At 68.2% G+C, this 51,783-nt stretch carries 37 protein-coding genes and 2 pseudogenes; 13 read left to right on the top strand and 26 right to left on the bottom strand.

The window, feature by feature from the left end:
• Window positions 1-487: 487 nt before the first annotated feature.
• The 4 genes and pseudogenes from QTH97_RS32305 to QTH97_RS32290 form a co-directional block, all read left to right on the top strand.
• A pseudogene (locus QTH97_RS32305) lies at window positions 488-804 on the top strand (transposase family protein); the annotation flags it as partial.
• Window positions 805-1,557: 753 nt separating this feature from the next.
• Window positions 1,558-2,523, top strand: a complete 966-nt coding sequence (locus tag QTH97_RS32300) for a sigma-54 interaction domain-containing protein (protein WP_286572678.1) — start codon at window positions 1,558-1,560, stop codon at window positions 2,521-2,523.
• 4 nt (window positions 2,524-2,527) lie between these two features.
• Complete coding sequence (locus QTH97_RS32295; RefSeq protein ID WP_286572677.1) at window positions 2,528-3,490, top strand: hypothetical protein; 963 nt, start codon at window positions 2,528-2,530, stop codon at window positions 3,488-3,490.
• A 220-nt stretch (window positions 3,491-3,710) separates the two neighbouring features.
• Entirely contained in the window at window positions 3,711-4,496 is a 786-nt protein-coding gene (locus tag QTH97_RS32290) for a hypothetical protein (protein ID WP_286572676.1), read from the top strand.
• An 11-nt stretch (window positions 4,497-4,507) separates the two neighbouring features.
• Here the strand turns inward: QTH97_RS32290 and QTH97_RS32285 are convergent, their stop codons facing one another.
• The 21 genes from QTH97_RS32285 to QTH97_RS32185 are packed head-to-tail and all read right to left on the bottom strand — an operon-like array spanning window position 4,508 to window position 38,099.
• On the bottom strand, window positions 4,508-7,978 hold the full coding sequence (locus QTH97_RS32285; RefSeq protein ID WP_286572675.1) for an eCIS core domain-containing protein: 3,471 nt from the start codon (window positions 7,976-7,978) through the stop codon (window positions 4,508-4,510).
• Window positions 7,978-10,227: an AAA family ATPase gene (locus QTH97_RS32280; protein ID WP_286572674.1), complete on the bottom strand. Its 2,250-nt coding sequence runs from the start codon at window positions 10,225-10,227 to the stop codon at window positions 7,978-7,980. The genes QTH97_RS32285 and QTH97_RS32280 overlap by 1 nt, the downstream gene beginning before the upstream one ends.
• A complete protein-coding gene (locus QTH97_RS32275) occupies window positions 10,224-12,065 on the bottom strand; it encodes an eCIS core domain-containing protein (RefSeq protein WP_286572673.1) in 1,842 nt (613 codons plus the stop codon). The genes QTH97_RS32280 and QTH97_RS32275 overlap by 4 nt, the downstream gene beginning before the upstream one ends.
• Window positions 12,062-13,648, bottom strand: coding sequence for a hypothetical protein (locus QTH97_RS32270; RefSeq protein ID WP_286572672.1), 1,587 nt, complete (start codon window positions 13,646-13,648; stop codon window positions 12,062-12,064). The genes QTH97_RS32275 and QTH97_RS32270 overlap by 4 nt, the downstream gene beginning before the upstream one ends.
• Before the next feature lie 11 nt (window positions 13,649-13,659).
• Window positions 13,660-16,110: a tail fiber domain-containing protein gene (locus QTH97_RS32265; RefSeq protein ID WP_286572671.1), complete on the bottom strand. Its 2,451-nt coding sequence runs from the start codon at window positions 16,108-16,110 to the stop codon at window positions 13,660-13,662.
• A 56-nt stretch (window positions 16,111-16,166) separates the two neighbouring features.
• Window positions 16,167-18,164 (bottom strand): hypothetical protein, encoded by a 1,998-nt coding sequence (locus QTH97_RS32260; RefSeq protein ID WP_286572670.1) that lies wholly within the window; start codon window positions 18,162-18,164, stop codon window positions 16,167-16,169.
• 53 nt (window positions 18,165-18,217) lie between these two features.
• The gene (locus tag QTH97_RS32255; RefSeq protein ID WP_286572669.1) at window positions 18,218-20,875 is read right to left on the bottom strand and encodes a hypothetical protein; all 2,658 of its coding nucleotides are present in this window, start codon (window positions 20,873-20,875) and stop codon (window positions 18,218-18,220) included.
• Window positions 20,876-20,900: 25 nt separating this feature from the next.
• On the bottom strand, window positions 20,901-23,357 hold the full coding sequence (locus QTH97_RS32250; protein ID WP_286572668.1) for a phage tail protein: 2,457 nt from the start codon (window positions 23,355-23,357) through the stop codon (window positions 20,901-20,903).
• Window positions 23,354-25,414 (bottom strand): putative baseplate assembly protein, encoded by a 2,061-nt coding sequence (locus QTH97_RS32245; RefSeq protein ID WP_286572667.1) that lies wholly within the window; start codon window positions 25,412-25,414, stop codon window positions 23,354-23,356. Before QTH97_RS32245 ends, QTH97_RS32250 begins: the two co-directional genes overlap by 4 nt.
• A 1-nt stretch (window position 25,415) precedes the next feature.
• Window positions 25,416-25,829 carry a GPW/gp25 family protein gene (locus QTH97_RS32240; protein ID WP_286572666.1) on the bottom strand — a complete coding sequence of 138 codons (414 nt, stop codon included), beginning with the start codon at window positions 25,827-25,829 and terminating at the stop codon, window positions 25,416-25,418.
• Window positions 25,830-25,842: 13 nt separating this feature from the next.
• Complete coding sequence (locus tag QTH97_RS32235; RefSeq protein WP_286572665.1) at window positions 25,843-26,631, bottom strand: hypothetical protein; 789 nt, start codon at window positions 26,629-26,631, stop codon at window positions 25,843-25,845.
• A gap of 10 nt (window positions 26,632-26,641) precedes the next feature.
• Window positions 26,642-27,424 (bottom strand): phage baseplate assembly protein V, encoded by a 783-nt coding sequence (locus QTH97_RS32230; RefSeq protein WP_286572664.1) that lies wholly within the window; start codon window positions 27,422-27,424, stop codon window positions 26,642-26,644.
• Window positions 27,421-28,728: a phage late control D family protein gene (locus tag QTH97_RS32225; protein WP_286572663.1), complete on the bottom strand. Its 1,308-nt coding sequence runs from the start codon at window positions 28,726-28,728 to the stop codon at window positions 27,421-27,423. Before QTH97_RS32225 ends, QTH97_RS32230 begins: the two co-directional genes overlap by 4 nt.
• Window positions 28,729-28,732: 4 nt before the next feature.
• Window positions 28,733-29,563 carry a CIS tube protein gene (locus tag QTH97_RS32220; protein WP_286572662.1) on the bottom strand — a complete coding sequence of 277 codons (831 nt, stop codon included), beginning with the start codon at window positions 29,561-29,563 and terminating at the stop codon, window positions 28,733-28,735.
• Window positions 29,560-29,727, bottom strand: coding sequence for a hypothetical protein (locus QTH97_RS32215; RefSeq protein ID WP_286572661.1), 168 nt, complete (start codon window positions 29,725-29,727; stop codon window positions 29,560-29,562). Before QTH97_RS32215 ends, QTH97_RS32220 begins: the two co-directional genes overlap by 4 nt.
• A 32-nt stretch (window positions 29,728-29,759) precedes the next feature.
• Window positions 29,760-30,362, bottom strand: coding sequence for a phage tail protein (locus QTH97_RS32210; RefSeq protein WP_286572660.1), 603 nt, complete (start codon window positions 30,360-30,362; stop codon window positions 29,760-29,762).
• A 7-nt stretch (window positions 30,363-30,369) separates the two neighbouring features.
• Window positions 30,370-32,409, bottom strand: a complete 2,040-nt coding sequence (locus tag QTH97_RS32205; protein ID WP_286572659.1) for a phage tail sheath family protein — start codon at window positions 32,407-32,409, stop codon at window positions 30,370-30,372.
• 21 nt (window positions 32,410-32,430) lie between these two features.
• Entirely contained in the window at window positions 32,431-32,871 is a 441-nt protein-coding gene (locus QTH97_RS32200; RefSeq protein WP_286572658.1) for a phage tail protein, read from the bottom strand.
• 15 nt (window positions 32,872-32,886) lie between these two features.
• Window positions 32,887-36,036, bottom strand: a complete 3,150-nt coding sequence (locus QTH97_RS32195) for a phage tail sheath family protein (protein WP_286572657.1) — start codon at window positions 36,034-36,036, stop codon at window positions 32,887-32,889.
• Window positions 36,037-36,057: 21 nt separating this feature from the next.
• Window positions 36,058-37,482 carry a hypothetical protein gene (locus QTH97_RS32190; RefSeq protein WP_286572656.1) on the bottom strand — a complete coding sequence of 475 codons (1,425 nt, stop codon included), beginning with the start codon at window positions 37,480-37,482 and terminating at the stop codon, window positions 36,058-36,060.
• Window positions 37,482-38,099, bottom strand: a complete 618-nt coding sequence (locus QTH97_RS32185) for a Pvc16 family protein (protein ID WP_286572655.1) — start codon at window positions 38,097-38,099, stop codon at window positions 37,482-37,484. The genes QTH97_RS32190 and QTH97_RS32185 overlap by 1 nt, the downstream gene beginning before the upstream one ends.
• A gap of 621 nt (window positions 38,100-38,720) precedes the next feature.
• Between QTH97_RS32185 and QTH97_RS32180 the strand changes: the two are divergent.
• Window positions 38,721-39,461 (top strand): annotated as a pseudogene (locus tag QTH97_RS32180) (IS4 family transposase); the annotation flags it as partial.
• 14 nt (window positions 39,462-39,475) lie between these two features.
• Window positions 39,476-39,721 carry a hypothetical protein gene (locus QTH97_RS32175; protein ID WP_286572654.1) on the top strand — a complete coding sequence of 82 codons (246 nt, stop codon included), beginning with the start codon at window positions 39,476-39,478 and terminating at the stop codon, window positions 39,719-39,721.
• Window positions 39,722-39,764: 43 nt separating this feature from the next.
• Here QTH97_RS32175 and QTH97_RS32170 read toward each other — a convergent pair whose 3' ends face one another.
• Complete coding sequence (locus QTH97_RS32170; RefSeq protein WP_444813503.1) at window positions 39,765-41,186, bottom strand: ISKra4 family transposase; 1,422 nt, start codon at window positions 41,184-41,186, stop codon at window positions 39,765-39,767.
• A 578-nt stretch (window positions 41,187-41,764) separates the two neighbouring features.
• Between QTH97_RS32170 and QTH97_RS32165 the strand changes: the two genes are divergently transcribed.
• The 3 genes from QTH97_RS32165 (at window position 41,765) to QTH97_RS32155 (ending at window position 44,259) form a co-directional block, all read left to right on the top strand.
• Complete coding sequence (locus tag QTH97_RS32165; protein ID WP_286572652.1) at window positions 41,765-42,409, top strand: hypothetical protein; 645 nt, start codon at window positions 41,765-41,767, stop codon at window positions 42,407-42,409.
• Window positions 42,406-43,941 (top strand): hypothetical protein, encoded by a 1,536-nt coding sequence (locus tag QTH97_RS32160; RefSeq protein ID WP_286572651.1) that lies wholly within the window; start codon window positions 42,406-42,408, stop codon window positions 43,939-43,941. The genes QTH97_RS32165 and QTH97_RS32160 overlap by 4 nt, the downstream gene beginning before the upstream one ends.
• A gap of 156 nt (window positions 43,942-44,097) precedes the next feature.
• Window positions 44,098-44,259, top strand: coding sequence for a hypothetical protein (locus tag QTH97_RS32155; protein WP_286572650.1), 162 nt, complete (start codon window positions 44,098-44,100; stop codon window positions 44,257-44,259).
• Between the two features lie 60 nt (window positions 44,260-44,319).
• Here the strand turns inward: QTH97_RS32155 and QTH97_RS32150 are convergent.
• The 3 genes from QTH97_RS32150 to QTH97_RS32140 all read right to left on the bottom strand — a co-directional run bounded on the left by QTH97_RS32150 (window position 44,320) and on the right by QTH97_RS32140 (window position 47,502).
• A protein-coding gene (locus tag QTH97_RS32150) for an IS3 family transposase (protein WP_286572649.1) occupies window positions 44,320-45,521 on the bottom strand; the annotation gives its coding sequence in 2 pieces (ribosomal slippage) (window positions 44,320-45,254 and window positions 45,254-45,521; 1,203 coding nt in all).
• 906 nt (window positions 45,522-46,427) lie between these two features.
• Window positions 46,428-46,673 (bottom strand): hypothetical protein, encoded by a 246-nt coding sequence (locus QTH97_RS32145; protein WP_286572648.1) that lies wholly within the window; start codon window positions 46,671-46,673, stop codon window positions 46,428-46,430.
• Between the two features lie 70 nt (window positions 46,674-46,743).
• Complete coding sequence (locus tag QTH97_RS32140) at window positions 46,744-47,502, bottom strand: hypothetical protein (RefSeq protein ID WP_286572647.1); 759 nt, start codon at window positions 47,500-47,502, stop codon at window positions 46,744-46,746.
• A 527-nt stretch (window positions 47,503-48,029) separates the two neighbouring features.
• Between QTH97_RS32140 and QTH97_RS32135 the strand changes: the two genes are divergently transcribed.
• The 4 genes from QTH97_RS32135 to QTH97_RS32120 all read left to right on the top strand — a co-directional run bounded on the left by QTH97_RS32135 (window position 48,030) and on the right by QTH97_RS32120 (window position 50,704).
• Window positions 48,030-48,455 (top strand): ribbon-helix-helix domain-containing protein, encoded by a 426-nt coding sequence (locus QTH97_RS32135; RefSeq protein ID WP_286572646.1) that lies wholly within the window; start codon window positions 48,030-48,032, stop codon window positions 48,453-48,455.
• A 17-nt stretch (window positions 48,456-48,472) separates the two neighbouring features.
• On the top strand, window positions 48,473-49,672 hold the full coding sequence (locus QTH97_RS32130) for an extracellular catalytic domain type 1 short-chain-length polyhydroxyalkanoate depolymerase (RefSeq protein ID WP_286572645.1): 1,200 nt from the start codon (window positions 48,473-48,475) through the stop codon (window positions 49,670-49,672).
• A 312-nt stretch (window positions 49,673-49,984) separates the two neighbouring features.
• Window positions 49,985-50,203, top strand: a complete 219-nt coding sequence (locus QTH97_RS32125; protein WP_286572644.1) for a hypothetical protein — start codon at window positions 49,985-49,987, stop codon at window positions 50,201-50,203.
• 75 nt (window positions 50,204-50,278) lie between these two features.
• Window positions 50,279-50,704 (top strand): NAD(P)H-hydrate dehydratase, encoded by a 426-nt coding sequence (locus QTH97_RS32120; RefSeq protein WP_353655688.1) that lies wholly within the window; start codon window positions 50,279-50,281, stop codon window positions 50,702-50,704.
• 444 nt (window positions 50,705-51,148) lie between these two features.
• Here QTH97_RS32120 and QTH97_RS32115 read toward each other — a convergent pair.
• A partial coding sequence (locus QTH97_RS32115) for a hypothetical protein (RefSeq protein ID WP_286572643.1) occupies window positions 51,149-51,783 on the bottom strand: 635 nt, incomplete at its 5' end.

Below are 51,783 nucleotides of genomic sequence, written 5' to 3'. Positions count from 1 at the left end.
ACTTCCACTTTGGCACTCGATGCCGTCGATTGCGAGGCCCCCACCGTCACCAGCGGCAATCCTCCACCTTCGCAGTCGTTTAGCGGGAGGGAGGCGTCCATACCATCTCCTCTGCCAAGAAGTTAAGGAAATCCCGTTGTAGCTAAACGGGTCTCTCTCGGGTAGTCCCACATAGCATCTAACAGAGGAGCGGGCGCGCGGTCGTCTGTTCACGTTCTCGTCAATCGACGGCTTTGTTCGGCGTCGATTGCGGGCGATGTTGCGAAAACAGAAGCACCGACCGGGTCCGCGACGATGTCTGAACGATCACAAACAATGGCCAAATTCCTTCTTCGCCAATCTTGGCTGTTCACGATGTCCGAAGCTCACATCAATTGGCGCGCCAATCCCGGTGCGGAAACAACTGACTGTAGAGCCCGTCGCGGGAGAACTGCACAGCGGGTTCGGAGGGAGGGGACGGCGAGAGCCGTTTCCTACCCCTATCCACCGCAGCTACTCGGCCGCGAAGGCCGAGGTCCCGGAGCTTGCGAATGTGCGGCACGTGTTCTTGAAGGCCTGCGCCCGCGTGAACAACCGCGCCGAAAACAGTCATCAGCCCACCCGTGAGCGCGAGCGGCGCATGCGAGGCTTTCGCAAGCCCGAGCGCACGCACGCTTTTCTCGCAAGCTTCGGTCCCATCCGCCAGCGCTTTGCGCTCAAGCGCCACCTGCTGCGGGCCTCGCTCAATCGTGGGCAGTTGCCGCGCGCTTCGAATCGTGGCGTCTTTTCACAGGCAGCGCCCAAAATCCGTCCGTTGCATTTTGAGCAGCAATCCGCCTTACTGGTTTTGCGCTTTGCCTCCGTCAACGTGACAACGCCGACAAGATCGATTCGAAGTAAACAAGCCCGGGCGGGCTTGGTTTGCAGATCGTCTCTGGTGGTGCTTGACCGACTGGCGGGCAGGAAAGCCACCATCTCCGCGATCCAGGGGATGACTCGCATGCAAACCACAACTAAACTCGCGCTCCCGCATCGGAATCTGGCCTCAAGCAGGCATTTAACATGCAGTTGCACCTCGCCGTTATCGCGAACGAGCGACATTCGGGCTGGATTGCCGAGTGGATAAGTCATGTCGGCCATCGAGACGACCTCGTGTTGCACCCGGTGGTCTTGGCAGCAAAGCATCCTGTGTCACAGACCCGGTCGCACAGATGCGCCAACGCCGAGAGCGAGTGCTCGAACGGGCCCGCCTCAAACGCGCCCGCGTCCGAGCCGCCAATACACGCAACGATAGTACTGGTCAACGGCGACGTCATTCCTTGGGCGAGGGGCATCATCGAGGCGCTCCATACGAAAGGCAGGCCCATCGCCTTCGTCACGCGCTCAGTAAAGCCGGCATTCTTGCGGGGGTTACTCGCACGCGGGGCGCATGACTTCATCCCCTGGGACTGCCGGCGCGAAGAACTGCTTCTCAGGCTGTGGAAGCTCTGCACAAGTTCAGCGCCGTCCCCGCAAGCGTCCACCGCCGCCGCCGGTCCGATGCCGGCGCGCCACCCCAAGCTCGCCAGCCTAATCGGCATGAGCCCGCCCTTCCTGGCGCAACTCGATCGCATATTTAAGTTCGCCGCATGTGAAGCCGGCGTGCTGGTCCTCGGCGAGACGGGCACCGGCAAGGAACTGGTCGCACAGGCCATGCACTACCTGAGCCCGCGAACCGACCACCCGTGGGTCGCGATCAACTGCGGGGCGCTTCCCGCCGAGCTTGTCGAAGCCGAGTTGTTCGGCCACGCGCGCGGTGCGTTCACCAACGCGCACGAAACCCGCATCGGCCTGGTCGCGCAAGCCGAGGGCGGCACCTTGTTCCTCGACGAGGTCGACAGCCTGCCGCCGCTGGCGCAGGTCAAGCTGCTGCGCTTCTTGCAGGACAAGGAGTACCGCGCGGTCGGTAGCAACCGCGTGCAGCGCGCCGACGTGCGCATTATCAGCGCGAGCAACGGCGACCTGCACGGCCTGTGCGAACGCGGCGCGTTCCGCACCGACCTGTATTACCGCCTGAACGTGCTGAGCCTGACGCTGCCGGCGCTGCGCGAGCGCGGCGACGATGTGATCGCGCTGGCGCTGCACTTCGTCGAGCGTTACGCGCGCCAGTTCCGCCGCCCGGTTGAAGGCCTCGCCGCCGACGCCCGCGCACGGCTGCGCGCACACGCCTGGCCCGGCAACGTGCGCGAGCTGGAGCACGCGATCGAACGCGGCGTGCTGCTCGCCGCTGGCGACACGCTGCGCGCCGCCGACCTGGACCTGCCTCAGCCCCCCGCCGCCCCACCCGACGCCGAATCGTTCCAGGCCGCCAAGGCTCGCGCGGTCGCGCTGTTCGAGCGGCGCTACATCGAGAACGCGCTGGCGCAGTGCAACGGCAACATCACGCACGCAGCGGATTCGGTGGCGAAGAATCGGCGGGCGTTCTGGCAGTTGATGCGCAAATACAGCATCGATTCGAATCGTTTCCACAGCGACGGCCACGGCAAGTCCGTGCGGCGCGACTGAAGCCATGCGCGCGTCGCATGCCGCGCCCGTGCGCTGTGCCGCTGGCGCCGCTACGACGGTGGCCTTGACGCCGACACCACCGGCGCGCAGCGCTGGCGTGCCGCGCGTGCTGCGCCGGGCAGCACCGCTGGCGCGCACGCGCGATGGCGTCACCACCTACACCCCCGGGCTCGACAGCAGCGGCTTGGGCGCGCGCGTTCGCGCTCACGAAGCGGTACACCGCTCGCAGTTCGCCGCCGCCGGTCGGCCCTTCGGCAGCCGCGTCGAGCTCGAAGCCGACGCGCATGCCGGCGCCGCGCGGTTGCTGCAGGGCCGCCCTTATGCGCCGCGCCGCGCTGCGCCGCCGGGCATGACACTGAACTACGAACCACCGGCATGGATGCCCGACACGGTGGCCGTGAACCAGCGCGAGCGCGAGGCCGCGGCGCGCCTGCAGCTACGGCCGGGCGAGCCGAAGCCGCGCGTCGACGTCAACCAAGTCCAGATCGAACAAGGGACGTTGCGCTCGCAGTCTTTCGACCTCGATTCCGAGGTCATCGGCGCGCGCGGGCGCATCTACAGCAGCACGCGCATCGGCATCATCCAGGACACCGGAAACCCAATGGTCAGCGTGATCACCGTGTCGCGCGACCCGCTGCGCGAAATCGGCCCGCCGGTGGACGTGCCGGCCTACCCGATGCGCATCGTCTACAGCCGCAGCATCCAGTTCCGCGACGACAAGGGCCGCATTTGCATTGTCGAGATGGCCGGCAACGTGCACTTCACGATGGAACGCTGGGCGCAGCAAACCGGCGGCAACCCGGTGGCCGGCATCGACGAAGTGCTCGACATGGTCGGCAACGTCGGCGTACTCAGCATGCGGCTAGACGGACAAAGCGCGATTGATGGCTTCGCCTACCACATGCGGCTGTCGGTGTCGGCGCAGAGCGCGAGCAGCTCGTGCAGGCCTCCGGGCTTCCGAACCTGATGGCCGAGCCGGGCACGGCGATGAGCAGTTCCGAACGCGCCGACTTCCTGCTACTCGACGTTCCCGCCGGCGCGCAGTTCGATTCGCTGCAGGCGTTCCTCTTCTCTGCCGACCAGCACGAAATCGAGCGCCGCATGGCCGAACTGCGCGCGCGGCTCGAAGCGCTACTACGCCGGCCCGAGATGGCCAAGGAAGATTCCTGGCTCGACAGCCTCGCCTCTTGGCGGCGGGCACGGTGGCGCTGGCCATCGGCGCTGCGCTGCTCGCCGGCAGCTTCGTCAACTCGCGGTTCAGCCGCCGCTCCGAAGCCAAGGCCACCGGCAAAGGCGGCTTGTTCGGCATCATCGGCGCTGCGCTGGGGGACGCCACCGGCGTGAGCGGCATCTACGAGGCCGCCACCGATGAATCGGTCCTTTCCGGCACGCCGTTGAACCGCAGCGAGGAAGAGCGCTGGGAAGGCGGCGTCGGCGGCGGCATCCAGATGGTGGCCACAGTCTTCGGCGTGCGCACGGCGTTCAAGGGCAAGACCACCGTGACGCAAGACCCGCCCCTGCCGGCCGGCGAAGGCTTCACCGACCCCTTCGGCAACATCACCGTGTCGAGCAAGGGCAGCGCGGCCGACCGGGCGCTTGTGCGCTACCACGAGGAGGTTCATTCATTCTTCTCGCCGAAGTTCAGACCGCTGCGCAACCTGCGCGCAAGTATCCGTATGAACGGGTACCAGCGTTCGGCGTTGCTGCAGTACGTCGAGGAGGCACTGGCCGAAACACGTGCGCAGATGAAGGTCAACGGCCTGAAGGGCATTCCCGAAGGCGTACGTTTTCCGATCGCCAACGGCTATGTCACCCTGAGCCAGATGGTCACCGAAGCGGCCATCGGCACCGTGATCTACGGGGGGATCGTCTACGGCGTGTACGTGCTCACCGAGGACGACAGCGACAGCTCGGCAGCCGGCTCCGGCGGCGTGCGTCTGACGCCCGCACCTGCCGGCGGTGGCTCACCGTGAGGGATCGTATTTCAGGGTAGCGGCAACCGGTCGGCGGCAATGATGTACGGAATGCCGGCTTGGTCGAGCGCCTGAATCAGCGCCGCAGATGGCGGCGCATCGGTGAACACCCACACGGCCTGCTGGTTGTAATAGAACATGATCATCGCGTCGCGGTCGATCTCGGTCTGCATGAAGCGGCTCCAGGGCACCTCGCGCGCCGGGCCGCCGCGGCCGATGTAGCGCAGGTAGTTCTTCACTTCCTGGTTGACGCCGCCGGCGATCGTCGGGCTGATGACGTCGGAGCGGCGCGCGAGGTCGGCGGGCAGTTGCAAAGTCACTTCACGCTCGCCGCCGCTGAGTTCGGCGATGTGCTGTTCGCCGGCCGTCCCGCGCAAGTTCGGGCCGCGTGCCGAGCGCACCTGCGACAAGCTGCGGCTCGTCGCCGACTGCCCCGGCAGCACGTCGAAGGGCGTGTACGGTTCGCGCAGCGGCCCCGACAGCGTCCACGGCCGCGACTGGCCGCCGCCGGCGAAGTAGCTCGCCGGCGGCAGCATCGCGTCGGGCGCATACAGCGGCACGCCGGACAACGGCGGCGTGGCGAAGACCGTGCCGCCGGGGGTGACGCTCCAGACCAGCGACTCGCCGAAGCCGCTGCCCGGCTGCGCGGCCAGTTGCGTGCCGAGGTCGGCGAAGTTCTCGTACGGCGGCGCTGCCAGCAGCAGCGGTGACCGCGGGCCACCGGTCAGCATCGGGAACGCGCCGCGTCCGGAGCCGAGCAGCAGCGGCGCGCGGCTCGCACCGGCGGTCAAGGCCAGCGGCGTGCGCCACGGCGCCAGTACGCCGGCACCGCCCCCACCGCCGGTCCACGGCGCCAGCAGCGGGCCACCGCCTCCCGTGTAGGGCACGAGCCCGCTCGTCCCTGCGAAGCCGCCGCCGGGCGCGAAAGGGACCAACGCGCTGGGACCGGCCGGCACCAGCGCCGAGCCGGTGCCGGCGGCATCGGCCGCGCCGCCTGCGCCCGCATAGGGCACACGCAGCGGCGACCAGAACAGCTGGCCGTTGCGGATCATGCCGAAGCCGAGCACCTCCCCGGTGTCGGTGATCAGCAGCAGTCGGCCTTGCCGCGCCAGCAGCCGCACACCCGGATAGGCCGCGTGGGTGATGACCGCGCCTTCTTCGAGCGCGCGCATCAGCCGCGCACTGGCGGCGGCTTCCTGCACCAGCCTGAAGGTGCCCAGCCCGGACAGCCCTGCCGACAGCAGGCCGAAGCCGATGTTCTTGTTGCCGCGCTCGACCAGACCGGGCGCTTCGGCCTGCTGCGTCAGCGAGACAAGGCCGCTGCCGATGGCCTGGCTCCACTGCCGACCCTGCCGCCGCTGGTCGAAACCGAGCGAGGCACGCGCCAGGCCGAGCGCAATCCCCGCCGGCACCGTCACCACGGCCAGCGGCGGCACCAGGAAACTCAGTGCGATCAAGGTCAGCTCGAGCACGGTCAGCACCAGTTCGCGCGTTTGCCAGCGGTGCACATCGTCCAGCGCCTGCATGCGCACCAGCGCATTGGTGCTGGGCAGCAACTCGTCGACGATCGGGCACAGCTCCTCGTAAGGCATGCTGCCGGCCCGGATGTCGGCGCTCAGCTTGCGATAGTCGCCCTGGCGGTCGTGGATGCGCGCGACGATGCCGTCGCGAACGCCTTCCATGCCTTCGGGCGTCATGCGGTAGAGCAAATCGAAATGGGTGGGGCCGAGCACGCGATAGCCGCGCGGTCCGAGCGGCGTCAGTACCGCGTCGAGGCGGCGCACGACATCGGCGACGATTGCCGAACCCGGGCCCCACGATGCCAGATCAGGGTTGCGTTCAGCGTCTTCGGCCGGCGGCAACATGCCGCACAGGTCGGTGCGCGCCGGCGGTGTCTCGACCCCCTTCGGCAGCGGGGTGTCGGGAACGAAGGGGTTCGGCGCCGCTGCTGCCGCGCCGCCCGCGCCCGTCGCGCCGGCCGCATCGGTCGCCACCGGTGGCGCGACAGCAGCGAGCAGCGTCGCGCTCGGCGCAGCGGCGTCGCCGCTGCCTGGGGCGTGCAGACCCGTGATGAAGCGCCCCAACGCTTCGCGATCGCCGCTGCTCAACGCACCGCCGCCGAACGCGCTGCCGCCCGGCAGCGGGCGGTCGTGCAGCGTGCTGAACAGGTCACCGCGCGGGAGCGGGTCGCCCCAGCGTTCGGCGGTGCGCTGCCAGGCGAAGTTGATGTCGTGGCAGGTCTGGCAGCCGCCGCTCTCGCCGCTTTGGAAGCGCCGGATCGCGCCGGCGTACTCGCTGTAGCGCGGGTCCGCCGGTACCCATTGCGGCGCCGCCAGCGACTCGCGGCTGCGGTCGCCGGCGATGACCTGCAGCCCTTCGGCGACCGATGGCGAGGTCCAGTGGCCCTGCGTCTGGCTGGCCAGGAATCCCATGAAACTGCCGGAGCGCTCGCGATACGGGGCGTCGACATCCAACCGCGAGGCCTCGAAGTCGCGCTCGGCGTCGTTGTGCGTCGAGGCGAAGGTTTCGAAACGTTCGCGCCCGGCCGGCGTCGGCGCCGCGACGGTGGCGAACTCGACTGCCATGCCGGTGAGCAGCTGCGCCTGCAGTTGAAAACCCTGCATCGAGCCGATGTAGTCGGCCCACCGGTCGAGCGCGCCGATGTTGCGCGTCAGACGATCAATGGCTTTGGCGTGCACGCGCGCGGCGAACGCGGACTTCGTTTCCGTCGCATGCACGTCGGCGCCGTTGCGCTGCACGGGCGTGCGCGCCGGCGCCGCCCGGCCGTCGTGCAGGCCGCGCAGCAGGAACCGGGCGCTGCGGCCCGCAGCGACACGCTCGGCGACCGCATCGGCCTGGCGCTCGTGTTCGTCGCCATCGACGCCGATGCCACCCTTCAGTCGCACGCCGGCGCGCTGCTGAACGATGTGCGCCAGCTCGTGCGCGAGCAGCTTGCGCCCGCCGCTGCTGTCGGGGGTGAATTCGCCGGCGGCGAAGACCACGTCGCTGCCGGCGGTGTAGGCACGCGCCGCCAGCGACTGCGCGCTGCGCGCTGCTCGGTCGCCGGTGTGCACGCGCACGTCGCCGAAATCGCGGCCGAAGCGCGGCTCGAAATAGGCGCGCTGCGCCGGTGCCAGCGGCGCGCCGCCGCCGCGCTGCACTGCGACGACCTCGTTGGCAGAGGCTTCGTCCAACACGCCGCTGCCGCTGTTGCCCGACCCGCGTGCCGGCTGTACATCGGGCAGACGCTCGTCTCCTTCGTGCTGCGCGGCACAGGCCGCGCATTGGCGCTGCAGCAACGCGGGCGCGGCGGTGCGCTGCACGCCGGCTGCGCGCGCAGCGCGCTGCAGCGCTTGGTTGCCCAGCGGCTGCGCACCGCATGCGCGCGCCGAGTCCGCGTCGGCGCTACAAGGGCGAGGCGTCAACGCCGAGCGGGTGGCTGGCGCCGGCTTCGCCGGCGCATGGGCACGCACCTTGTCCATCACCGGTTCAGCCCGTGTCGCCGGGTGTCGGCGGAAGGCTCGGAGCTCGCGCCGTCGGCACTCGACGTCAACAGCGCGTGGTACTCCCGAAACTCCGCCACGCTCGCCACCTTCCCCCGCTTCGCGTACTGCCGCGCCACCGCGCGCAGCAACTGCGCCATCGTGATCGGCTCGTCGGCCTGGGCGGCGGCGAAGCTGGCGTCGAGCACGATGTTGCGGATGTCGCCACCGGCGAAGCTGAACTGGCGCGCCAGGAAGCCGAAGTCGACGTCGGCGCCCAGCGGCGCGGCCGGCGGGAACATGCCGCGCCACAGGCGCTCGCGGCGCGGCACGTCGGGCAGCGGGAACTCGACGACGAAATGCATGCGGCGCGAGAACGCGCCGTCGATGTTGTTGGCGAGGTTGGTCGCGAGGATCACGACGCCGTCGTGGTCCTCCATCTTCTGCAGCAAGTAGGCGGTCTCGACGTTGGCATAACGGTCGTGCGCGTCCTTGACCTCGGAGCGCTTGCCGAACAGCGCATCGGCTTCGTCGATGAACAGGATCGCGTTGCCGCTGCGCGCCGCGTCGAACGCGCGGTCGAGGTTCTTCTCGGTCTCGCCGATGTACTTGGAGACGATGCCGGACAACTCGACGCGGTGCAGGTCCAGCGCCAGTGTCTTCGCGATTAGCGCGGCGGCCATGCTCTTGCCGGTGCCGCTGGCGCCGGCGAACATCGTCTTGAGCCCGCGCTGCGCGCCGAGGCGACGGCCGAAGCCCCACTGCTCGAGCACCCGGCCGCGCAGCTCGACGGCGCGCACGATGTCGTGCAGCCGCGCATGCACGGTCGGCGGCAGCACCAGGTCGTCCCACTCGAACACAGTCTGCACGCTGCGCGTCACGTCCGAGCTGGCGGCGGCGCAGACGGCGCGTGCCGCGTCGAGTACGCCACGGGTGTCAAGCTGCGGGCAGCCTTCGAGCGCGGCGCTGCGGCGCGCCACCGCGAGCGTCTGCGCGATGCGCGCCGGGCCGAGCGTGAAGCGTTCGGCCAGCACCGCCGCGTCGACGGCCGCGCCGGCGCCGCCCAGCGCCGCCTGCCAGGCCGCGCTGCGCTCGGCCAGCGGCGGGTCGCCCAGGCGCAGCTCCAGCACCTCGCGGCGCCCGGCGTCGGCGAGCAGCCGGCTGCCGGCGCGGCGCTCGGTGTCGATCAGCACGACGCCGTTCGCCTGCGCGCACAGCTCGGCCAGCGCATGGCCGGCCTCGAAGACTGCCGCCGGCTCGGCGCCGCCCGACAGCAGCGCCGACGCCGGTGCGAGGATCAGCCCGACGCCGAACAGCGTGTTCGCGAGCCGCGCCGCCTGCACGACCTCGTCCGCCGTCGGCGAACCGCGCAGCGCCTGCAGGTCGATCTGCAACGCCGGCCTCTCGGCGCGCGCGAACAGCTCGTGCGCGACCGCAAGCGCTTCGGCCGGATCGGCGCCGGCCAGGCTGACCAGCGGCCACGGCGCACCGTCGTGCAGCGCGCCGGCCAGCCACGCCAGGCGCTGGCCAAGTGCGCCGCCGAGCGGCAGGCGCGGCGTTGCCGCCGGCCACCACCAGCGCGCCGCAGCTGCCAGCCGCTCGTCGGCATACGGCAGCCCGGCGAGCCAGTCAGCCAAGGGCGGCGCGACGCGCAGGCCGCGTTGGGCGCGCGCCGGTGCGTCGCGCGCGGCGGGGTGCCATTCGATCAGCCCCCGCTCGAACAGCCGCCCGCCGGGCGACGCGGCGGCGCGCAGCGCGTGCTCCTGCACCGGGTCATCACCGAACAGCCGCGCGGCCAGTTCGGGTGTGGCCCAGCGCCGCGCCGCATCGTCGTTCAAGTAGGCCAGCAGCGGGCCGTAGCGCGGGTCGAGCTCGGGCGCGAGCGCGGCGAGCAGCACGTCGGCTTCGGCGCGGCTGAGGTGCTGGGCGGCGAGCAGTTGCTGCCAGGGTGACGCATCAGGCTCGGCCCGCTGCATTGCCGTGTGCAGCGCTGCAAGGCGGCGTTCGAGCTTGTCCAGGTCTGGGCCGGCGGCGCCTTGCGCGGTCGGAGCCGCGATCAGCGCATCGACCTGTTCGTCGCTGATGTACAGCCCGCGCAATTCATCCAGCGACAACTGGTAGCGCGCCCGCAACCGCAGGATGGCGCGTTCGATCAGCGCATCGAGGCGCTGCAGTTCCGGCGCGGGCAGGCCGCAGCCGCCACTCAGCAACGCGGGGTGCTGCAAGCTGGCGGCGACGGTCGCGTTCATGGTGCCGCCGGCGTCGCCCCCGGCGCGGCGCCGCCGAGGTTCGTCCGGATCCACGTCGCAACGGCCGCGCCGTCGGCGAACGTGCCGGCAGCGATCAACTGCCCGAGCTTCCAGCCGACGAGGCTAAGCCGCAGATCCTGGATGCTGTTGCCGCGCCCGGCCGGGTCGATCGCGATGCGGCCCAGCGGCGCTTCGGCTGCCGCCAGGTCCAGCGTGGTGCCATTGCCGAGCGCGGCCAGCGCTTCGTTCCAGGCGGCCACGTCAGCGTCGGCGGCGGCGCCGAACTGGGTGCGGAACGTCGTGATGATCGACGTGACCCGGCGCAGCGTTTCTGCCCGCATCGCTTCGCCGACGCGGCGGTCGTGCTCGTCCTCGGTCTCGCGCTCGGGCCCGGGCAGCAGGTCCTCGACGAAGCCGGCCGCCAGGATCTCCAGCCCCTGCAACAGGCCGCTGGCGGGATCGGGCGCCTTCTCGTGGCCGATGGTCAGCCGCACGGCCACGTCCGCATCGCTCATTGCCGCCGGCGCCAGCACCATCGCGCGGATCGTGTTTGCGGCGCGCACCTCGGGCGGCGCGCCGATGGCACCGCAGAAGAACGCCCAGTTCGCGATCTCGCGCGAGACCGTGGCGGGCGAATACTCCAGGCCGACCGCGGTTAGGAAGTGGCCGGGCTGGTTACGGCTCGACGGATGCGGATCGCGAAAACCGCTGCCGCCTGGCGCCTGGTCGCCGGCGAACCCGGTGTCGCTGAACTCCACGCCGGTCTGCAGCCCGGGGATCACGAGGTGCTGCGTGGCGCCCAGAACCGCGGTGAGGCGCGATTCGACCGAGCCGTCGTCGATCAGTTCGTCGTCTTCGAACACGCGGGCGAGCGCCTCGAGGTCGCTGCCGGCGGCCTCCTTGATCGTGCCGATGCGCGCGCGGTTCCAGGCGCCGCGGGCGCCGGGATCGTCGAGCACGGCGCCGAGCAGGTCGGCCTGGTGGGCCTCGCCGCGGGTGACCCAGCCAGACCAGTCGCCGATCGCGTCCTTCATACGGCGCAGCATCAACACCGCGGCCGGCGCGCGCGCCATGCGGATGAGGTCGCGGGCGGTCAATGCGCCCACGACTTCGCCGGCCACGTCGTCGGTGTCCGAGTCGTCGAGCACATCGATCACCGCCGTCACGAGCGTGTACTGGCCGCCGCGCGCCAGCCCAGTGAGGTACGCGCCCAACTCTTCTTCCTGCAGGTTCAGGCCGCCGAAGTTCATGTAGCGGTCCTTGATCTCCTGCGCCGTCTCGCGCCGGATCGCACCGCTGCCGGCACCCGGGCCCTGCATCACATGCGCCAGCTCGTGGGCCAGCAGGCGGCGGCCCGTCGGCCCGGCCGGGTCGTAGCTCCCGGCGCCGAAGACGATGTGCTCGCGCAGCGTGAAGGCGCGCGCGCCCAGTGCCTCCGCGGCTTGGTTCGCGCCCGAGCCGGCGTGGATGCGCACACCGCCCAGGTCCGCGCCGAAGCGCGGCTCCATGTCGCGTCGCACGGTACCCGGCAGCGGCGAACCCGGTTCCGCCAGCGGGCGCGACCCGGACGGCACGGGGCCAGCCAACGGCGCGCCCGCGTCGGCGGCGCCCGCCGGGCGCTGCAAGGCCCGGTCTGCGATGTGATTCGCCTCCGCTTCGTCACGATCCGTCAACCGCGGGGACGACGCGTTCGGTGCCGCGCCGCGCTGCGCCGAGCGCTGGGTGTCGAGGTTGCCGACGCCGCTGCCAGCGACGGCCGATGCCTTCGGCAGCACCACGGCGCCGCCACGCGCCGGTGCGCGGCGGCGGATCGTCGAGCCGGCACGGTCCTGCGTCATGCTCCGATGTCCTCCACGCACCGGATCGCCGGCACGCCCGGCAACTCGATGCGAATGCGCTTCGCGCCGGCCAGCACCAGCAGCACGTCGAGCGGCGCGCGGCCGAGGCAGGCCAGGCTGTCGGCGCCGTCCGTGCCGGATTGCAGCCGCACCGGCAGTGTCAGTGCCTGGGCCCGCAGGAAGGCCGGCGACGAACCGAGCAGGCCGGGCAGTGCGCGGGCGCAATCGTCGAGCAACCGGGTCGCGGCTTCGGCGAGCAGGTGCTTCAGCGCGGGCGACGCGCTGCCGCGGGGCGCCAGCGCCGGCGCGGGGCGGACCCGCAGCACTGCGCGCAGCGCGGCCACAGCCATGCCGGTGTGATGCTCAACGAGCTTCTCCGACGCGTCCAGCCCGCACACCGAGCGCACGGCGGGATCGGCCCGCACCCGCGCCGCGTCGGGCCCTGCCAGCGCGAGCGTGGCGACCCGCAGCACCAGCGCGCGGCACAGCGCATCGGCGCCGCGGGTCGGGTCGTCTGACTCGTCAGCCAGCGCAGGGCCGACCGCGAGCGGCCACGCGGCGCGCAGCAGCGCTTGCCAGCGCCCGATCCAACCCAGCCGCTGGGCGCGGCCGAGCAGGACGAACAGGCCGCCGTGAGGGCTTTCCAGCCAGGCCGCGGACGCGGCGCGGTCGTGCGGATCGCCGGTGGCCCCGGCGCGTTGTGCCAGGTCGGCAGCGAGCGCCGCTACGTCGCTGTCGGCAGCCGCCTCCAGCCACTCGGCGGCCAACCGGTGCGCCGCCAGCGCGTGGTGCAGCGCCGCGCGGGGGTCGGCACCGAGCGTGCTCGGCGCCAAGGCGCCGTCGCGCGCCAGCGCGTAAAGCGCGGCCAGGCTGCGCAGGCAGCGCAAAGTCGTGACGCCAGCGCTGCCGGGCAGCACCCTCTCGGCAGCGACCAGCGCGCGCAGCCAGGCCGTCGTCGCGCCGGCCGGCGGCAGCGCCGCGGCGGCCGGCCACAGCGCCGCCAAGGGCGCCAGCGCGGCGCCGCCGCGCAGCCCGAACCAGGCGAGCAGGCGCATGCCGTCGCCATCGCCGAGCGTGCCGAGCACGCTGGTCAGCGCGCCGTCGGTCAGCCGCGCGAGCGCCGCGACGCCGGCATCGGACTCGCTGATCACCAGCGTGCGCAGTGCGGTCGAGCGGCTCAGCGCATGCAGCCCGTCGAACTCGGCCAGCCACCAGCAGCGCTCGGCCCGCCCTTCGGCAAAGCCGACCAGCGCCGCGGCGACGAACTCGGCGCGATCCCGAAAGCGCAGCAGTCCGGGCTCCGCCAGCCGCGCCTGCAGCGCCGACGCGAAGCGCCGCGCGATATGGCCGGCGATCACGGCGTCGTCCCAGGCGGTGTTGGCGCCGCAATGCAGGTCGAGCCGGTCGATGAAGATCATCTCGCCGCCATCCGGTTCGCTGGGGCCGGCGAGCTCGACGTGCGCGAGCGCGTTTTCGATGCGGCCGGCGGCAACGTCGCGCAGCCGGCGCGATACCGGCTCCAGGCGCTGCGGGTCGCCGGCGAGGCGCAGCGCGAGGCTCAGGCGGTGGATTTCGAGGTCCATGGCGGCGCCCCCTAGCTGACCTGCTTGCCGCGCCGCTTGGGGGTCGGCTTGGTGGGCGGCGCCTCGACCGCGGTGTCGCCGTGCAGCGCCTTCACCTCGGCCTGCAGCCCTTGGACCTGTTCGCGCAATTCCTTGATCGCCTCGATCAGCAACGGCACCAGGCTGGAGTACGAAATCCCCGCACCGCGTTCGCCGGTGGTCACCGCCTGCGGCACGACCTGCTGCAGCTCCTGCGCGATCAGCCCGAGGCGCTCGCCATCCTGCGCCCGCGCGCCCTCGGCCGCCCACTGGTAGCGCACGCCGCGCAATTGCGCCACCTGTGCGAGCGCGCCGCTGATCGTGTGCACCTCGGTCTTGGCACGCGCATCCGACACCTCGATCACGCTGCGGCAATAGACCTGCAGCCAGGCGCCGGCGTCGGCCGGCGCGTTGCCCCAGGGCACCGTCGTGTTGCGCATGTCGGCGAAGAGGGTCGCGGGATTCAGCGTGCCGACCGTCACCGCGTTGTGGCCATCGCCGCCGAACACGCACTGCTCGTTGTTGGTGCCGTCGACGCGCAGCCAGTGACCGTGCACATGCAGCTTCTCGGTCGGCGCGTCGAGCCCGATACCGACGTTGCCGTCGCCCGCATACGGGTTCATCAAGATGTTGCGCGGCGCACCGGCACCCGGGTTGGTGCTGCGCAGATACAAGTCGTTGGTGTTGCTCTGCAGGTCGACCGCGCCGCCGTCGGCGCGCAGGTCGACGCTGCGCGAGCCGTCGATGCTTTGCAGCCGGATGCGGGTGCCGCGCACGTGCACCTGCGTGTCGGCGGCCGGCACCGCCTGGTTGACGCCGAGCTTGCCGCGCAGGTAGGTGGTGTCGGCATAGGCCGAGAACAGCGGCAGGTTGACGCCCGCGGGTCCGGTCGCGCGGAGTTCGGGCGCGGGCGTGCCGCCGGCCGGCACGCTGGCTTCGAGGAAGACCTTGTCGCGCGATGCAGCGTCGGCGGCGCTGCGCAGCACCAGCCGTCCGCCGTTGCCGCGATCCAGGCTGAAGCCGACGCTGTCTTCATGCACGTCGAGCCCGGTCTGCGGGTTGTCGACGCCGATGCCGACGCGGCCGTCGGTGGCCGGCGTCGGGTTGATGATCACGCAGTTGTTGTTCTGCGCGGCCGGCCCGGTCGAGCGCAGGTACAGGCGATTCGTGTCGGAGCGCAGCTCGACGCCGGGGCCGTCGCTGCGCATCTCGATGCGCTTCGCGCCGGCGCCGTCTTCGAGCCGGATCGCGTCGCCGCGCGCATGCAGCGTGCAGCCCGGGTCGAACATGTTGACGCCGACGCGCCCGCTGCTTAGCACGACCAACTGCGGCGCCTGTCGCCCCGCCGGCGCCGCGGCCAACTCGGGGCCGACGACGAAGCGGTTGTCGGTGCGCGCGTCGCTGCCGATCACCGCGCGCAGCTCGCGCTGTCCGGGCAGGCCGCTGCCGTCGCCGGCGCGAGCAAGATACAGCTCGTTGCCTTCGTTCAGGCCGTCGATGTTGCGCAGCAGCAGCCGGCTGCCGGCGAGCTTGGCGTCGCCCTCGCAGCGCAGGCCGCCTTCGACCCAGACCAGGTCCTGCAGCAGCGTCGCGAGCGGCTGCCCGGCACTGAGCAGATGCGCGAAGCGGTGCGGCGTGGCGGGGTCGTCGCCGCGCGCGCGCAGCACGATCGCTCCGTCGCTGGCTTCGATGTTCTGCACCACGCAGCCGCCGTAGCGGCGGAAGCCGCGGATCGATGCGTCGACATTTGCGCTTGGGACCAGGTAACGGTCGACGAAGTAGCCGAGCACGCCGTTGCCGGCGACCCATCGCACCTGGCCCACCGGCACCAGCCAGCGCGGCGGTTTGTCGCCGGCCGGGAAGGTCTGGTGCGGCACCGATGTGTCGTGCAGCGGCGGCGCCGTGGGGTTGAAGACCTTCAGCGCGTCGAGCGCATCGATGGTCTCGGCGCCGATCACGGTGCGGTCGCGTTGCTCGGCCAGCGGCAGCTCGCCGATCACAAACTCGAAGCCTTCTTCGATCCGCGACGTGCCGTTCTCCAGGTCGCAGACCTCAAAGCCGGGGGCCGGCAAGCGGCCACCGGTTTCGGTGTAGGCCAACCAGACCTTGACGAGGCGACCTACCGGCGCTGCGCCGCCGTCGACCGCCGCGTTGTACGGCAAGGCCGCGAACAGGCTCTCTGCCAGCCGCGTTGGCTGCTGCACGACGAGCTGGCGGCAGAAACCGTCGCGCGCCCAGCCGGGCTGCAGGATCACCTCGCGCCGGTTCGCTGCGCCGGGTGCCGGGTTCTCGATCAAGTTCAGCCCGAGGCCGATGCCCCAGGTGTGCGCGCCCAGCGCCTGGCGCGCCTGCGCGCCGCGCAGGTAGTCGACGACGGCCGACAAGTCGGCCGCCGACAGGTACTGGCCCTCGAAGAAGCGCGGCCGTTGGTCGAATGCGCCCATGTTGGCTGCTCCTTGCTGCTTGCTGGTTCGCTCGCTGCCGGGGGAATCGCGCCGCGTCAGCCGACGGCCGGCGACGGCGTGCCGCCCTGCCCCTTGACGATCTGCAGCGCGCGCAGGATCTCGTCCTGCCGCGCGACCGTCTTCTGCAGCTCGGCGAGCTCGCTGCGCATCGCCTCGACGCCGAGCTTCTTGTCGATGTCTTTCAGGTCGACCTGGTGCACCGCTTCGTTGCCGGCCAGCGGACCGAAGGCGCTGCCGTCGAAGACGCGCGCCGCGAGCGCGGCCCAGGCCGGCGCGGCGGCGCCGCCGACACGCGCCTGCTCGTAGTCGGCCAGCATGTGCTGCAGCAGGTTCGGCGCGGCCATCGCGGCTTCGAAACTGCCGTGTGGCGGGGTGGACGATGGCGGCGCGGCCGCGGCTCCGCGCGCGCGCGTCGTCGCGCCACGGATGCTGGCGGACGGCGGCTGCACGGCGCCGACCGTCGCCGAGCCCGTCGCGCCCGAGCGCCGCGCGCCGACGACCGCGACGCCGAGCATCAGCATCATCAGCGTGTAGGCCGTCGTCTGGCGGCCGGTGCTGCAGCAGATGCGCGCGAAGAAGTCGCGCAGCCCCTGCCACGGCAGCCACGAGAACCAGTACAGGATCGTCGGCCAGGTGATCAGCAGCTTGCGCTCCTGCCAGTTGCAGATGTCGATCACCGGGCAACTCTGCGTGCCCGCGGCGCCCGTGGATGTCACGCCGGTGTTGACGGTGACCACCGCGAGCGGCACGCAGTTGGTGTTGGCCGGCGGCGGGCAGGCCGGCAGCAGCGCCGAACAGAAACACTCGGTCGCGATCTGGATCCAGCTGTCGTCGAGCTGTTGGAAACGCGTCGCCAGCTCGGCCTGGTCGGCGGTGCCGAGCCGGCCGATCGTGCGCGTGCTCGACCACTGCACCGCCGAGTCGTACTGGCCGCGCACGGTGCCTACGAAGCTGCAGTGGTGCAGCGAGAACTCGCTCGCGAACTCCTGCAGCGCCTGTGCGTAGTCGCGGTAGGCGGCGACGCCGGCCGCGTCGAGCTGGCGGCCTTCGGCCAGGCTCGCGCGCAAATCCATCGCCCGCATCACGCAGCACAGCGTGCGCTCCAGCAGGGGGCCGAAGCGGGCGCGGTTCGCGTACAGCCAGGCGATCATGAGGTCGCCGCTGCCGCTGAGCCGCGGGTTGATCGCGCCGGGCACGTTGTCGGTCGGCAGCCCGGTCAGCCCGTTCTGCGGCAACGGCGCCTTGTATGCGGTGAAGCGGAAGCCTTCGCAGACCTGGGTCGGCTCGCACTGCGGCAGCAGGCCGCGGCGCTGGCTGGCCGGCCGGTAGGCACTGGACTTGGCGCCGCAGCTACAGCCGCTGCCTCCGTTTCCGCCGCACCCACACCCGCCGCTGCTCGACGCGCCGCCGCAACTGCAGCCGGACGACGATCCGCCGCAGCGGCAGCCCGGTTTCGCGACGCTGTCGCCGGCGCCGGTCAGCGCGGTGATGCCGCGCGTCGGCCGCTCGTCATAGCAGACCGCGAGCACCCAGCGTTCGACACCCTGCGTGCAGGTCGACGGCGGCGTGCCGTACGGCGGGTCGCAGACCACCGGGTTGGCCGGCCGGCAGCTCTGGATGAGCCGGCAGATGTCGACCGATTGGTCGGCGCACAACACGATATCGTCGCCGCACGGCGACAGCGCATAGCCGGCGCGCACGGTGACCGCGCTGGCGTCGCACGGGCTGCATGCGACCTCTAGCCCGCAGGCCACGCCCCAGCCGACCAGGTAGCGGTTGTGCAGCTTGTTCTTGTCGATCAGGTACTGCTGCAGCCGGTTCAGGTCCTCGTCGCTGAGCAGTTGGCCGGGGAAGAAGCGCGGCCGGCACAGGCACTTGAGCCCGCCGCAGACCGGGCACGGCGGCGCCGGGTCGGCGCAGGGGTCGGCGCGGCCCGGCGCTGGTTGCGAGGTGCGGCCGGCCGTGGAGTTCGCGTAGGCGTAGGAGGTGGCCGCGGCGGCGGTGGCCCGCGATTGGCTGGTGGTGAGAGGCATGTCAGCGCTCCGCGTGATGTGGATGGGAGTTCGGGTCGGGCAGCTCGGCGGCGTCAACCCTGTCTGCCCAGGGCGGCGCCCAGCCACAGCCAGCTTTCGAAGACGCCTCCCTGGATACCGTAGGTGACACCCACGGGGTGGTCGCCGCTGGGAAGTTGCGCGCGCGGGAACTCCGCATCGACGGCGCGCCCTTGCTCGTCGATGAAGAAGTCACCGCGCAACTGGAGCCGGAGGTGGCCCATCCGGCTTGCCACATCCACGGACCTCGGGGAGAAGACAAAGGCCCAGACGTCGGATCGAATGTCGGCAACCTCCTCGATTTGGCCGCTGCCGTCGACCTTTGCCGGCACGACAATGCCGATCGCATCGCACCAGCAGAGTCGGTCGGTCGCCCGGCGGAGCGTTGCGTTGCGCTCGTCGATGTTGTCGTGCGGCGCCATCGCGCTTTGCGGCAGCTGCACGGTGAAAACGTGCGGCGTGAACGTGATCGAGCCGTGATCCAGCGCCCGGACCGGCTTGTCGAAGCGCACCCACAGGCCCGAAAAGTCGCTCCCGGCCTGGCCCAGCAGCCTCGCGGGCGACAGATTGTTGCCGTCCGCATCGTGCTTCCAGCCGATGTCCACGATGCGCGCGAGATCCTCTTCGAGGCCCTGGCCGTCGCAGCCGCGCGGGATCGTCAGCACCAGCGTGCGCACGCCGGCGATGACCTGCAGCGCAGCGGCGCCGGGCACGTTGCAGGGCACGAAAGTCGCCTGCACGGCGTCGATGCCCAGACCATCGTCGCCGTCACAACCGCGCGGGATCTGCAGCACCAGGGTGCTGACGCCCGCTATGACCTGCAGCGCCGCGCTGCCTGGCTGCTCGCAGGGCACGAAGGTTGCCTGCACGGCGTCGATGCCGGTGCCGTCGATGCCATCCTCACCCGCAGGCCCCGCGACACCGCCCTGCATCTGCAAGCACTCCAGCCACGCCTGCAGAGACGCGGTGCTCGCGAGCATACGGCGGCCGAGGCGGTTGTCGATGCGGGCGCGGCGCTGCCCCAAGTCGTCGGCGGCGGCCGGCAGGTCGAGCAGCTCGGCGTTGCTGCGGTAAGTGAGGATCGTCGCGAGCACAACGCAATCGCCGGTGTCGCAGGCCGGGCAGCCATCGAGCTGGTGCCAGACGTGGTCGCCGCAGTCGCCCTCGGCCAGCGCCGCGAAGTCGAGCACCGCCTGTGCGCCGCCGGCCCCGCCTTCGTTGGCGCCCACCAGGACGACCTGCCGCGCGCCGGTGCCGACCGAGCGCGCGGCGCCGGTCAGCGGCGGCTGCGGCGGAACGGCCGCCATCGGCGCCAGCGCGATCGTCTGGGCGTACCAGGCGTTGGACTCGCGTTCGAGCACGTGCAGCCAGACGCCGGCGGTCGCCGGGTCGCCGGTCGCGCCGAGCGCATCGGGCGGGTGCTGCAGGTCGATGCTCGTCAAGGCATTGGTGGTCCGGTCGACGAGGTAGACGCGCCGGTCGGCGCCACTCGCAATCGCAAGCTGCGGCGCGCCCTGGAGGCCGAACGCGGCGAGCGCGACCGGCTGCGCGCCGGCGGGCAGGCCGCCCAGGCTGGTGGGTGCCGTACCGCTGAAGTCGATCAGCTTCACCACCGGCGTCGCGCCGGTCGCGTCGATCGCGCTGGCCTCGCTGCCGTCGGCAGCGACCGTGAACGCACCGAGGTTCACGGCGCTGGGGATCGCCGTGCCGTGCTCGTCGTCGATCACATGCGTCGCGTCGCCGGCAAAGGCAAGCAACTCTCCGCTGGCGCGCACGTGGGCGATCAGCGTGCGCGCTGCGAGGGTACTGCTCGCCAGGCGCACCTCGCTGGCAACCGTGGTGCCCATCAGTTTGCGCAACACGCCGGGCGTGCTCGGGCCGACCTCGCTCACATCCGCGGCGACGAACACACGTACTTCGATCACTCCGGTTCCGTCGCTCGAATCGGTCGCGACGAACACATGATCCCCGTCCTGCGACAGCGCCAGCGCACGTGCCGCCTGCCCCAGCGCCACCCTGCGCCGCGAGCGCCGTGCCGTGTCGATGATCACGAGCCGGCGCGCGTCAGCCGGGTCGATCAGCGCGACTCGGCCGGCGGCGTCGGCGCGCAGGAAGCCGGTCACGCCGTGCAGCTCGGTCGCGACCAGAGCGCCCTGGGCCTGCAGGTCGGTCGCGGCGAGCGGCGGCAGCGGAGGGTCGACACGCACGTCGATCGCGAACGATTCGAGGATGCGGTTCGGCGCGCATTGCGTGTCGTCGCAGCCGCATTCGTCGTACAGCACCGGCACGTCTTCGGTCGGGCAGTCGCGGAAGCGCACGCACAGCTGCAGCGCGTGCAGCAGCGCGTCGGCGGTCAGCCGCTGCACCTCGGCGTTGCCGGCCACGTCGACGATCTCGGGTTGCGCGACCAGGATCTCGTGGCCGCAGCAGTCGAGCGCCGAGCCGGGCTCGACGACGACGTAGCGGCGACGGCAGTCCGGCGACGGATGCTGGTGCACGCGCAGCCCGCATACCGTGCCGGTGCCGTGCAGGCGCAGGTTGTGGTGGCGCATCTTGTCCGAGTGGTACAGCGTCTCGGTCGCGAACTCGGCTGCCCCCATCATCTTGCCGGTGAAGTAGTGGTTGCGCACGAAGGCGTCGAAGCCGCACTCCGCGCAAGTCTCGAAGGCCGAATGTTCCTGTTGGCAGGCCATGGAAATCTCTCCTTCAAACGGTGCTTCAGGCCAGCCCGGCCGGGCCGCCGACGCGCAATCCACCGACCTGCGCAGCGGCAGCCGGGCGCGCCGGCAGCACGGTCGCGCGGCCCAGCCCTTGGTTCTTGTCCGAGCCGTTCAGGCGGACGCCCATCGGTGTGCGGGCAATCACGCTGTCGAGGCCGACCATCGCCTGCACGCCGACGCGAAACCGCGGCTCGACGTAGACCAGTTGCGCCTGCACATGCGCCGGCACCTCGGTGGCGAGCACATGGCGCAGCGCGCGTTCGTCGGCCGGGCGCTCCTTGACGCAGGCTGGCACGAACAGGCTGATGCGGTTGGCGTGCACCAGCAAGGGGTCGCGCAGCGGGTCGGGTGTCGCGATCAACTGGCTCTGGCCGACGCGGGCGCTGCCGAGCGGCGCGGCGCCCGAGATGCCGCCGGCCTGTGAACAATCCGCCAGCGCAGTCGCTGGACCGCCGAGCACGACGCCGCCGCAACCCGTCGGCGCATCCGGCGCGCTGTTGCCGCCGAGCTGCGAGCGGTTGACGATGCGCTGGCCCCACAACACCGAGTCGTCGCCGAGCCGCGCCCGGCCGGCGAACAACCAGCGCCGCAGCTTGAAATGCTCGAGCAGCAGCGCCGGCGGCGCGGCCGGCACCAGTGCCGGGCCAGGGCCGCAGTTCAGCGGCCGCGGCAGGCAACGCGCCTGCGGCCGTTCGGCCGGGCAGCAGGCGGCCGAGCGGTCCAGCCCGAGAAGTAACAGCAACTGGCGTCGCAGGCCTTGCGGCGTGCCGCGCTGCGGGTACAGCGCCGCGGCCTCGTTCAGGTAGCGGCGGCGACGCGCCTCGGGCCAGTCGCGCTCCATCACGAGGCCGATCCAGCTCGCGAGCCAGCCGAGAAAGTCGCTGTGCCCCTTCAAGCCCTCGGCCGGCGCCGACAGCGGCTCGAACAGCGCCGCCTGCGCATCCAGCCGGGCTTCGATCGAGCGCAGGCTGGCGTCGAAGATCGCGGTGAAGCGGTCGGTGAAATCGGCGCTGACCGGCTCGGCGCCGAACACCGCTGGCAGGTAGCGGCGCAGGCTGATGCGCGGGTACTCGACCAGGGCGGCACACAATTGCGGCGTGTCGAAACCGTCGCCGGCCAGGTCCAGCCGCAGCCACAGGTAACGGCCAGGGGTGCTGCGGATCAGCGCATCCCAGCGGCCGTTCGGGTCGATGCCCGTCGCGGTCACCGGCGCGCTCCAGGCGGCGTCGCCGAGCAGCGCGAGCTCGGCGTCGTCGAGCACGATCTCGGCGCTGAACGTGTGCAGCTCGACCTTGCAGCCTGGCGGGACGCAGCCGCGCAACTCGACGCGGTGCCACTGGCAACCGTCGATCGCCGAGTCCAGCGGCTGGCTGCGGTAATTGCCCTGGCGCCGGTACAGCGGCGCGAGCGCCTGCTGCTCGGGTTCGACACACGCACCACGCGCGTCGAACAGCGCGCTGCCGCCGTCGCAGCGGTCGCACGGCAGCCGCAGCCGGCCCAGCGCATCGACGGCCAGCGGCAGCGGCGCGAAGCCGGTCAGTTGAACGCTGCGCAGGTCGATGCGGGTCGGCGTGTTGTTGCCGTCCCAACGCCACAGCTCGGGTGCAGGCGGCTGCACCAGGCCTTGCCACTGCCACAAGGTCGAGGCGCCGGGGCCGGTGCTCGCGACCAGCGCGTCGGCATCGGCGAGCAGCGCATGCAGCCGGTCGCGGTCGTCGATCGCGATGTGCCAGACGCGGCGCGCCGTCGCGAACGAACGCTCCCAGCGGCCGCGTGCATCGAAGCGGTCGATGCGCTGGTTGAGCGCGTCGGCGGCGTGCAGCCGGCCGTGGCCATCGAAGGCCAGCGAGCCCGGCGCCCACGGCCGCGCCAGCGCCGCGCGCTCGGCCGCCGGCAGCCGCAGCTCGCCGCGCGGCAGCCAGCCGCGCAGCCCGAAGCGCAGGATGCGGCCGTGGCCGGCATCGGCGATGAACAGTTCGTCGCCGCAGCGTGCAAGGCCCTGCGCATCGCGCAGTTGGTTCGCCGGCACGCGCTGCGGCGCAGCCGCCACGGCGTTCAGGCACGAATCTTCCGGCGCCGGCCGCGCGGCGCGCACCGTGCAGCGCAGCGGCTTGAAGCCGCAGTCGCAGGCGTCGTAGACCTTCAGTTCGCCGCTGATCGGGTCGAGCATCAAGACCTCGCCGCGCGGTCCGAATGCGACGTTGATGGGCGGGCGCAGCCCACCGAGGCTGCCCGAGGGTTCGGCGGCGCGGCGCTCGGCACTTGGCGCCGGGCTCAGGACGAGCGCGTTGCTCGCAGCCGAGAGCTCGACATCGTCCAGGGCCTGCACACGCCAACCGATGGACGGCTGCGGGCCGATCCAACCCGCCAGCAGCAGCGAATACGGGTCATGCGGCGGCGTCGGCAGGGGCGCGAAGCGACGCGGTGCCAGCGGGCCGTCGGTCACCGCGTTCATGCCTGGGCCTCCGCGGCTTCGCGCAAGGTCAGCGTCTGGATGTCCAGCCCGGTCAGCTGAAGCAGCCCGTTCGCTGCGATCGTCGCGATGGTCACGTCGCGGCATTCGGGGCGCTCGTCGTCGTCGACCGTCAGCACCAGTTGCGGCACGCTGTCGACGCCCGGCACGCCGAACACGCGCTGCACGAGCTTCGAGTAGCGGATCGAACCACCGAACGGCCAGCCGCTGCCGTCGTCACCCCCGGTCAGCGGGTGGAGGTAGGCGGCGAGCGCGGCCTCGACGGCGATCCGCACGGTCGCCGGGCTGGCGTCGTCGCGCACGACGACTTGCGCCGTGATCGCCACCGTCACGTAACGGGGTGCGATCACGAACAGCTCGGTGCCGAGCAGGCGGCGTGCTTCGATGTACTCGCAGACGGTGCGCAACAGCCCTTCGCTGGGCATCGGCGGGGCCGCAACCGTGAGGCCAGTGAAAGCGCCGCCGTCATCGGGCACGACGATCAGCGTGACCGCGCCCGGCACCGGCACGCCGGGAAACTGCGGATGCGCGAGCGGCAGTGCCTTCGCGCGTTTGACGTTGCCGGCCTGCTGCGCGAGCAGCTCGAAGTCATCGGGCGTGACCGCGCGTTCGCGCGAACGCAGGCTCTGGCGGGCGCGCTTCTTCGCGTCGTCGAGCCGCTCCTCGTCGCGCCCGCCGCTCGCGGCGAACAGGTTCTCGACCTTGCCTGCGTCGAGGCCGTCGAGCGGCGACAGCAGCGCGTTGATCGCCTTGGCCGCGACGTTGCCGCGCTGGCCGCCGCCGTAGCGGTAGCGCAGCGCGATCACGTTCGCATCCGGGTTGTTCGGGTTGGCGACGGGAATCGCGCCGTTGTCGCCGTCGCCGGCGATCACGCTGCCGCTGGTCCAGTCGATCTGGAGCTTTTCTTCGTCGCGGCCGGCGCCGAGCAGGTCGTCGCCGACGGCCCAGACCTGCGGTCCGTCGCGGCTGCCGTCGTCGATCTGGATCGTCGCGCTGCCGCGGATCACCGGGGTGTTCTCGAGCTGCCAGCGCTGGATGCGCGAGCCATCGGTGCCGCCGAGCAGCTCGCGCTCGACGGTCTGTGCCTGTTCAACCGGCACGGTGTTCGTGCGCACCGCGAGCAGTTTCGGCGCGCGCTCGTACTGTGCGGTGACGAGCCTTGCACGCAGCCAGAACAGCTTGGGGCGCGCACTGCCGGTGACCGGATCGACCGCGTCGTAGGCGCCGACGAAGTCGCGCACGAAGCCGGCGCCGGCCGACACGCGCAGCAGCACGTGGCCGGCGCGCGTGAAAGCCTGGGTTTCGTCGGAGAGCTGGTCGACCGGTGCCCACAGCGTGCCGGTCCAGGCTTCCCACTGCAGCTTCGCCGGCGCGTTGGCGGCGCTGCCGCACTGGTAGACGCGCGGCACGTTGCCGGGCGGCGCGGCGGTCCAGACCGCGAGGTCGAGCACCAGTGCCGGAAAGCTCAGCTCGTTCGGGTGCCCGGCGGGGAAGCCGAAGCCCAGCACCAGCGCGCCGTCGAGGCGCGGCAACTCGCCGAACGGGAACCAGCCGTCTCGCGCGTCGGTGTTCAGCGACGTGCGGTCGCGGTACTGTGCCGCGTCGAAGGCCTGCACGCTTTGCAGGGTGCAGGTGACCGCGGTCAATGCGCGCGTGCTTTCGAAGACCAGCGGCGTGCCGTCGTCGCTGCTCGCGCCGACCTGGGTGCGCGCCGGCACGCTGACGGTTGCGGCGGTCGTGCCGTCGGCCACCGCGAAACTGACCTCGGCGCTCGCCGGCTGCGCCGGCAGCAGCTCGATGCCGATCAGTTCGAGGAACTTCAGGTAGTTCAACTCCGGCACACGGCCCATGCGGTGCAGCAGCATGTCCGACAGCCAGGCGAACACTTGCGCCAGCGTGATGCCGGGGTCGCTGTCGTTGACATCACTCCAGACCGGCTGCCACTCCGGCGTGTAGCGCGCGATGCGGGCGCGGACCTCGGCGACGATGTCGTCGAAGCGGCGGTCGTCGATCAGCGGGTTGGAGTCGGCGAGTGGCATGTCAACGCCCCTCCGTCACGTAGTACGGATACACCAGGTTGCCGATCGCGTTGGTCGCGCGCACCCGGTAGTTGATGCGGATCAGCAGCAGGTTCGGCGCCTCGGCGGTGTTCTCGGCGTGCACGTCGAGCACGTCGATGCGCGGCTCGTAGGCCGTCAGCGCCTGGCGCACCAGGTGCACCGTCAGCGCGATCGTGCGCGAGTCGTTCGGCGCGAACAGCAGCTCGTGGATACCGCAGCCGAACTTCGGCAGCATCGGCCGCTCGCCCGGCGCTGTCGAGAGGATCAGCATGATCGCCTCTTCGATACGCTGCTCGTAACGCGCCTGCGCAATGCGCCCGCCCGGCGTGACCTGCAACGGAAAGCGCCAGCCGATGCCGAGAAACTCGCGGTTGGGGGTCGTCGTGCCGTCCATCGCCATGTCCTTCTCAGACCAGGTCCTGCTTGACGGCGCCACCGGCCGGCAGGTAGCGGATGTGCTCGGCTTCGAGGTCGCCCTGCACGATGACCTTGCGGCCGGGCGCCGGGCGCAGCTCGATGTCGCCGGCGGCGTTCAGCAGCACGCGCGCGAGGGCGTGGCCGGCGCCATCGCACTTCGCGATCTCCAGTTCCGGCCCGCTCGCGCGCAGCTCGATGAAGCCGGTCGCGACCAGCCCCGCGTTCTTGAGCTGGATGCGCACCAGCGTGCAGTCGTCGGCGGTTTCGGTGTCGAATCCGATCGTGAAGCGCTGGTTCTCGCTCGCCGAGATGAAGCTCAGGTCGGCGGACGGCGCGCTCAGCCCTTCGGCAACCGCGCCGGCATGGCTGAACTGCGCGAACGCACGCAGCCGGTAGACCGGCGCGCCGTTGACGGCCTTCGCATAGCGCAGCGCGCCTGCCTTGTCCTTCTGCCCCGCGGCGACGAGCACGCCCTGCCACGGCTGCGAATCCCCCTCCTTAAACGCGAGCGCGAGCGGCGTCAGCACAGCGAGCGTTGCAAGGTCGGTAACCGCCGGCTTCCACGCCTGCTCGGTCTCGTTCCAGATCTCCTCGCTGCCGCCCGGCGTCGCGGTGCGGTAGACGAAGGCGCCGATCTTCTTCAGCTCGGCCTGCGTCGCGCCTTGGTCGTCGGCATGGGTCAGCGCGCCGAGCTTGACGTTGACCGGCTTCTCGAGCTTCGCAGTCGGGCCGGCCGGCTCGTACTGCAGCAGCGGGGCGGGGACGGTCAGGACGGTCATTGTCGGCGCCTCAGAGCAGGTTGCCGATGCCCGGCGTATGCAACGGGCTGACGACGGCGTTGGTCACCAGCGTAGAGCACTGCAATACGCCGGTGAAACTCGCGAAGCCGCCGTTGACGGTCAGCACCGGCGCGTTGATCGTCAGCGCCGCGGCCGCCGTCACGGTCGCGCTGGTGCAGGTGATGTTCGCGAGGCTCGCGGTCGTCAGGCTGACGCCGCTGGTGTCGATCGTCACTGTGGTCGTGCCGCCGACGCTGATCGCCAGCGACGGCACCGGCGTCGCGTTCATCGTGATCGTGACGCCGACGCCCGTGCCGGCCTGCAGCTTAACCAGCGTGCCGGCCGGGTTGTCATCCATCAGGACCTGGTTGCTTCCTGACTTGACCTCGATCTTGCCGAGGCCGGGCTGGTCGTCCAGGGTCACCGAGCGGTTGCCGTCGGACTTCAGGATCACCTTCTTCGCGCCGTCCTTGTCCTCGAAGCGCAGCTGATGGCCGCCGGGCGTCTTGATCACGCGCATTTCCGGTTCGGTCTCGGGCGAACGCTGCTCGCCGTTCCACAGATAACCGACCACATAGGGATGGTCGAAATCGTTGTTGCCATGGATCACCAGCACTTCGTCGCCAACCTCCGGCATGAACAACATCCCGCGGCTTTTTCCGGCCAGCGCCGCGGCGACGTAAGCCCATGGCGATTCGAGGCCATCTTCGATCTGCACGTACTCGACACGCACGCGGCCCTGGCTCGCGTCCACTTCGCGAACGACGGCGGCGATGGCTCCGCCTTGGTTCATCTGGATTGCTCCGTCGACGCGGCGCCCGGCAAAAGCGGCGGTGGTGGCAATGGCTTCTCGCGATGCGCCGTGAACTTCGTCGTGTAGCCGCTGTCGTTGAAGGTGTGCGTGGTCTTGGCGACGGCGTAGATGCCGCTGAAGCGCTCGCCAACGCCGTGGATCTGCACCATCTGGCCGGCCCGCAGGTCCGGCAACCCGACTGTCGTGCCGGTCGCTTCGACCAGTTTCTGCAGCCGCTCGGTCAGCTTGCCGGCGGCGCTGCGTTCGGCCTGGGCGAGCGTGAACTGCGGCTCCTTCACCTCGACGTGCTCACGCTCGCGGCAGCTGTCCAGCGGCAGCCCGAGCGTGTCGCGCTTCTGCACGAGTTCCAGGAGGTCGACGTTGGTCGTGATGCCGAACCGCTTCCGGTCCGCGTCGCTGATTGTGACCTTCGGCCGGATGGCCTGGTTGGTCTCGCGGTTCCAGCTGCGGATCTCGACCGCCGAGACGAAATTGGCGGTCGACAGCTTCGGCGTGAAGTCGATCAGCGAGACGCCCCACTTCAACTGGTACTGCACATCGGGCACGCCGGGGTGCAGGTCGTCGGGCGGGCCGAAGTACAGCACCTCGCGCACCGCGTTGCGGCCGACCGGCTCCAGGTCCACATAGACCACGTAACCGAGCTTGCGTGCTTCGATCAGCAGGAAGTCGATGTCGTACTGGTTGTCTTGCGTCACCGAATCGAGCACCGGCTCGCGGCGCAAGGCGCGTTCGCTAATGCGCACCGGCAGCGGGAAGTGGCAGCCGCCTTCGTTGCGGCGCGTGCCGATGTCCTGCGCGATCAGGCTCATCTTGACCCGCGCCCGCGGCAGGCGCCGGTTCGGCCAGCGGTCCTGATGCTGGCGGCTGCGCAGCTGGTGGAGCGCGTTCAACACCCGCACCGTCAGCGTCGGCGCGCCGCTGGCCGGGAACGACGGCTCCAGGCTGACCGTCGTGCCGCGCATCATCGTCAGCAGTTCCGAGCCGTAGCCCAGCTTCAACTCGAACTCGGCGGCGCCGGGGTTGAAGAGCTGCTGCGTCGCGTTGTCGCCGAGCACCTTCTTCTCGGCACCGGTGTACTTGAACTCGCGCGTCTCGGGGTCCCAGTTGTTGACGGTGATGTCGAAACTGTCTATCTCGGTCGTCGAGTCGTTGTAGGTCACCTGCAGCACGTCGCGCACGACGCCGCCAGCCAGGTCGCGGCCGCTCGCGCTGATCTCGAAGCGCGGCACATAGAAGTCGCCGAAGCCTTCAGCGGCTTTCTTGAGCGTGACTTGTTGAGTCATGGCGTCACGGATTCAGACGCGGCACGCGCAGAAAGCGCCCGCTGCTCAGGCGCCGCGCATCATCGATGCCGTTGGCGTTGGCCACCTCGCGCCACAACGCCGGCTGGTCGTAGTACTGCGTCGAGACCGACGCGAGCGAATCGCCCTGCTGCAGCACGTGCACGTGGGTGCGGTCGGGCGAGCTGAGCTGCAGGTGGTTGAGCTGCTCGGTCAAGGTCTTGTACTCGCGCAGCGTGATCGTCAGCGTCGCGCGCAGCGGCACGCCCTCGGGAGAGAACAGCGTGAACTTCTGCTTCACGCTCTCCATCACGCAGCGCAGCCCGTTGCGCCGCTGGCCGCCGAGCGGTGCACCGATCGCCGACATGGCGGACGCCGCTGCGGCACCGGCAGCGCCCAGGGCCGCTCCGGCCGCGCTCGCGACGGCCTCGGCCGCACCGCCGATCGCCCGCGTGACCGCCGAGGCGCCCGCGCCCGGCGCGCCGCCGATCGAGCTGCCGGGGAATTGGTCGGCCCAGATGAAGGTCAGCAGCGGCGGCGCGTGGCGCTTCGGTTCGATCTTGATCAGTTGGTAGATCTTGTCGGTCTCAGTCGTCACGCTGGTCGCACCGGCGCCCATGCCGAGATCGGTGGTGTCGAAGAACAACTCCATCGAGAGCTTCTCGGTCTGGCCGCGCACGAACTGCTGCAGCGGCGAGTCCAGCCCCGGGACATCGATCTCGCCGAACTGCGCCTGCTTGTCGAGCGAGTACTCGGTCGGGTTGTACTGGACCTCGATGTCCTCGGGCTTGCGCCCGTACCAGTCGACCCGGATCAACGCCTTCTTCAGTTGAGTCATGACGACCGCTCCCCGTCATGCCCCGGCGATCGTGACGAGGCGACCCGTGTATCGCGCTCGCGGCTGCGCTGTTCGTCATTGCTGCGCCGCAACTCGGCGACCACCGCGGCGACGATGCGGCTCATTTGCATCGGCGTCAGCACATCGCCGTCGACCATGCTCATGGTCACGGACGCTTGCTGGACATGTACGCTGTTCACAGGTTCAACCCCCCGCTGATGCCGCCGACAGCCGCGCTGGCGAGCGCGCTGCCGGCGCCGACGAACGGCACCTGCCACAAGCCTTCGTGGGCGATCTCGATCGACTCGATCGCGACACTGTTCTGCGTTGCGTTCAGCGCCGGCCCGCTGTACTTGAGCGGCAGCCCGCGACGGAAGTACCAGATGTTGTTCGGCAGGTGCTGCTCCGTGAGCAGCACGACGATGCCGTCGCGGCGCTTGCCCTTGCCGACCACGAAGCCGTAGTGCCAGTCCCACAGCGCGCTCGACGTGCCCTGGCCCTTCTTCAAGGTCAGGTTGCCGAACGAGACGCGGCCCGGGAACTTGAGCACCGCGCCGTTGTTGCCGCCTTCGTTGTAGTCCTCAGTCTTCATGCTCATCTCGAGGCCGCTGCATTCGGAAAAGCCGCCGAGCGCAACGTCGGCCACCGCCGACATCAATGCGCTGCCGACGATCGCGAGCGCGCTGCTGGTGTCGATGAGGCTGATCACGAAGTTGTGGTTCAGCACCGGGTCGGCACGCAGCGCCGCGGCGGCACCGTCGGCACCAGCCGTTCGCAACACGTCGGGCAGCAGGGCCATGGTCGTTTCAGGCCGCCGCCTGCACCGGGTTGGATTCGTGGATCGCGAAGCCGTTGGCGTCGCGGCCGATGCGCAGCACGATGAACTCGAACGGCACGGTCGGCGCAATGCCGATGTCGATGTGGAGTTCGCCGCGGCTGCGCGAGTCCGACGGGTTGTTGCCATCGTCGCAGCGCACGAAGAACGCTTCGGCCGCGGTCGCGCCGACCATCGCGCCGCGCTCGAACAGCGACTGCAGGAACGAGCCGATCACGAGCGCGAGCTTGGCGCGCGTGCGCCAGTCGTTGGGCTCGAACACCGCCCACTGGATCGCGGCGTCGATCGCCTTCTCGATCATGCACATCAGCCGGCGCACGTTGACGAAGCGCCAGTCGGTGTCGGACGACAGCGTGCGCGCGCCGAGCACGCGGAGCCCGCGGCCGGCGTCGGCACGCAGCACGTTGACGCCGAGCGTGTTCAGCAGGCCGTGGCGTTCGTCGTCGATCGCCATCGTGAATTCCTGCACCCATTGCAGCGGCGCGTTGGCCGGCGCCGCGTGCACGCCGCGCCGCAGGTCGGTCGCAGCGATCAGCCCCGCCACATGGCCGCACGGCGGGATCTCGCGCAAGGTGCCACGCGGGCGGCCACCGGCACGCGCGCGCAGCGGGTCGACGACGCGCGGCCACGGCGCATACAACGCGCCGAACATCGATTCGAAACGCTGGCGCCAGGCGCGCAGCCCGGCGGTAGACGCGAGCGGCGCAGCGCAGGTGTCGAACGGCGCGTCGAGCAGCGCGAAACGGTCGTGGTGGCGCTCGCAATGCTCCAGCTGCGCGGCCTGCACGCGGGCGATCGCGTCGAGCCCGAAACGCGGCGGCAGCTCGGCGATGCCCATGGACGTCGGCGGCACCGGTGCCGGCGCGTTCGGCAGGCAGGCATCGGGGTTGCAGCGCGGCGGCGGCAGCGTGGCCGCCGGCTCGCGCGGCTGGATCTGGATGTCGGGCACCGCGACGACGCCGATCTCGTCGACCGGGTCGAGCGCCGCAAGGCCGCGGCGCGCGTCGGCTTGCAACAGGTCGCTGTCGAAGGGCGTGAGGGGCCGGCCGATGAAGTCGGCTTCGGCCAGCGTCGCCAGCCCGTCGGCGCCACCGGTCAGCACCAGCAGGTCACGCTGGATCGCCGGCAGGTTCAAGTGGGCGCGGTCCGCAGCGTCGCGCAGCTCGCGCACGACCAGCGCGCCGGGTGCCGCGCCGCTGCGGTTGCGGCCGACACGAAAATGCTGGATCGCGGTCTGCGAACTCGCACCGGGCGGGTCGCTGTCCGGCACGCGCCGGTCGATGATCTGCCACGGCTGCTTCAGCAGTGCAGGCGCATAACGCGGATGTTCGGGCACCAGCGACAACTCGTCGATCAGCGCCAGCAGCACGCCGGCGTTGAAGACCTCGATGCTCCAGGCCAGCGTTTCGATGCGCAGCGGCTGGTCGATCGCCAGCCCCGTCGGCGCACGATCCAATTCGAGCACGCCGGCCGTCGGGTCGATGCCGCGCACGATCGCGCGTTGCGGCGCCGCGCCAGGCTGCTGCAGCTCGATCAGCCCCTGCTGCGCAAAGCCTGCGGCCATGCCGACGATGACGCGCTGCGGTGCCGCCGGGTCGAGCCGCGCGCGCCGCTGGGTGCGGCGCAATTCGGTCACGCGGATGCTGAGCGCATCGCCCCAGGTGCCGGGGCTGGACGCTTCGATGCGCCACAGCGGCTGCGGCGCGACCTGGTTGTCGAGCAGCGTGACGCTGGCCGCGCTCGCCGCCGGCGATGCCACGCGCACGCCCCAGAGCCTCCGCCCGCCGTTCTCGAAGAACGCACGCGCGGTATAGGCCAGGTAGCCGTTTGCGATCGTGTCGCCGAACCAGGCCTGGAACTGCCGGTACGACTCGACCGGCACCGCCAGGTGCAACGGCCCGCGATCGGCGATGCCGACGAAGCCCGCGATGTCGGTGCGCAGCGCACTGACGCCGCCGCTGTTCGCGTCGGCGCGCTCGCTGTAGACACCCGGGGTTTCGAAGATACGCATGGTGATGGAGGCAGCGGTGGCTCAGGTTTCGAGCGTCAGACCCTCGTGCACCAGTTCCAGCGACTCCATCGCGACGTCGTTGCTGGAGGCTTTCAGCGCCGGCCCTTCGATCTTGTTGATCCAGGCGTTCTCGGCGTTCCAGCGCAACACCGGCTCGCGCCGTTCGTTCATCAGCACGATGGTCACGTTGCGGCGGTCGGCGACGCCGTTGAAGATGTTCGTGTACCACTGCCACAGCGACTTGTCGGCGGTGTAGCCGCGCTTCAGCGTGATGTTGCTGAACTTGCGCATCGCCACGAGCTTGCGCACGTTGGGCTGCACGTCGGTGCCCTCGCGGTAGTCGACCGAGTCGCCTTCGGCGGTCAGCCCGCCGACTTCGGAAAACGCGCCCTTGGGCACGCCGTCGATCTCGAGCACGAAGTTGTAGGCGCGGTAGGGGTCGGTGCGTTGGTCGGTGGCCATGTTGCTGCTCCTTGATCAGTCGTCTGCGTGCGCGGTCCACAGGCCGATGCGCACGATCACGAACTCGGCCGGCTTGACCGGGGCGACGCCGACCAGGCAGATCAACCGGCCCTGGTCGATATCGGTCTGCGTCATCGTCGTGCGGTCGCACTTGACGAAGTACGCCTCCTCGGGCTTCGTGCCTTCGAGCGCGCCGTTGCGCCAGACCAGCGTCAGGAAGTTGCTGATCGAGCGCCGCACGCGCGCCCACAGCGGCTCGGCATTGGGCTCGAACACGACCCACTGCAAACCGCGATCGATCGACGCCTCGATGAAGATCAACAGGCGCCGCACGTTCACGTACTTCCAGTCCGAGTCGCTGGTGATCACGCGACCGCCGTAGACGCGGATGCCACGGTTGTTGGGCCGGAAGTCGCGGATCACGTTGATGTTCAGCGGGTACGGGTTCAGGATGTCGTGCTGCTCCTTGTTGAGCACCCGCTGCAGCCCGATCACGCCGCGCACCACCTCGTTGGCCGGTGCCTTGTGCACGCCGCGGTCGATGTCGGTGCGCGCGTACACGCCGAGCATGTGGCCCGATGGCGGCACCGGGTACTCCGGCACCGTGCCGACCGACTGCGGATACGGGTCGGGGATCAACAGCCACGGGTGGTACAGCGCCGCGTACTTGGTGTCGAACTGCTGGCGCTGGGCCTGGATGTCGGCGAGCGAGTCGGTCGGCGGCGGGCTGCCGTCGAGCACGGCGAAGCGGTAGCGCATCAGCTCGCAGTGATTGATGAGCGCGGCCTGTATCGACACCGAAGTCCGCCCCGGTGCGCTGACCACGCTGATCTCCTCGATGTTGCGCAGGGTCTGCAAGCCGGTGCGCCGTTCGGGCTCGGGATCGTCGGTGCCGATGTAGTCGGTATCGCCGAAAGGCGCTGCCAGCGCGTCGTCGCCGTGCGCGATCGGCAGGAGTACCAATCGCCGCGGCACGCCGGGCCGGGTCTCGTAGGTGGCAACGGGTGTCGGGCGTACTCCGAACCCGGGTGTGCCGTCGGGACGGATGTACAGACCGGGCGCCAGATCGAGCACGCGAATGTAGCCCGAGTCACCGCGCGAACGACGGTCTTCGCGGCGCAGCGGTCGGCCCATGGCGTCGAGCGTGACCGCGGGGTTGCCCATGTCCCAGGTCGCGCCGATGACGCTCTGGAAGTAGCGGCTGTGGCGCGGATCGATCGACAGGTTGGCAAACACCTCGCGGTCGATCGCCTGGTTGTTACGCTGCGGGTTGGTCGCATCGGGCTGGCGCAGCAGCTCGACAACGAAGCGGTATTCGCGCGAACGCGCCGCGTCGCCCACGGCCGATGCACCGGGCAGCGGGAACGCCGGCTCCAAGTTTATCAGGTAGTCGTTCTGGCGGTCGATCGCCGCCACCTTGACGCGGGTTTCGACGCCGCCCGCGTCGACGACCGTCAGTTCGGTGCCGGTTTCGATGCCGGCGGCCGAATCCAGCCGCAGCGAGGTCGCGCTGGCGATCTGGCGCACGTGCGTGTTCAGCAGGCTATCGGTCTGCACTTCCATCGCGGCCCGCAGCCGGTTGCCCCAGACACCGGCGTCGAGCGCACGCAGCACCAGCATCGGCGCGCGCACGACCAGCGCCGCACCCGCCGCCTGCGCCAGGGTCAGGGGTTGGTCCAACGACACCAATTGGGGCGTGAGCGCGGTCGGCGTCGCGGCCACTTCGTGGTAGCTGATGCCACCGGCAGGCGTGCTCACGCGCAGGATGTCGGCCGCCGCCAGTGCCGTCGGCGGTGCGGCGACCAGCGCAAGGCTGCCCACCGCAGTGTTGGCCGCGGCCACCAAGGTCTGGGTCACGCCGGTCGGTGGCCCGACGCGGCGAACCACACCCACCGCGGCAGCATGCGCACGCCGCAATCCGGCGCCCAGCACGACATTGCCGGCGTTGAGCCCCGGCAACGGCGCAGGCAGCCCGACCACTGCCAAACGTTCCAGATCGACGCCCACGCCGATCTGCAGCACGTCGCCGACGAGGAGTGCGCTGCGGTCCGACACCCGCACGACGCTGGCGCCGAGCGCCGCGTCGGCCGCCAGATCGAAAGCCGGGCCGGCGGCCGGCAGGGACACCTGCTCGATCCGGCTGCCGGCCGGGTAGTCGGCATATGCGGCCTGGGTCAGCGTAATGCGCGAGAGCACGCCGATGCGGCGGACTTCGACGTGCGCCGGGTTGGCATCATCGAAGCGCACGAGGGCGGTGGTGAAACCGACCGTAGTTTGCAGGCGCAGCATCGAGGCGTCCGGCATGCCGGCCGACGCCAGCTGGGTCTGCGCGGCGGGCGGGCCCGGCGGCGCCAGGCGGACTACCGGCACGCCGGCAGCATGGTCGCGCTGCAGCGGCGCAAGCAGCGTGATGGTGTTGCCCGCCACCAGGCCGCCGACGAAGGCGAACTCCTGCGTGCCGGCGCTGCCGATGGACAGCAGATCGCCGGCGATCAACGCGTTGGTCGGCGGCGCCGCGCTGACGGCGTCCAGACCACTGGCGCCGGCCGCGGCGGGCGCCGCTAAGGTCGAGCTGTAGTCGTTGGGCGCCACATCGGCCGCCGGCGCCGCGATCGCTTGCACGCTGTTGGGCACGCCGGCGGCATGGCCATAAGCGAGCGGCAAGTCGAGCGCCAGCACGTTGCCGGGGGCCAGTGCACCGAGGATGCCACGGAACTCGGCGCCAACGCCGCTGCCGATCTGGACCGTGGCGGGCGCCGCCAGCCCGGTGCTGTCGACGACCAGCACCGTGCCGTCACCCGGCGCGGCGCCGAACGCTAGCTGTGTCGCTACCGGCGCCACCGGGTCTTCACTCAGCAACCGCAGTTCCGCCGGCGCCGCCGCTGGCGACAACACGCGCGTCACGTACACGCGCTTGCCGCCGTTGGTGAAAAAGCCGTCGACGGCGTGCGGCATAAAACAGTGCTCGCCGTACAGGCCCGGGTTCAGCCCATCGCCGAACCAGCGCCGGTACTCGCCATAACTGGTGACCAGGATGGGCATGGCGACGGGCCCACGCTCGGTGACGCCGACCATGCCGCAGGTGCTGGTGCTGACGCCTTCAATCGGCTTCGATCCGGTGTCGACTTCCTCCACATAGACCGCTGGGGCTAGATACTCGGGCATCGCGGCTTCTCCTTCAGGGCATCACGGCGTGAACAAGACCTGGAGCGTGCGGGCGTTGCCAGGCTCGGGAACGAAATCGATCGGCTGCTGCGCCGGGTGGCCGGCGTGTTCGATGAAAAACTGCGCTTGCGCGATGCGCGCGATTGGCGGCAGCGCGAAGCTGCCGTCGGCCGCCAGCATCGTCTCGTGCGCGAAGGCCAGGCCGTTGTGCGTCGGCACGCAAGTCACAAAGCGCAACTCGGCATCGGCTGCCGCGCCGCCGATGCGCAACAGGTCGTGGGTGGTCACCGCGGCCAGCGTGCTCGCGAACAGCACGCGGTCGCCGGCGACGGCCTCTCGCTCGATCGCGCCGAGCGCGACCACGCCCAGCACCGCATGCACGATCGGCGCCTGCGGCTCATGCGGGAACGCGAGCGGCGCGCGCAGCCACAGCCGCGCCGGCGTGACCGGATCGATCGTGCTATCGAAGCGTTCGGTGATCACCAGCTCCCGCTCGTTGCTGTTGTCGGCCTCGATCTGCAGCACGTCGCCGCCGATCGGGTTCAGCCCGGCCCACGGGTGTACGGCCAGCGTCGTCGCGCCGGCGAAGGCACGGGCGCGACAAGCGCGGTTGATGCCATCGGGCGTCAGCGCCGCGCGCTCCAGCGGCGTGCCGAACGCATGCGCGAATGCGAGCGGCGCCTCGAAGCCGACGATGCGCGCCGGGTGCGGCGGCACGCTGTTGTCCACCACTTCGCGCGTTGTCCACCAGACTCCGCGGATGCCGACGTGCGCGCCCGGCGCCGGCACCGGCGCGCTGCCCGGGCCGGTCTGGCGCAGCGCACGGCCGCGGATGCGCGCCGGCTCGGCGCGGTGCAGCGGCTGGTCGGGGAGCACGATGGGGACGCCGGCGACGTGCGCGTTGACCGTACGCAGCGGCGCGACCGCGTCGGCGATCGGCACCTGGTTCAGGGCCGGCGGCGCGAGCGGGGTGACGTGCAGCGTGAACTGCTCCGGGTCAGTCGGTAGCGGTCGCTCCAGCATCACGCCGCGGCCGGGCTGGAACTGCGGCCGACCGGCCGGCTCGGGCGGTGTGATAGTCAGCACGGTCGCGCCGGCTGCGGCGCCGGCGGGCAGTTGGCGGCGCGCCACGTCGATCGCCGCGTCGAGCACCTGTGGCAGGTACCCGTCGACCTCGACGGTCGCGCGCAGCGCGCCCGGCGTGACCAGCGCGGTCGACGCATCGCGCGGCCGTGCGATCAGCCCGCAGACCCCGTCGTCGCTGATGCGCGGCGTGCAGCGCGGTGTGTCGCTGCGCAGCCGCGGCACGACGTGCGGCGGCGCTTCGGTGACTTCGTCGACCACGCGGGTGCGCAGCACGGCCCACCAGCCCAACTCGGGCGCGGCGGGGTCGTCGTCGGCGATCCAGACGGTCTGGCCTGCGACCTGGACGCTGCGGCGGGCCATCAGGCGGGCTCCCCGACGATGACGGCGTGGCCCGTCTGAACCGACTCGACCAGCGGCGCGCGCACCGGCTGCAGCAGGTTGTCGATGTTCGCGAGCGTGACCTCGTACGACACGCTGAGCTGGAAGGTGCCGTCCAGCGCCTCCCAGACGCGCGAAGTCTCGTCGAGCGACAGCGCTTCGAGCCGCGCGTGGATCCGCGCATGGCTGCCAGTCAGGTCGCCGCGCAGGTCGGCACCGGACAGCTCCGGCTGCATGTGGAACAGCTGGAGCACGCGGCCGAGGATGCGCTGCTCGGTGTCGGGCCCGCCGTTGACAAGCGGGGTCATTAGGTAGTGCAGCCGCAGCGGCAGCGGCGGCGGCAGCAGCTCGACGCCGCCACCCGGCAGCGGGCGCTGCACCGGGGGATCGTTCAGGCGCGTGTCATCCCGCACCACGCGGTACAGCCACATCGACAGGCCTTGCTGCTGGCCCTGCATCTCGCGAGGCGTGGCAAGCGAAACGTCCATCACGCCGCCGCTGAACAGCGATGCGAGTCCGCTCGGGCCGACGTCGGCGCGGAAGCTGGCGCGCAGCAACTCCCGCAAGCTTTCGCTGGTCGCGATGATAGAGGTGTACATGCGATCTACGATTCAAAGGATCAGGGTCGCTGAATCTCTGAGAGCAGTGCCGGTCCGATTCGGTACTGCTCGCGTCCATCGGCCGTGACCCAGCGTTGCACGAACCGCATGCGCTCCAGGGCATCCAACGCGTCGGCAACCTGGCCGAATTTGTCCGGAGCCACACCAAGCCACCAGCGCGCGATTCCTTCCGCGGTATCGCCGGCGTGCGGTGCTCGTCGAAGGTGCTCGACGATGGCCGCCGACCAATTCGCGTCGGCCTCGAAATCGATCGTCCATCGAAAACCTCCTGCATCTCAGCACAATCAATGCAAGCGGTGTGCCGCGCACTGTCCGATGCAAGTACCGGCCAAGATGCAACTTTTTTCTGACTCAGGTTGACGACTGGACAAATTGATCCTGCAACTGACGATCCCGGAGGGCTTGTGCGCCATGGCGAGCACCATGGACAAGATTGTCCAGGCCAAATTGTGGTTCGGTCCTAGACCGAATGGCCCTTACTTTGGTCGCCAAGCCCCGGCAGTGCGCGTAAATGATTGAAGCGAAGGAAGGTGACTGACCAGTGGTCGATAGCATGGTTGTTTACGAAGCACCCACGCGATCAACCAAAGGCCAGCCAGCATGAATCGTAGAGATCAAAGCGCGTTGCCTCAACGCCGAAGCAGCACGAAGCGTCGCGCGAAGTCGACAGAGGCGGTGGAACTTTTTAATGTTCTGACGAGTGCTGAATTGCTGGAGACGACCGAAGCGCAGTTGCCCGAGCGCCGGGAGCGGCTGTACCCGCCGACGGTGACGTTGTCGATGTTCATGCGCCAGACGCTGGAGGCTGATGGCTCGTGCCAGAGGGCGGTCAACGGTTGGGCGGCACAGCGCGCGGCTGATGGTTTGAGCATGTGCAGCGTTCGCACCGGTGGCTATTGCAGAGCGCGCCAGCGGCTGCCCCTGGAGATGGTCCGTGCGCTCACCCGCCAAACGGGCCAACTGCTCAGCCAGAAGGCGGCAAAGCAATGGCAGTGGCGCGGTCGTGCCGTCAAGCTGGTAGACGGTACAGGACTGTCGATGCCCGATACGCCGGCGAACCAAGCGGTGTATCCCCAGCCCAGCACGCAGGCCCGTGGCGTGGGGTTCCCGCTGGCGCGGCTGGTCGTGGTGATTTGCCTGGCCACCGGGGCGGCGCTGGATGCGGCCATCGGGCCGCACCAAGGCAAGGGAACTGGCGAGCTGGGTTTGGTGCGCCAAGTGCTGGGGAGCCTGCGCCCGGGCGACGTGATGCTGGCCGACGCCCTGTACTGCAACTACTTCCTGATCGCCACACTGATGGCTGCGGGGGTGGACGTGCTGCTCGCGATGCGCTGGCGCAGGCGCTGCCCGGCGCCATGCCCGACGACGCACTGGTGGTGAGCCCCGCGGTGCGCAGCGAACTCATGCGCGCGGTGCAGCGCTGCGAACACCGCGAGCGGTTTTACGACAGCCTGGGCGCGGCCACGCGCGCCCGCGCCTGCGACGGCGTGCGCCTGCTCCTGCATGCCGGCGTGGTGGTCCTCACCAGCAACAGCCGCCAGCGCTTCGATCCGGCCTTCGTACGACGGCTGGATTTCATCATCGACTTCGGCAGCTGTTGAGGTCAGGTAATGCCGGGAGCGGACAAAATCTGGGGGAGTCCCCTCACGCGTGACTCAGCTCCGGCGATCTGAAGTGCGGGAAGCGGTTTGCGAAGTGTTCCTCGAGCCGGCCATCGAGGAGCTCAACTCGTGTTTGCAAGAGGCAGTGCGCCCCTTTCATCGACCAACGCATCTGCTGCCGTTTTGACATCCGGCGATTGACCACGTGATTCATCACGGACTCCGCCGATGCCGATGAGATCCGCCGTCCTTTCATCCTCTCCCGCTGATAGTCCACGAGGTCCTTCCTGTTGTTCATAAGGAAGCCGAGCAGCGCCTTGGCGGCGCCGTGCGCGGTTTCGGCGCACTGCCTGTAGAAAGGTTCCAGTGCATCAAGCTCCTCGTGCAAGGAAGCCACCAGCGTTCGTGTCATCTCAATGGCCGCTTCGCCATTTCCTCTCCACAACGCATTGCGGATCTTTTTCCAGAGCCGCTCACTTCGTGTGATCAACAGTGGGCGTTCGCCAGCGAAGTACCACCGTGCGTAGATTGGGCCCTTCACTGCATGCAGCTTCATTCCGAGATGGAACCAATCGAGGATTTTTGGCGCGACGCGCGGCACGACCGAGGTCACCAGTGAGCGCATGCCCCTGGCTCCGTCGGTGACGACATCGACGAGTGTCGCTGGTGTCCAGCCGCTTTGCTCGAGCGCAGCAGCGATCAGCACCATTGTGAGCGTTCGCCGCGGAAGCGCACACACGAAACGCCGGCCCATGAGACCGTCGCGCTCGACACGACCTGCGACGACCTCGAACTTGGCTGCATCCTGGTAGGGCGAGGCGTTCAGAATCGTTCCGTCGATGGCGACTCGAAGATGCTTGGCACCGTCTGACCTTCGAGCGACCGCGTGCCAGCCAACGGCGAACTGCGCATCTTCAATTCGTTCTCCGCAGGCGATTGTCTCCTTGCGCACCGAGGTGTGACTGAGCCTGGATAAGCCCGCAAGATCTGCAATGGCGCGAGCGGCGTTTCGATATGAACTGGACGCGCCGTGCTTTGCGCACAGGTAGCTTAGTTCAGGCGTCCTGCGCGCGGGCAGCAATTGCTCGATCGGACATTCAGAAAACCGCAGGTCGATCGGTTCATCATTGTCATCCAGTGGCTCGGGCGTGCACTGGCAAGAAACGACGCGCGGAACCCTGACATGGACTTCCCCGAGCCCTGTCGCGAAGGTCCGGGGCCGCCAGTCCTTGATCCGGCGGTACGAGCCGCAATGGCGACAGTAACGCCGATGAATGTCATAGGCGACGATCTGATCCTGCGCGACAACACCTTGCAAAGCCGCGAGCAACTTCCGTCCCTCGCGGATTGACAGCCCAAAGTCGCCAGCCGTCGCTGTCGCCAGCGGACGTTCGAGCGTAGCAAGTGGAACTCGATCACAGCTACCCTGACGCTGCACATACACGATCCACTGCAGATCCATGATGACCTCCGCCGCGCAAGAAGGGGTGCAGGTGAACGGCGAGGCCCAGGGCACTCCCCCAAAATTTATACGCTCCCCCCTTCCTTCCTTAGGCATCGTAACTCTTTGTCAGCGGCGACCTCGACCTCGCGCCAAATGCGGTCAACCTCACGCTCAAGCTGACAGTAGAAGAGTCCAGTTGCCCGCGTGCATCCCTCGGGCGGGCGCCCAAAGGCGCGAACTCGGTCGACCGAGGTGCTCCTGGCCAAGCCCTCCCGAGAGCCAGATCGCCACTTGGCCGAAATATCAATCGCACAGCTTCTGAAGAGCGCCACAGCAAACCATGCTGTCACCTCCATTGGGGAAGACAAGCCGAGCAATCGTTGTCAGGCTTCCCATGGCTAGACAGCGCACTGGCCACGCGTAGCGCAACTTGGACACCCTGTCTTGCATCAAGACACCCCAATCGCACGGGCGCGGGCATAGGGAGGAGGCGCTCGTTTGTTCGAGTCTCAATTGCGCAGGGGTCTGTCGTGACTGCGGGACGCCCACCGGACCCACGTTCTGGCGGTATGGGTCCCTTGGAAACATAGAGGTTGGCTATGTCCGATGTACTAGAGACTGAGGTTCTCCAGCACTGTCTATCACGCGTTGGCGAGCACGCCACGGCGGTCGCGGCGTCGTTCGAGCCCGAGCAACTTGAAGCGCTTCGTGCCCGCCTGGCGCAGTTGCTCTTGGCTGAAGCCACGAGCGGGCACTCGCTTGTGACCACGCGAGAGTTACAAGTATCTGCTCCCCCGAATTTCAAGAGCGTTCTTTACAAGTCGGGACGCGCCAACATGCTCGTGGCCTTCAGCTTTGGCGATGCAGCCACGGAAGCTGGGTTGCAGATACTTGGGCTCGCGATCGTGCTGTTCACCACTGGACCGAGTCTTCTCACGACCACGCAGCTGGGTTCAGTGCTGAAGACGCTCTGGAGCAAGCTGGTCGTGCTCAAGCAACCCGGCGACTCTGAAGCGATCGCTGTTCTTGAAGCGATGACACGCGTGCGTGCCCGGCATCGCACCACGAACAAAGATCTCTATCCAACAACGCAAGAGATTCAATCGGACGCGAACATGTCGGCCGAGTGTGCCAAGCTTGCCTTCACGAAGTTGAAGTCAAAGGGGGTCATCAGGGTCATCACTTGGGGTGCACAAGAAGACGACGTGACCAACGCCGAGAACCGGTGGGCGATCAAGCTATGACTGCGCCCTTCTTTTCTCGTGCGACCGAAGAAGAGGTGGGATCCTTCTACTACCCCCTGGGAATGGTTGCGTTCACCTTGTCCGAACCCGCTAAGGCGGTCGTGGAGCGGATTCGAAGCCATCAACCGATACGTGTCGAAGACCACGGTCATGAAGAACTCTTGCGCATTGCCTACGAGGTGACGAGCCTGTTCCATGAGATGCGACACTACTTCGACATGTTCGGGACGACCGCCGGGATCAGCCTGTTCCTCGGGCGCCTGTCCCTGCTGCGGAAATTTGTCCAGATCGGCCAGACGCTCAACGCGGCTCGGATGCCATGGACGCTCCCCCTGGGCAACTGGGCCGCGTCTGGAGTATGCCCTGAGCCGATCCGGCATTTCATTCGACACGCCAGAACATTCGAGGCCGCTGAGGAACTATATGTCGCACCATTTGCGCCCTTGGAGGTAGAGGGCCACACGCAGGGACTGACCGTCGACATGGCCTATGAGGGCGGAGACACAGTAGTCGCTTTCCCGCTCCGCATTGCACGCGTTCGCGCCGACGGCGAAGCGAGATTGCGCTCAGTGCTGCATCCGATCGGACTCGAGGCGCTCCTGGAGGGCAACGCACATGCTGTCTGCCGAGAAATGTCTTCTCATTGCTTTCCACCGGAGATCGCGCGTGAGTTGACCCTACCCCATCGAATGACAATCTCACATGGAGACACCGAAGGCACGGACACTGAACAAGCCGTGGCGCAATCCGTGACCTCCTACATGGTTACGGACCTGCTCATCAGCAAGCACTTCGCAAACCATGGAATTCTCCAGTTCCCGAGGGACTTGATCCTTTCCCTCACCGACCGCGTACTGACAACCGGTGTGATTCAAACGGTGCATCTTCAACACGGCGCTACCGGCATACAGTTTGATCGCTTGGGCAATGACCTAGTCGACCTGCTCGTAGCCAGCGACCTTAAGGCCCTGGCCGCAGCCGCTCAATCGACCCAACCTGAAGTTGATCACGCCTATGATGGACTTCTGGCATCTCTTGAGCGGCGCCCCGATTGGGACGGCGTCAAGGATGATGATTCTCTACTTAGTTCGCTGGCCATTTGGGAAGCGTATGTGGCGAAGCATTGTGTTGTTCCGCTTCTGCAATTGCGCCAAGCAACTTCAAATCGCGCGTTTCGAGGTGTCAGCGACTTTCTGAACGCCTTGAATGTGATCGGCAGCCCGCCAGTGCGCGTGGCGAATGGGAAACTGTTGATTGACTCTTTGCCGGCGCGTGTGCAATCGGCATGGTGGCACCATCTGGTCTTGGGAGAGGTCCTTCGGCAACTCGTGCGTGGCAACACGCCCGTGTTTTGCCCTCGTGCCCACAGCCTGTTCCCAGGGATCGATTCGGCAAATCTTTCGTTCGAAGGCGAATGCCGTAGGCACATGCCGCGCGGCTGCGGAACGTTTCGGGAGGCACCGGTGGCGTTTCAACCGAACTGCCTATTCGAAAACGTGCTCAATGAGTGCGGGCTCAAACGGCCGCAATAAATTGCGGAGCCGCGGGCGGCCCCGGCGAGTCGCCAAGTGGGACCGATCCCCTGTTGTTTGCACGGGTGGTGCGCGCTGAGCCAGGCAGATTCCTCCAACGGCGAAGGCAAGATCAAGGGGCGATTCTCGAAACCGGCATCAGGGAGCAGAAGTCAAATGATCGAGTCGGATCTGGTTGACTTTGATCTTAACCGCCAGATTTCAATCAAAAGTCACGGGGTGACCCAAGATGACCTCACCTATCGATTTGAAGACACGCAAAGTGGACTTGACCCTGTTGCGCGGACGGGGTGGGACTTGATTCTCAAGTCGAATTGATTGGCAGCGAAGACTTGTCCACCGGCGGCGTGGCGCATGCCACGCAGACGCCGACGGTGGTCAAGTCGAGTTCGAGGCGAGACGGCTGCTTGGACTTGCGTCGTGGTGTTTCCTTTCAAACGTTGCCGGCGAGATCTGTCCGAGTGCGCTGTGACGCCGGCGCGGGTTGTACCAGCCCTCGATGTACGTGAACAACGCCAGCCGGGCCTCGGTCTTGGTCTGCCAACTGCGCCGGTCGATCAGTTCGCATTCGAGCGTGGCGAAGAAGCTTTCCGCCATCGCGTTGTCGTAGGCGTCGCCCACGGTACCCATCGACGGGCGCACGCCCATCTTCTTGCACCGTTCGCCGAAGGCGATGCTGGTGTATTGGCTGCCCTGGTCGCTGTGATGGATCACGCCTTCGGGCTTGCGCTGTTGCAGCGCCATGTTCAGCGCCGCCAGCACCAGATCGGCGGTCATCTGCTCGCCGATCGCCCAACCCACGACACGCCGGCTCCATACATCCAGCACGATGGCCAGGAAGATGAACCCCGCCCAAGTGGGCACGTAGGTCATGTCAGCGACCCACAGCTCGTTAGGGCCGCAGGCAATGAACTCACGCTTGACCAGATCAGGCGCAGGGCGTTGCCGCTCGTCGCGTCGCGTGGTCACGATGAAGCCACGACGCCGACTGATGCCTCGAATGGCGTTCACACGCATCAGCCGAGCCACGCGTTTGCCGCTGACCCGTGTCCCCTGGTCGATCAGTTCGGCGCGCACACGTGGCATGCCGTAGGTGGCGTCGGACTCGGCGTGGATTGCTCGGATTCGTTCCACCAGCACCGCGTCGTCGATCGAACGCCTCGACGGCGGTCGGTCGACCCACGCGTAGTAGCCACTCGCAGAGACCTTGAGCACGCGGCACATCGTATGCACTGGAACCTTGGCCTGGTTCGCACTCACGAGTTCGTAGACCCGATGGATGTCTTCTCGCCTTTGCCGGCGAACCAGGCCGTAGCCTTTGCCAAGATGTCCCGCTCCTGCTTGAGCTGTCGGTTTTCTCGGCGCAGCCGCACGAGTTCCTCGCGCTCAGCGCTGCTCAAGACGTCCTTCCCACGTGCGGGCTTGCCGCTGTCCGCGGCGGCTTGCGCCACCCAAGTGGAGATGCTTTGGGCAGTGCAGCCGAACTCACGCGCGAGCTGTGACGGCGTGCGGCCCGCCTGGACCAGTTCGACCATCTGTCGGCGGAACTCCGCCGGGTACGGAGGCTTTGGTGTAGGCATATCGGACTCCTTCTTCCGTAAGGATCGGGTGTCCGCGAAATCGGGTCAACTTCAAAGGCTTAACGAGCAACTGAGTCTTGACGCGCGAATGGAGCACCAGCAGTTGGTCACAAGCTTCCACACCTTGGCTCAGACGACCTGGGTCAGCTATGGTGTCTTCTTGACACTAAACACTTTGCTCGCCACTGCGCTGGCCGCATCCTATTCAGCCGATAGCAAACTCAACTTTCATCCGACCTTCTGACAGCCCTTCACTTCGTTGTCCCGCTGGTCGGAATCTTCAACTCAATCGTCGCGATCTGGGTGTCCACGGAGATAGCCAGGCACGAGGCCATCTGCGAAAGGCGCGGAATGGAACTGGAAGGAATTCTGTTCGTAAGATTTTTTCATGAACTCGGGAATAGACCGAGCAAAGTGCCCATCGCGAGCATTGCTGGAGGCGACGTCTTCGGTTTGCTTTGGTCAACCACGTTGTTGCCGGAATTGCTTAAGTAGACAGGCGTTGCAGGGACGATGCAGAACCCTACGCTCGCGAATAAAGCCCCCCGCTTCTTCCGAAGGAAATCGCGACTTGGGGTCGTCGTATCTTTGATGAAAATTGACACGGTGCCCTCAGAAGATCCAAGCGCGACAAGTATTTGCCGACCGCGTCCTGACGTCGACCGACCCTCCGAGCACCTTGTTGAACTCGCAGGGAAAATATCGCGACACCGTGTCAATCTGCGCAAAAGATGCGGCTACCCCGAGTCGGACCAAGCGCGAACTGTATTGGTGAAGGACGAGGTGCAGAACAGCGGTCGCCGCAATGCTGGTCAAAAGGAGGACCGCCCTGATCGCCAGATAGTGGCATCAGGTTGACAAGGGGGCTGCTAGCAGGACGGACCAGCGGATGTCTGGGCGCCCCGCTCAGGCATCCTCATCGCCTTCTCCGAGTGCCTCTCCGATCGGTCCTAGATTTTCGTCGTCGACGTAGGCGAGCAATGCGTCGTTGCCTGCGTCGAAGGCTTCGATCCAAGAGGGATAGGAGTCACTGCCCGTTTCCAAATCAAGCCAGACAGCGGGATCGCCAGTGCTCTCGAGCACGATCCACACAAAATTTCCCTCGCCGGGGTTGTCGACAAAAACGGCTAAGCGACGGTACTGTTCGGACATTTCGTTCTCCTTCGAGTTGCGTGCAGATCGACCGATCAATCATGCAATGTCGTGCAGTCGCCCGCGCAGCCTAGCAGTTGGCGCGAATGCGCCGTATCAAGGTTTCCTGGCCGACCCGCTCGGTTTCAACAATCGCAGTCCCCTCGCACGTCGTCCTGGAAACTCGATAGCTGTACTTTGCCTCGACCACGCTGGCATCGATCGAGCGTATCGACCGAATGAGGAGCGGCCGTTCGAACGAGCCATAGAACCTTGAGATATTGGCCTCGTTGAACGGGCCGAGGCCGCGCTTCGCAGGGACGACGAATGCAGCTGCCGTCCTGCCATCCGCCGCGGACAACGCCCGATAGAAATTCGCCACGGCCTGAATCTGGGGATCGGGGCTCGATTCGCGCGGCGAAGCGACGCCGGCCATCGCCGCCGCGGGCTTGGCGAGCGGCACGCGGAAGTTGCCGATCGGAGCATCGGGCAGCGAAGCGATCGCAGCTCTGGGCTCCGGCGCGGGACCTGACGCTTGAACTGGAGGCGGCGCTGATCGTCCGAAGGTGACCGTAGGCCATGGTTGAGACGGCGACGCGAACTCTTTGGCTGTTCGCTGTGGCGCGGTGGCTTCGGGCAACTGCACCAGCTTTCCGCCCGCGTGGGCGGAAAGCTTGCCCGTCGCGTGCAAGAACCAGCCCATGAAGCCGATCGACATGGCGACGCCGAGCGCTCCGAGTTGCAACCAGAACGCCTTGGTGTCGGATGGCAGCACGAGTTCCTGGGCGCCATCTGGTTCCGTCTCGGCAGTGGATGCAGTGCCGCGCGATCGCGTCGACAACGCCTTCATCTGCTCGAGTGCGGACGGGCCGGAAGCCGCGAATCCAGGTAGCTTCCCCGCGCACCCGATACAGAACATCGCGGTTGCGCGGTTGCTTCCTCCGCAACGTTCACAAACGGTAGACATGGTGGTGGCCCTGAGTGCGTTGCCTTTATTACATCGAGGATTGAGCGTGTATATCGGCGCCTTCCTACTTCGTGTGCTCGCGCCGAACGCGTACGGCAACGGGTGGGCATTTATGGAAGGCCGCCAATGTCGGGCAGCGGGCGGGGTTCCATGGCCGGCGCCTTTGCATGCCGGACGCGCGACGCGGGCACAGACCACCTGCAACAGCAGCAACTGAGGCACGGTTCAGCGCGAGCGAAAGGACGCGTACCGCCCGGCGACGCGGTGCGCTCATTTTCAGCGTCCGGCAAATCGGCGCCGCTTTCGCGAAGGTTGCAGTCTCTACGTGCTTGCATGCGGCTGCCGAAATTAGGCATTCAGGCAACAAACCATCCTAGCACCATCCCACCGGATGGTGCTAGGATGGCGACATGACTTCAAACACTGTTATTCGGCTTCCCACCTCTAAGGTGGCCGACTCCGAAAAGATCACCATCAACTTGGGCTTTGTCGATCTGGGTCACATCGACCTCCTGGTCGCCGAGAGCTTCTACGCGAATCGGACAGATTTCATCCGCACCGCCATTCGCAACCAGTTGGCCACACACGGCGATGCCCTCAAGCAGGCAGTCGCCAGAAAGCTGCTGGTGCTCGGCCTCCAACACTTCTCCGCGGCCGATCTAGAAGCGGCACGAGCTTCGGGACAGAAGTTGCAGATCCGCGTGCTCGGTCTCGCGAGTTTCAGTCACGACGTGACCCCCGAATTGGCCTTGGCTGCCATCGAATCCATCACTGTGCTCGGAGCGCTGCAGGCAAGCAGCGCTGTCAAGACTGCGCTCGCCGGACGAATTCACTAAACCCACGAAAGAACCTCATGAACGATTTGCTCCAACAACTGATGATCAAGGCGACTGAATTGACCCGAAATGGGCAACTCCAGGAGGCGACGCAAGCGATCCAGCGCGCCCTGCGGGGAGGCGCTTCCGAAGTGTTCGGTGTCAGCGACCCCGCGACACCTCCGCCCACTCCTCGCGGCTCTATGCCGTCGGGCGAAGCCTTGGTACTCGACGGTCTGACTCGCGTGATCGACGCGCCTCCCGAGATCGTGGAGGAGACCCTGCCTGACAGCCAGTCCGGCGTCGCGGTGGAAGAAAAGGTCGACCCGCATTCGGTCGAAATTGATAGCCCTCACGAGGAACGGTGGATCGATGGCAGCTTCACGCACCAAGGGCGCACGCTGGCGTACAAGCTCTATGTGCCGCCTGCCGCAACCGGCACCGCAGTCGCGCCACGCCCCATGGTGATGATGCTGCACGGGTGCACGCAAGGCGCTGCCGACTTCGCGGCGGGCACCCAGATGAATGCCTTGGCTCGCGACCTGGGGGTCGTCGTGCTTTATCCGGAGCAGACCCAGCATGCCAACGCACAGAAATGCTGGAACTGGTTCAAGCCGCAACATCAGCAGCGCGGACGGGGCGAGCCCGCAGTCCTGGCAGCCCTGGCCCAATCGATCGCGGCTGAGCATCACGTTGACGCGGCGCGCGTCTACGTAGCCGGACTGTCTGCGGGGGGGGCCATGGCGGACGTCGTCGGGCGCTGCTATCCGGACGTCTTCGCCGCAGTCGGCGTCCACTCGGGCTTGCCCAGCGGTTCAGCCACCGATGTGATGACCGCACTTTCCGCAATGCGCAGTGGCGGCGCCACGACGCCCACCGGAGGGGCCAGCAGTTCGGTTCCGCCCACCATCGTCTTCCATGGCGATGCGGATGCCACGGTTCACGTGAGCAATGGCGCTGCAATCATCGAAGCGGCCCGCCTCGCGACTGGGCAGGCCACTGGAAGGATGCCGTCCGCGCGTACCGCGGAGGGGCATTCCGGCAAGGGGCAACGCTACACCCGCACGGTCTACGCGGACGAAGCCGGGCGAAGCACTGCCGAATATTGGCAGCTGCACAACGCGGGACACGCCTGGTCGGGCGGTAGCTCGCGAGGAAGCTACACCAACCCCGCCGGTGCTGATGCGAGCGCCGAGATGCTGCGGTTCTTTCTCGCCCATCCTCGTCGCGCTGGATAGGCATGGCGCTTTCGGAACCACAATGGGCTCAACTTGCAAAGGCCCGGACATGGACAACACCCTTTTCCTGGCTGGTACACGGTTGAATCGTTCCACATGTGCGCCTTCTTTAACAGCCGGGACGACGATACGGGGTCCTTCCCCATTTCAAGCAGGACCTTGACGAAGGGATTCGGTCCGACAGGGAGTCCCGCTCGCCCTCCAAGTCAATCCAGCGCCGCAGTGTTTGGCGACAGGGGATGCGGCGCTTGTCCTACGGTTTGAGGGAAGTGGTGGATCGAAGTCTCACCTTTCATCAACCAAGGAAATTCGATGACCAATCCCTGGATGACAAGCAACCCGTTCATGAGCATGTGGCTCAGTACCGCCAACCAGATGATGAGCACTGCCCATGGCATGGCAGCGAGCAAGATGCAACGCCAAGCTTCTGCGATGCAGGCCGAATTCGAGAAGCAGGTCATCGATTTCTGGACCGATGGATGGTTGCAGCAGATGAGCAACCCGCTGACAAAGCCACGTAGCGGTCAATGAGCAGACCCGGCTTGAACTCGGAAATCAGTTGCGGCCGCTGCTCCCAGTCGTACCGAGGCTAGCTTCGGCGCTCGCGTGACCTCGTTGGAGCACTTCGCAGCTCCCGCGTTCTTTGCGGTGCCAGGCATTCGTACGGCTGACGGGGCTTTGGACCCCCTGGCGTGCTCGGCGATTTCTCGAGCATTTCTGGAATCCAGCGCTCGATCAGGGTGCCCTCGACGCGCTCGGGATGCTCTGGCGACGTCTGGCTCTGGAGACACCCTGGCAGGACTGATCGGCGGCCTGGCAGCACGTGGATTGCCGCCGGTCGCGGCATGTGCATGGGGGGTCGTGGCCCACGCCAGCACCGGCGCCGCATTGGCTCGCTCGCACGGCCCTTGGGGTATCTCGCGCGGGAACTGGCCGGCGAGCTGCCGGCCCGGCTGCACGCGCTCAGCAAGAGCGGTGTCACCCGATGACCGCCGCGCCCTGCCTGCCGATCGCGCGGGCGTTTCTTCCTGAGCCATCACTAAGGGGCGCCCCTGCGGCGACCGCGCACCAGTGAAGGCAAGAGTGCATGCGGGTACCGGAATTTGAAGACTTGCTGCGGACGATCTTGCCGTTGCGCAGGTGGCTAGGGGTGAGGCGTTCTAGGCTCTTGACCCCTGCACGCGCCGCTGGCCGGTGCCGAGCTGCTCCCCGTGCCCGGCGTCAACTACTTCGAGCGCTCAACGTCAATTATCTTGAGCGGCGCATTGACTCATCAGAACTGCTACCGGTGCTGACCTGTTGCCTCACGTAATTTGCTACCCGTCGGATTGTCGGGCGGGAGCAGAACAACGTGACGAGGCAAATCATCATGACGACACGCAAGGAGTTGCTCGGGACGCTGCGGGTACGGTATCGCAGCGCGTCGTACGGCGAGCGGATCAAGATCCTGGACGAGTTCGTGGCCCTGACCCGCTATCACCGCAGCACGCGATCCGAGTGCTGCGAGAGCCGACGGCTGTTGGGAAGGTGGTGCGCGCCTGCAACCGTCTTTACGACGAGGTGGTGCGCCAGCCCTTGACGGTCCTGTGGGAAGCGGCTGATCGGGTTTGCGGTAAACGCCTGAAGGCTCTGATCGCGGTGCTGGTCGATGCCATGGAACGGCACGGACATCTTGACCTTGATCCTGCTGTGAAGACCTAGGTCCTGCAGGTCAGCGCTGCGACGATCGATCGCGTGCTGGCTGAGGCGCGTTCGCACATCGATGGGCAACGCAAGCGCCGCAAAGGTGTGGGTTCGGCGATTCGACGCAGCATCCCGGTACGTACGTTCTCCGACTGGCTGGACCGAGTGCGTGGCCATGCGGGTGCGCGACCAGATGCTGGTGATCGCGAGGCATTTGAGAAGGTCACTGCCGACCTGCCGTTTGCGATGCTCGGCGTGGACTCGGACAACGACAGCGCTTTCATGAGCCAAAGCGTCTTCGACTATTGCAAGGGACATTGACCCTGCCTCGATTTCACGTACAGCAAGAAGTTGGTAACTTCTGGAGTACGGAGAAAATGAAATGAGAGATGGCAAGTTGCCGAAGCGCCAATACACGGACGAGTTCA

Origin of the sequence: Variovorax gracilis, from assembly GCF_030317115.1 — a bacterium.
Lineage (GTDB): Bacteria > Pseudomonadota > Gammaproteobacteria > Burkholderiales > Burkholderiaceae_C > Variovorax > Variovorax gracilis.
The sequence above is the reverse complement of the archived record's forward strand: the minus strand, read 5'-3'. Positions and strand labels throughout refer to the sequence as shown.

Bases quoted from the DNA above. Each gene is read 5' to 3' on its own strand.
- QTH97_RS32135 (WP_286572646.1), top strand. From the start codon at position 48,030: ATGACTTCAAACACTGTTATTCGGCTTCCCACCTCTAAGGTGGCCGAC.
- QTH97_RS32125 (WP_286572644.1), top strand. From the start codon at position 49,985: ATGACCAATCCCTGGATGACAAGCAACCCGTTCATGAGCATGTGGCTC.
- QTH97_RS32270 (WP_286572672.1), bottom strand. From the start codon at position 13,648: ATGGACCTCGAAATCCACCGCCTGAGCCTCGCGCTGCGCCTCGCCGGC.
- QTH97_RS32215 (WP_286572661.1), bottom strand. From the start codon at position 29,727: ATGAGCATGGTCGACGGCGATGTGCTGACGCCGATGCAAATGAGCCGC.
- QTH97_RS32155 (WP_286572650.1), top strand. From the start codon at position 44,098: ATGATCGAGTCGGATCTGGTTGACTTTGATCTTAACCGCCAGATTTCA.
- QTH97_RS32260 (WP_286572670.1), bottom strand. From the start codon at position 18,164: ATGCCTCTCACCACCAGCCAATCGCGGGCCACCGCCGCCGCGGCCACC.
- QTH97_RS32285 (WP_286572675.1), bottom strand. From the start codon at position 7,978: ATGGACAAGGTGCGTGCCCATGCGCCGGCGAAGCCGGCGCCAGCCACC.
- QTH97_RS32220 (WP_286572662.1), bottom strand. From the start codon at position 29,563: ATGACTCAACTGAAGAAGGCGTTGATCCGGGTCGACTGGTACGGGCGC.
- QTH97_RS32145 (WP_286572648.1), bottom strand. From the start codon at position 46,673: ATGTCCGAACAGTACCGTCGCTTAGCCGTTTTTGTCGACAACCCCGGC.
- QTH97_RS32140 (WP_286572647.1), bottom strand. From the start codon at position 47,502: ATGAAGGCGTTGTCGACGCGATCGCGCGGCACTGCATCCACTGCCGAG.
- QTH97_RS32130 (WP_286572645.1), top strand. From the start codon at position 48,473: ATGAACGATTTGCTCCAACAACTGATGATCAAGGCGACTGAATTGACC.
- QTH97_RS32230 (WP_286572664.1), bottom strand. From the start codon at position 27,424: ATGAACCAAGGCGGAGCCATCGCCGCCGTCGTTCGCGAAGTGGACGCG.
- QTH97_RS32235 (WP_286572665.1), bottom strand. From the start codon at position 26,631: ATGACCGTCCTGACCGTCCCCGCCCCGCTGCTGCAGTACGAGCCGGCC.
- QTH97_RS32255 (WP_286572669.1), bottom strand. From the start codon at position 20,875: ATGGCCTGCCAACAGGAACATTCGGCCTTCGAGACTTGCGCGGAGTGC.
- QTH97_RS32240 (WP_286572666.1), bottom strand. From the start codon at position 25,829: ATGGACGGCACGACGACCCCCAACCGCGAGTTTCTCGGCATCGGCTGG.
- QTH97_RS32165 (WP_286572652.1), top strand. From the start codon at position 41,765: ATGTCCGATGTACTAGAGACTGAGGTTCTCCAGCACTGTCTATCACGC.
- QTH97_RS32265 (WP_286572671.1), bottom strand. From the start codon at position 16,110: ATGGGCGCATTCGACCAACGGCCGCGCTTCTTCGAGGGCCAGTACCTG.
- QTH97_RS32245 (WP_286572667.1), bottom strand. From the start codon at position 25,414: ATGCCACTCGCCGACTCCAACCCGCTGATCGACGACCGCCGCTTCGAC.
- QTH97_RS32280 (WP_286572674.1), bottom strand. From the start codon at position 10,227: ATGAACGCGACCGTCGCCGCCAGCTTGCAGCACCCCGCGTTGCTGAGT.
- QTH97_RS32275 (WP_286572673.1), bottom strand. From the start codon at position 12,065: ATGACGCAGGACCGTGCCGGCTCGACGATCCGCCGCCGCGCACCGGCG.
- QTH97_RS32300 (WP_286572678.1), top strand. From the start codon at position 1,558: ATGAGCCCGCCCTTCCTGGCGCAACTCGATCGCATATTTAAGTTCGCC.
- QTH97_RS32175 (WP_286572654.1), top strand. From the start codon at position 39,476: ATGCCCGACGACGCACTGGTGGTGAGCCCCGCGGTGCGCAGCGAACTC.
- QTH97_RS32225 (WP_286572663.1), bottom strand. From the start codon at position 28,728: ATGACTCAACAAGTCACGCTCAAGAAAGCCGCTGAAGGCTTCGGCGAC.
- QTH97_RS32190 (WP_286572656.1), bottom strand. From the start codon at position 37,482: ATGGCCCGCCGCAGCGTCCAGGTCGCAGGCCAGACCGTCTGGATCGCC.
- QTH97_RS32195 (WP_286572657.1), bottom strand. From the start codon at position 36,036: ATGCCCGAGTATCTAGCCCCAGCGGTCTATGTGGAGGAAGTCGACACC.
- QTH97_RS32250 (WP_286572668.1), bottom strand. From the start codon at position 23,357: ATGAACGCGGTGACCGACGGCCCGCTGGCACCGCGTCGCTTCGCGCCC.
- QTH97_RS32185 (WP_286572655.1), bottom strand. From the start codon at position 38,099: ATGTACACCTCTATCATCGCGACCAGCGAAAGCTTGCGGGAGTTGCTG.
- QTH97_RS32200 (WP_286572658.1), bottom strand. From the start codon at position 32,871: ATGGCCACCGACCAACGCACCGACCCCTACCGCGCCTACAACTTCGTG.
- QTH97_RS32205 (WP_286572659.1), bottom strand. From the start codon at position 32,409: ATGCGTATCTTCGAAACCCCGGGTGTCTACAGCGAGCGCGCCGACGCG.
- QTH97_RS32210 (WP_286572660.1), bottom strand. From the start codon at position 30,362: ATGGCCCTGCTGCCCGACGTGTTGCGAACGGCTGGTGCCGACGGTGCC.
- QTH97_RS32295 (WP_286572677.1), top strand. From the start codon at position 2,528: ATGCGCGCGTCGCATGCCGCGCCCGTGCGCTGTGCCGCTGGCGCCGCT.
- QTH97_RS32160 (WP_286572651.1), top strand. From the start codon at position 42,406: ATGACTGCGCCCTTCTTTTCTCGTGCGACCGAAGAAGAGGTGGGATCC.